Source organism: Rhodanobacter sp. Root561, from assembly GCF_001427365.1.
GTDB lineage: Bacteria > Pseudomonadota > Gammaproteobacteria > Xanthomonadales > Rhodanobacteraceae > Rhodanobacter.
The window spans coordinates 165,239-221,348 of record NZ_LMGH01000015.1 but is presented as its reverse complement, the minus strand read 5'-3'; the positions used below and the strand labels follow the sequence as shown (position 1 = coordinate 221,348).

Below are 56,110 nucleotides of genomic sequence, written 5' to 3'. Positions count from 1 at the left end.
ACGGCAGCAACCACATCAACACGCTGGGCAGCTTCACGGCGGACTTCAGTCTGACCAATGCGCAGACGCTGACGGTGGTCGGCCCACTCGATGGCGGCCCGGCCGTGACACTCACCACCACCGCGGGTGACCTGATCATCAACGGTGCCGTCAGCGGCACCACGACGACGCTGAAGTCGGCCGGTGCGATCAGCGAAGGCGCCGGCGGCAGCATCACGGCCGGCACCCTGAGCGGCCAGTCGGTCGGCGCGACGACCCTCACCGGCGCCAACCACATCGGTACCCTGGGCGGCTTCAGCGCAGCGAACTTCGCGCTGAGCAATGCGCAGGCGCTGACGGTCAATGGTGCGGTCAACGGCGGCTCCGCCCTGGCCCTGACCACGACCGCTGGTGGACTGTCCATCAACGGGGCGATCAGCGGTACCAAGACCACGCTGAAGTCCGCCGGCGCGATCAACGAAGGCTCCGGTGGCCTGATCACGGCCAGCACCCTGAGCGGAAGCGCGACGGGCGCGACCACGCTGGGCAGTGCCTCGGATCGCATCAACAACATGGTCGACACACTTGGCAACTTCTCGTCGCCGGGTGGCTTCAGCATGACCAACAACAAGACCCTGACCCTGGCGTCGGTCGATGGCAGCACGTTCACGGTTAACGCGGGCAACGCGGTCACCTATCTGTCGGTGACCAATGGCGACCTGTTCCAGCTGGGCACCACGCCGCTCTACAACAGCACGGGTACCTGGGGCTCAACCGGACGGATGGGCAAGGCCTCGGCGCCGATCTACGTGGTCGGTACCGGCTTGCAGATGATTGCGAATGTCGGGTTCCCACCCGCTTACTTCTACGCGATCGACAGCAGCAGCAACCTGCTGCCGCTGGGTGGCGGCTTCGCGATCAACGTGCCGACCGCAACCGGCGCAGGCAGTGCGCAGAACGGCAATCACGGTGACTCCTACATCGACCCGAGCGTGATCACGGCGAACTATCGCTCCTACGGCATCGTGCCGTCCGGCGTGCGTTTGCCGGCCGATCAGCAGAGCGGGTGCGATCCGGACCAGCCGGATCAGCAGGATTGCCAGGAAGGCGACACCGTGGGGATGGTGGGCTTCATGATGAATGGTCGCCGATGAGCATGCTGAAGCTCGGCGCGGCCGTCCTGGTCGGATTGCTGGCGCCGGGGTGGGTTACGCCACTCGCGGCGCAGCTTGCGCCGCGACTGAGTGGAACGGCGATCCTGGAAGAACTGGGCACGGCCCAGCATGAGCTGTCCGCTCGTGCGGCCGGCATGCCGGGCTCCAGCCTGGGGGCGACCAGCGAGCGTCTCGCCACGATGAGCGAGGCCTTGCGGAAATCGCTGGGCAAGGATGTCGACAAGCCGATCGACATCATCGACGCCAAACCCAAAAGCAACGCCTATCGTGCCCATGCGGCCAGCCAGCGGGTGCAGGCGTTTCTGGCAGCCAGCAAGGGTTGCCTGGACACGGACGCAACAGCCATGGCCGATGCGCTGGCGACGACGGTGGCCCAGCTTGCCGAAGCGTCGGACGGAGCGAAGCTGCCGCCGGTCGTCGATGCCGTCGAGACTGCCGATCATCGACCGCTGTTCGTGTTGCGAAACATCCCGGGCAAGACCAGCTTCGCGCTGGTGGGAGCCAACCTGTTCGATGCGCAGTGTGAGGACCCCAAGGTCACGGCCACCGATGCCCAGGGCAAGCCGCAGGCGGTGCAGCCGAAGGTGACCGGGGTCTCGCCCGTCCGGATCGAGCTGGAGTTGCCCGCAGGTGTCAAGCTCGATCCTGGCAGCTACGTGCTCCACGTGGCGTCCAGGCGCAAGGCTTTCCTGCTTGGCTGTGGCGCCCAGCCCGAGGCGGTGGCCGTGGTGCAGGTAGCCACCCCGGCGAGACTTTCGATCAGCTATGTATTGACCACCACGTGCCGTGCCGGAGATGGCAGCGAGAAGGTCGGGTCGCCCATTGCCGGCACCATGCCGGACTTTTCCGGCGGCAACACCGTTTCCAGGCAGGTGGACATCGGGGCGTGCACCGATCCGCTGCGCTACACGATCAGCGCGGGAGTCACCTTCGCGGATGGCCGCACCACCACGGTGGGGCCAATCAGCCAGATCGCTTCGGCCGGCATCACCGCGGGACTGCCGGCTGGGCTGACCCTTAGCTGGGACCCGTCGGTGCGTCAGCTCTTCGTTCGTTCCGGCGCGAACAGCTGCAAGGGCGTCTACTGAAGCCTGCCCCTGCAACTACCGGATCGGATCTGCGGGCGGTTCGTCTTCGGGATGGTCGTCTTCGGGCTATTCGTCTTCGGGCGTGCCGGAAACCACGCGCAGCTCGGAAATGCCGCCCGGGGCGAGATCCTTCAGCAGGTCCATGAAGTCCATGCCGACCAGTCGTTGGGCGCGCCGCAGCAGCAGCGGCACCGGGCTCGACGGTTCGTTGCGCGAGTAGTAGTCGCACAGCTCGTCCAGCCGCCGCATGACATCCTGCGGCCCGGAAATGGCGCCGTTGGATGCGCGGGTGCCGCCGGTTCCGCCTTCGCCGCCACCTTCGCCCGCCTCACCCTCACCACCCGCGCCTTCCTGCGGAAGCCGGCGTGCCAGCTGGGGGTCCAGGAACTTCTTCAGTTCGTAGATATCGCTGAGCAGATTCTTGAGGTCCGGGCCGGCGGTGCCGATACGGTCGTTGAAAATGCCGTCGATGGCCTTGGCGCTTTCCAGCGACTGGCCGATGGCGGCGGTGACCGCCACCAGGTCGTCTTCGGAGCAGTCCATGCAGCAGGCTTCGATCTCGGTCAATGACGGACCGGGCTCGCCTTCCGTCGTGACTTTCAACGTTCCGTTGGCGATGCGCAGGTCGCGCAGGTCGAAGCGGCCCATCCGCGGCGATTGCACGAACGGCGTGGTGCGGAAATAGCGCAGCACGCCCTGCAGGTCACCGAGTGGCACGACCGAATTGACCCGCATGGTCGGATCGTTGTCGTCCTCGGCGTCCAGTTGCGGATAGACGGTGTCCCAGAAGTGTTCAAGCAGCCCGCGGATCAGGCTGAGCCCGGCACTCCATCCACGCATGCCCGAGGTGCGCATCCAGGCGGTGGTGAGGTGGATGGCTGGACGCAAGTCCTTGGAACGGTGCAGCAGGGCCTCGGCCAGTTCGGCGACCTTTTCCCAGTCCGGCTCTTCCGCGGCCTTGACGTTGTCGCCGATCGCGCGCTCCGCTTTTGGCGCGGCGGCGCGCTCCAGTGCGAGAAATTCGGGATCGTATTCGAGATCGTCACCCGACGGGGATTCGTCTCCGATCGGTGCCAACAAAGACTCAAGATCATATTGCGTCATGGGTTTGCACCGCCTTCCAGGTGGGATCACGCCATTATCACGAATTATCCACACAAAACCAGTCACCAGCGGTTTTTCAAGGCCATGCATCGACGATTCATGGGGCGGCCGCGGAGTGGTTGCCGAAGGCGAGCGGATCGGGCCACACGGCAGCATCGGCCAAGCCGGCTTTCCGGTTACCCCGGCCTGTTGCGCCCCCTCCGTTTCCAGCGCACCCAGCGCCGTTCCATCCACAGCAGGGCGCGCCGCGTCGGGCGCCGCAGGAAGGGCAGGTCCTGGGCCAGAAGCAGGAGCCCCAGCGGCAGCATCCACAGGCCCAGCAGGGGCAGGATGCTGAAAATGCCACCAGCGATCAGCAGCAGGCCGGCCGGAATCCGGATCCACCGCGACGAAGGTTCGCGCAGCCAGCGCATGCTTCGACTCAACGACGCGGGCAACTCGCGTTCGAACCGGTCCAGCTGGCGGTTCAGTCGTTCTTCGTCTCGGTTGATCATGCCATGAGGGGTTCCGTCGACAAGCCGGAGGTCTTGCCGGAAAGCGTTCTCCAGGCCGCGGGGTGATCGGCCTGGCGCATGTCGACGGCTACTCTTCCTCTTCCCCCGAAGCCGGTGCAACGTAATTGCGGTCTTCCGCATCGCGCGCATGGCGGATGGCATTGCGCAGGCGCAGATCCAGCCTGTCGAAATCCAGCACGACCTTGCCGGAATGAACATCCTTGACGGCCGATATCGGTATCACGAAGTCTCCGGCGTTTTCGATGTAGACCAGCAGCTCGGGCAAGCCGCGCCTGATCTCCCGCACGGCACCGATGCCGTCGGCACCATCGGTGACGAAAACCATGGAGCCTTGACTGATCTGCTCGTGCATGGGCTTCCTCCAGGGGGAGATGACGAAACGGTACCCCTCGCGCGTTCCGGTTGCACGCGCGGGTACGGGTGCATCATGGACCCGCAGGACGTCTCGTGATGGTGAAGGGAGTTGCCCCGATCGCCTGTTCGATCCGCTGATCGGAGCACCCGAAAGTCCGTGTCACGGCGCCTGGCGCAGGAAGCCGCGACAGTTTCCGACAGCGCCGTGCCGACGCGCGCGACCAGCACACGCGTCGCGCTTCTTGCTTACCGAACGAATCGCCTGACCCAGGCGACATAGTTGTCGACAAAGCCCTGCAGGAATTTCCGGGTTCCATCATTGCCGATGCTGCCATCCTCGCCGACAAGATCTTCCTTGAAATGGATGAACACCTCCGGCTGGGCCAGCACGGGCATGTCCAGGTAGGCGAGCACGTTGCGCAGATGCTGCTGCGCCAGGGCGGTGCCGGTGGAACCGATCGAAGCGCCGATGACGGCCGCGGGCTTGCCGGCGAACGAGTTGGTGCCCCAGGGCCGCGAAGCGATATCGATCGCATTCTTCAGCACGCCCGGAATCGAGCGGTTGTATTCGGGCGTGGCGAAGAGCAGGGCATCGACGGACTCGATGTCCTTCTTCAGTCGGGTGGCGGCAGCAGGGTAGGCCGCATCGAAATCCTGCGAGTACAGCGGCAGGTCGTTGATCTGGATGTGCCGGAAGGCGAGATCGTCGGGAGCCAGCTTCTCCACGGCTCGGGCCAGTCGGCGATTGAACGAATCCATGCGCAGGCTTCCCACCATCACGCCAATCTTGATCTGGTTCATTTCCGACTCCGTTGAGTGCTGTGAAACAATGGATGTGCTGTCGTCAAATACGGATGAAGCCGGGCAGGCAAATGCCGATCCGGCCTGTATTCTTGGTGGCCGCACCGGCCGACCGTCATCATCATCTTCTGCGAATGAACCCCATGCAAGCCATCGAAACCCTGATCGACGAAGCCTTTGAACGTCGCAACACGCTGAACCCGGCCGAGATCGAGACCCGTCTGCGTCCGGCGATCGGCCAGGTCCTCGACCTGCTGGAATCCGGCGAGCGCCGGGTGGCCGAGCCGGACGGCCACGGCGGCTGGACGGTGAACCAGTGGATCAAGAAGGCGGTGCTGCTGTACTTCCGCATCAACGACAACCGCGTGGTCGACGGTGGTCCGGCCCAAGCCTTCGACAAGGTTCCGCTGCGCTTCGCCCACGGCGATGACACCGAGCTGGAGCAGCTCGGTGCGCGCGTGGTACCCGGGGCGCTGGTGCGCCGGGGCGCGCACATCGCCAAGGACGCCGTACTGATGCCCAGCTACGTCAACATCGGCGCCCATGTCGGTGCCGGCAGCATGATCGATACCTGGGCCACGGTAGGCTCCTGCGCGCAGATCGGCGCCGGCGTGCACCTGTCCGGCGGCGTCGGCATCGGCGGCGTGCTGGAGCCGCTGCAGGCCAACCCCACCATCATCGAGGACGGCTGCTTCATCGGTGCGCGCTCCGAAGTGGTCGAAGGCGTGGTGGTGGAAAAGGGCAGCGTGATCGGCATGGGCGTGTTCCTGGGTCAGTCCACCCGCATCTACAACCGCGCCACCGGCGAGGTGAGCTACGGTCGCGTGCCAGCCGGCAGCGTGGTGGTGGCCGGCAGCCTGCCCGCAAAGGACGGCAGCCACAGCCTGTACGCCGCGATCATCGTCAAGCAGGTGGACGAGAAGACCCGTGGCAAGACCAGCATCAACGAACTGCTGCGGAGTGGCGAATGAACCCCGTGCTATATGGACTTCCGAATTGCGACACCTGCCGCAAGGCGCGCAACTGGCTGGCCCGTTTCGAGGTGGCGCACGAATTCGTCGACTACCGCGCCAATCCGGTGCCGGCGGCGACGCTGAAGGACTGGGCCGCGCAGCTCGGCGGCTGGGAGAAGCTGGTCAACAAGTCCTCGACCACCTGGCGCAACCTGCTGCCGCAGCGCAAGAACCCCGGCAGCGATCCGGAGTGGACCCTGCTGCTGAAGGAATATCCCGCGCTGATCCGCCGCCCGGTGGTGGTACAGCCCGACGGCACGGTGAGCGTGGGCTTCAGCGACAACGGCTTCAAAAAACTGTTCGGCCGCTGACATGCCGACGCGGCTTTCGAAGATCGGGCTGATGGCGACGATCGCGCTGTGGCTGGCGCTGGTCGCGTTCGGCAACCTCACCGACTACGGCAGCAACCTGGTCTTCGTGCAGCACGTGCTGGCGATGGACTCGATCTTCCCCGACGCCACCATCCACTACCGCGCGATCCATGCGCCGCTGCTGCAGCATGCGGCCTACGTGCTGATCATCGCCACCGAAACGCTGGCCGCCGTGCTGTGCGGGCTGGGGACGTGGCGCCTGTGGCGCGCACGCCGTTCACCGGCCGCGCTGTTCCATCGGGCCAAGCGCCTCGCCGTGGCCGGACTCGGCGTCGGCGTGCTGCTGTGGCTGGGCGGTTTCATGGCGATCGGCGGCGAATGGTTCGGCATGTGGATGTCCAGCCAGTGGAACGGACTGGCCAGCGCTTTTCGTTTCGTCGTGGTGCTGCTGCTGGCGCTGGTCTACCTGGGCCAGCGCGACGACGAACTCGACGACTGACCACGATGAGTACGCACCGCATCCGCCGCTTCCGCAGCAACCTTCGCATCGAGCGCGACAACGCCGTACTGTACGCGCGGCTAGCCGAGCTGGCCGATGATGCGCGACTGAGCCAGGCCTATCGACGCATCGCGGCGGGCGAGCGGGCCAATGCGCAGTTCTGGGAGGAGCGCCTGCGCGAACTGGGCGAGGCCGTGCCGTCGCCGCGGATCGGCTTGCGCGTGCGCACGTTGAGCTGGTTCGCGCAACGCTTCGGCACCGAGTTCGTGATGCCGACCGTGGTGCGGCTGGAACACGCCGACCATGCCGTCACGCCGGTCGATCGCAGCGGCCATCGCGACCATTTCCCGTTGCCGCAGCCGGCCGGTCCGCACGGATTGCGCCATCGCGCCCAGAGCGGCAACACCTTGCGCGCCGCCGTGCTCGGCGCCAACGACGGGCTGGTTTCCAACGTCAGCCTGGTGATGGGCATGGCCGGTGCTGCCTCGGGTGATCGCGCCGTGCTGCTGGCCGGTCTGGCCGGACTGGTCGCCGGGGCATGCTCGATGGCGCTGGGCGAATGGCTGTCGGTCAACAGTTCGCGCGAGTTCTACCAGGCGCAGATCACCGAGCGCGCCGAGCGCCTGGCAGTGGCGCCGGAAGACGGCCTGGCACACATCGCCGGCATCTATCGCGACAAGGGACTGGAACCGGCGGCGGCCGAACACCTGGCCGGGCACGTGGCCGAAACGCCGCGCGCGGCGCTGGACATGCTGGTGCGCGAAGACCTGGGCGTCGACCCGGCTGAACTGGGCGGCTCGGCCTGGGGCGCGGCGATCTCCTCGTTCTGCCTGTTCGCCTGTGGCGCGCTGTTTCCGGTGGCGCCGTACTTCTTCCTCGGCGGCGATGTCGCCATGCTGGCCAGCGCGTGCTCCACCGCCGCCGGGCTGGCCCTGATCGGCATCGGCACCTCGCTGTTCACCGGGCGCAGCATGCTGTTCTCGATCGCCCGCCAGTTCGGCATCACCGCCGCGGCCGCCGCGATCACCTACGGGGTGGGCCATCTGCTGGGCGTGGTGCTGACCGGTTGAGCCCCCGGGCAGGGCGCGCTTGGTATGCTGCGGCTCTTGCCCTGCGTGACTATCGCGAGTGCCCATGTCCGACGTCTTCGAGCTTGCCTGTGAGCTGATCCGCCGCCGTTCGGTAACGCCGGAAGATGCCGGTTGCCTGCCGCTGATCGGCGGACGGCTGGCGCGTGCGGGTTTTCGCGTCGAGCACCTGCGCTACGGCGAAGTCGACAACCTGTGGGCCACCCATGGCGACGCCGGCCCGACGCTGGCGTTCCTCGGCCACACCGACGTGGTGCCCAGCGGCCCGGAAGCCTCCTGGCAAAGTCCGCCGTTCGAGCCGGCCGTCCGGAACGGACGTCTATACGGCCGAGGCGCGGCCGACATGAAGGGCTCGGTTGCCGCGATGGTGGTGGCGCTGGAGCAGTTCGTGGCGGCGCATCCCGCGCATCGTGGCCGCGTCGGCCTGCTGCTGACCAGCGACGAGGAAGGCCCGACCAATCTCGACGGCGTGCGGCGAGTGGTCGAACATTTTCGCGAACGCGGTGAACGCATCGACTGGTGCGTGGTGGGCGAACCGTCCTCGAAGGAACGGCTGGGCGACCTGATTCGCGTGGGCCGCCGCGGATCGCTGTCCGGCACGCTGGTGGTGCGGGGCGTGCAGGGCCACGTGGCGTATCCCGAGAAGGCGCTGAACCCGATCCATGCATTTGCCCCCGCGCTGACCGAACTGGCTGCCGAACGCTGGGACGAAGGCAATGACGACTTCCCGCCCACCTCGTTCCAGTTCTCCAATCTCAACGCCGGCACCGGCGCCACCAACGTGATCCCCGGCGAACTCACCGCGCTGATCAACTTCCGCTACTGCACCGCCAGCCGCGCCGAGGATCTGCGTGTCCGCACCGAGGCGATCCTGCAACGACACGGCCTGGACTTCGCGCTGGACTGGAACCTCTCCGGCGAACCCTTCCTCACGCCAGCCGGCGGTGTCCTGCGCGAAACCGTGGTGGCGGTCTGCCGCGAACTGTGCGGCATCGATCCCGAGCAGAGCACCGGGGGTGGTACCTCTGACGGGCGCTTCGTCGCCCCGATGGGTGCCGAAGTGGTCGAGCTCGGCCCGGTCAACGCCACCATCCACAAGGTGGACGAATGCGTGGACGTGGCGGATCTGGACGCGCTTCCGGCGCTGTATCGGGCGGTGTGCGAACGCCTGCTGGGATAGGCGCGGGGCGAGCGCCTGGCACAAGGCGAAGGGAGGTGCCACCGCGAAGTGTGAAGAAGCCCTAGACATGTCGCCATGAGCATCGGCGGCATAATATCGCCCGATGCCGGCATCCGGGGCGTGCCAGGGGGCTTTCATGTGCTGTTCGGGTAGCGCTTGCGTAAGGATCGCGACATGAGGAGCATGGCGATGCGCGCGTGTCGGCCCGGCGTGGTCGCGCTGGGTCTGTTGGCGCTGTCGGTCGACGTGGCCAGCGCAGTGTCACTGCCGCAGGATCTCAGCCATCTTTCGCTGGAGGACCTGGGCAAGGTGGTGGTCTCCTCGGTGGCGAAGACCCCCGAACCGCTGGGCGACGCCGCGGCAGCGGTGTACGTGATCGGCCACGACGACATCCTGCGATCGGGCGCCACCAGCCTGCCGGACATCCTGCGACTGGCGCCCAACCTGGCGGTCTTCCAGACCAGTCCGAGCAACTACGTGATCACCGCGCGGGGGTTCAGCGGCAACAACACCGCGCAGAATTTCCCCAACAAGCTGCTGGTGCTGATCGATGGTCGCAGCGTGTATTCGCCGATCTTCTCCGGCATGTACTGGGATGACCAGTACGTGCTGCCCGAGAACATCGAACGCATCGAAGTCATCAGCGGTCCCGGTGGTGCGTTGTGGGGCGCCAATGCCGTCAACGGCGTGATCAACATCATCACCCGCAAGGCTGCCGACACCCGGGGCGGGGTGCTGCACGTGGGCGTGGGCAACCTGCAGCGCGGCGCGTCCGTGCAATACGGCGGCGTGCTGGGACAACACGCGCATTACCGGGTCTACGCGCGGGACGTTCGCCGGGATTCGTTCGACAACAGCGCCGGGCACGACGCGCGCAACGGCTGGAGCAATCCACAGGTCGGTTTCCGGCTGGACTGGGATGGCGGTGCGGCCGATGCCGTCATGCTGCAGGGCGACCTGCACGATGGCCGCGTCGAGCAGGCCGGCGCGCCCGACTCGCGCAGCACCGAAGGCGACGTGCTGGCGCGCTGGCAGCATGTGATCAGCGACACCTCGGGCTTCCAGGTGCAGGCCTATTACGATCATGTGCATCGTCGCAACGACGCCAGTGGAGAAGGTTTCGCGCTCGACACCTGGGACATCGAGCTGCAGCACAACTTCGCCCTGGGCGAGCACAACCAGGTCGTCTGGGGCGCGGGCAACCGGAACTATCGCTACGACATCAAGCCGCGGATCAGTCCGGCCAGTTCACTGCTGTGGGACCCGGCGGTGAACACGCAGAACCTGGCGAACGCGTTCGTGCAGGACCAGATCGGGCTGGGCCCGCGCGTGCAGCTGACGCTGGGCCTCAAGGCCGAGGACGATCCCTACTCGGGCGTGTCGCTGATGCCCAGCGGAAAACTGTCATGGAAGCCGGGCGGGAACGTGCTGCTGTGGGCGGCCGCTTCGCGTGCGGTGCGCACGCCCACGCCGTTCGACCAGGATGTCATCGAGAAACTCGGTTCGACCACGTTCCTGGTCGGCAATCCGGACTTCAGACGCGAGCAGCTGACCGCCTATGAAGCCGGCTGGCGGGCACAGGTGGCCACCCGGGCGACCGTGTCGGTTTCGGTGTACTACAACGTCTACGACGACCTGCGGACCATCGAGTATTCCCCCACGCTGCTTCCATTGCTGTGGGGCAATGGCATGGAAGGCCATACCTGGGGGCTGGAAGCGTGGGGCAGCTACGCGATCGGCGACTCCTGGCGTCTGGGCGCAGGCTTCGCCACGCAGCGGCAACGGCTGCGCTTCAAGCCGGGTGCGAGCGGCCTGCTGGGCCTGTCGCAGGCCGGCGATGACCCCGAGCGTCACGGTTTCATCCGGTCGGTGATGAACCTCTCGGATCGCTGGACTCTGGTGGCCGAACTGCGCGGGGTCAGTGCCTTGCCGGACCCGAAGGTGCCCGGCTACGTGGAGCTCGACGCGCGACTGGCCTGGCGGGTGAATGAGAAACTGGATCTCGCCTTGTCCGGCTCCAGCCTGCTGCACTCGTGGCATCAGGAATACGTGTTCCCGGACAGCGACCGCATCGGACGCAGCGTGCTGTTCGATGCCCACCTGAAATTCTGAGCACATGCCGATCTCGCCCCGTCGCGCTGCGTCCGGACACGCCCTGCGTGCCGTGGCCGCGTTGCGCACGGGATGGCACGCGGTGCGTGCCCGCGGCCCGGCCTGTCTGGTCGCCCTGCTGTTGTACGCGACGGGTGTAGCGGCGGCGAACGCGGTGCAATTGCCACGACAGGCGTCGCCAGTGCCACCGGCGATCTCGCTGGAGTACGCGGTCAAGGCGACGTATCTCTACAAGCTGGCGCCCTTCGTCAACTGGCCGCCCGAAGAGTTCGCCAGCCCGGATGTGCCTTTCAGGATTTGCGTGGTCGGCGGCGATCCGTTCCGCGGCTTTCTGGCCGACGCGGTGGCCGGGCGTCGCTTCGGCACGCATGCCTTTGAAGTGCTCCGGCTGGATGCACTGACAGCTGACGCGGGTTGCCAGATCGCCTTCATCAGTCAGCTGCCGGCGCAGACCACGCGGCAGGCGCTGGCTGCGGTGGACGGCAAGCCGGTGCTGACCGTGGTCGACTCCGCCGCGCCGGATGAGCAGGGCATCGTGCAGTTCGTGATACGCCAGGGCCGGGTCGGCTTCGAGATCAATATCGCCGCCGCCGCACGCAACCATCTCACGATCAGTTCGAAGCTGTTGAGCCTGGCCCTGAAGGTCAATTCGCGATGAAGGCACGCGCGGACCACCGGCCCTACACGTTCCGGCCCGTGATGCTGCTGGTCGCGGCCGGCATGCTGCTGATCGCCGGCGCGCTTGCCGCTGCCTACCAATACCATTCGGCGCGGGTCGAGCGGCGACACCAGCTGATCACCCAGGCCAATATCCTGGCCGCCAGCGTGACCGCGGCGATCGCGTTCGATGATCGCGCGGCCGCGCAGGAATACGTGAACGCCCTGATGCTGGACCCCCGGCTGGATGCGGCGGCGGTGTACAACGAGGCGCATCGCCAGGTGGCCGGCTTCCAGCGGGCGGGCAGCGAGCCGATCGTCGACAGCCCGGCCGCTGACGGCCGCGCGCCGCACCAGCGGCAACTGGTGGAAGTGCCGGCGCGCCAGGGCGCCACCACCGTCGGCCGGGTGTATCTGCGCGCCGCAGACACGCCGCTGATGGTGCAACTGGCGCGCTACAGCGGCGTGGCGCTCCTGACCATCATGGCGGTGCTGATGCTTTCCGCGCTGGCGGTGGCGCAGGGCGTGCTGACCCGCGCCCACGATGCCCTGCACCGGCGCGCCACCGAACTGGCCGACGCCAACGAGCGACTCAACATCGAGATGGCGCAGCGCGCGCGGACCGAAGAGGCGCTGCGGCAGAGCCAGAAGATGGAAGCCATCGGCCAGCTTTCCGGCGGCATCGCGCACGACTTCAACAATCTGCTGATGATCATCAAGAGCAGTCTCACCCTGCTGCAACAGAAGCTGCTGCAGGGCGACCCGTCGGCTGATGGCACGCCCGCCTCGCCGCCGCGCGAGCGCGAGTCAGACGATGGCCGCGAAGCGCGGGAACAGCGGATCAGGCACTACCTCGACGTGGCGCAGGACGGCATCGATCGGGCGGCCAGCCTGACCCAGCGCCTGCTCAGCTTCGCGCGGCAACAGCCGCTGTCGCCCCGGTCGCTGCGGCTGGATGTGCTGGTTCGCGACATCCACCCGCTGCTGGAGCATTCGGTGGGCAGCGGCGTGGAAATCGATTACCGGCTCGACTCGCATCGCCCCGTGCTGTGCGATGCCAACCAGATGGAAAACACGATACTGAACCTGGTCGTCAACGCGCGCGATGCGATGCCTGACGGCGGGCGCATCGTCATCGGCGTGGACGACCTGCGCATCGATGCCGATCACCCCATGGAAGGCCTGCCGGACGGCGACTACGTGCATCTGCGGGTGGTCGACAACGGCATGGGCATGAGCGAGGAAGTTCGCCGCAAGGCCTTCGAGCCATTCTTCACCACCAAGCCGGTCGGCAAGGGCACCGGCCTGGGCCTCAGCACCATCTTCGGTTTCACCGTGCAGTCCCGCGGACTGGCCAGCATCGACAGCGAGCCCGGTCGCGGCACCACCATCCACATCGTCTTGCCGCACGTCGCCGACGAAGCGACCTCCGAGGTAGCGTAATGTCTTCCCCCGATCCCTCCGCACCATGCATCCTGCTTGTCGAAGACGAGGCCTTCCTGCGCGAACTGGTCATGGAAAACCTGCAGGACGCGGGTTACGGCGTCGTCGAAGCCAGCGACGGCAGCAGCGGGGTCGAGGCGCTGAAATCCGACCAGCGCATCGACGTGTTGCTGAGCGACATCAAGCTGCCCGACATCGACGGCTATACGGTCGCACGGATCGGCAAGACGCTGCGTCCGGAACTGAAGGTGATCCTGATGACCGGTTACGCGCCATCGCCGCTGCCGCCAGCGCTGCAGGCGCTGGTCTATCGCGTGCTGCAGAAGCCCTTCTCGCTGAATACCTTGCCTGAGACGGTGGCAGCCGCGCTGGAGACGTGAGCCTTCGAAGCGCTCGCCAGCCCGCGATCTCCGGATGACGGTCAGCGCGTGGCGGGTTGCAGGGTCAGCGTGTGCACGGTTGAACCCGGCAGCAGTGGGGTCGGTCGTCCCGCGACCCAGTCTTCGTGACCCGCGCCGAAATACGGCGACAGCGGGTGGTCGCTCTGGCCACCGGGCATGTTGAGGATGGCGTCGGCTTCGTGGCCGGGCGCGACGTCCAGGTGCTCGGACGCGCCGAAGCCGGGCGCGGCGACGTGGGGCATGTTGTTGTCGCCGGGGATCGGCTGGTCGGGCATGTCGATGTAGTGGCCGAGCCAGCGCGGCAACGCGGCGGATAGCGGGTGGCGGATGTCGGCGCGGTTGCGCTCGCCCCAGCTGCGGGCGGCGAGGCCGCCCGGTTGCCCGCCGAGTTCGGTCGTCACCTGTTTCGCGGCGTCCACGAGCAGGGCATGCCAGTCGGGATATCGCGGGTCGAGCAGTTGCGGCGGCCGCGCGTGGATCAGCGTCCACACGGCGGCTTCGGCGCTGTTTTCGCCGGGCCAGCTGAAGTCTGCGTAACGCTGTTTCACGCGGGCGGCGAACGGCGCCAGCACGGCCTCGCTGACCTGGTTGCGGAACGCGCGCACCAGCCGGTAGTCGACGCTGTCCACCGCGGCGCGGCCGCGCCAGGTGGCGGTGAGCTGGCGCAGTTGCTGCAGCGCCGGGTCGGTGCTGCCGGCCAGGGTGTCCTGCAGCAGGCGCTGCCAGCGTGCGAGGAACACCGCGCGGTTGTCCAGCTGGATGTCGAGCAGGTTGCCCGGGGTGAAACTGGGGCGGGCGCGCAAGTCGTCGCGGATCTGCTGGGCGCGGGCGCCGAGGTCGTGGCCGCCGTTGCCGAGCAGGGCCAGCGCGTCGCCGTCGACGGTGCGGTTGTTGGCCGTCCACAGTCGGCCATCGGCGGGATTCTCGATGCGCGGGTAACGCTCGGGTGCGGCCCAGCCCTGCCAGCCACTGCCGGGTTTCGACCAGTCCGACGGCAGCAGCGGGTCGATCCCCGCGCGCAGCGGGATGCTGTTGCCGGCGAGGGTCCAGCCGATGTTGCCGTGGCTGTCGGCGACCAGCAGGTTCTGCGGCGGCATGCCGAGATGCGGCGCGAGGTCCAGCGCCGCAGCCACGTCGGGCGTGTGCTCCAGCTGCATCAGGTCGAGGTTGTAGCCGTGCGGCCGGCCGGCGATCCACGCCAGCGCCAGCGGCGTGCCGTCGGCGTCCTGGCCCATGATCGGGCCCCAGCGGGTGTCCTCGACCTTGAGGATGGTGTCGGGCCGACCCTTGACCCGGATGTGCTCGTCGTGGGTTTCGATGTTCGCCCAACCGTCCGGCACCTTGTAGCGCGTCGGGTCGGCCGGATCGCGCAGCACGCGCACCCAGTCCTGCCAGTCGCCGTAGCTGTTGGTGAAGCCCCAGGCGATCTGGCCGTTGGAACCGACGATGACCGCCGGCGTGCCGGGCAGGCTGACGCCGTTGACGTCGCGCTGGCCGTTCGGCGCGCCGGAATCGGGATAGCGCAGGCGGGTGCGGAACCAGATGTTCGGCACGCGCAGGCCCAGGTGCATGTCGTTGGCCAGCATCGCCGCGCCGTTGCCGGTGAGCGTGCCGGCCACGGCGAAGTTGTTGCTGCCGGGGCGCGGTGCATCCAGCGCCGGTGCCAGCGTAGCGGCCAGCGCCGTCGACGCTGCAGTCGGTGCGAGCTGGCGCAGGTCGAACACGCTGGCGGCGGGCAGCACCGGCGTGCGTGACAGCCGACCGCTCAGCGGGGCTTCCCAGTCGGGGTCGGGCGCGAGCAGGAAATCCACCAGCGAACCGGGCAGCACCGCGCGCATCTGCGCCATGCGCAGCTCGCGTTCGTTGCGGCCGTCGCTGTTGAGGTCCAGGTACATCGCCGCGATCACCAGCGCGCTGTCTTCCGAGCGCCACGGTTGCGGCTGGATGCCCAGCAGCAGGTATTCCCATGGCTTCACCCGCAGGTCGGCCAGGCCGGCATTGACGCCGTCGCGGTAGCGGTCAAGTTCGTGCTTCGCGGCGGGAGCCATCTGCGCATAGGCGGCTTCGACCACGGCGCGCAGCCGATGGCGACGGTGGTTGAGGTCGACCTTCAGTGCGGCCGGCCCGACCAGCGCGGACAGTTCGCCGGCGCTCACGCGGCGCATCAGGTCCATCGCGAAGAAGCGCTCCTGTGCATGCACGTAGCCCAGTGCATAGCTGATGTCGGTGCGATTCTTCCCCTCGATGGTGACCGTGCCCAGCGCATCGCGACGGATGCTGACCGGAGCGGACAGGCCGGTGGTCTGGCGCGTGCCGTCGAGCCGGGCGCGGCTGCCGGCGAACAGGTACCAGCCGACGAGGAAGGCGGCCAGCAGCAGCGCCAGCAGGCTCGGCAGCGCGATGCGCAGGATGCGGCGACGACGCGTCGTCATGGCTTGGCGAACACCGCGAAGATGCCCGCGTACGGCTTGACCATGAAGGCCGGCGCGCCGGCGTAGCCTTCGCCGTCCACGTACAGCTGCGAGATGCTGCCATCGAGGTACAGCGCGTCGCGGCAGCCCAGCTTGTCGCGGAACAGCCGTCCAAACGTATGGAAGTTCACCGGCGCCTCGCTCACGGCAAAGACCACTTCGGTCGGGGTTTTCACGCAGACGCCGCTGCGCCATTTCAGGCTGGAGGAATCGTCGACGAACTGCTCGTTGAGCTTGCCGTCGATCAGCAGCATCGGGCCGGACTGGGTGGCCCACTTCGCGCTCTTGCCGTCAGCCTTGAACGCGGCGCTGGTGCGCACCGCGGCGTGGCCGTCCGGATACACCGCGAACACGCCGTTCGGCAGCAGCGAGAAATTGCCCGAGGCCGGATTGCCGTGGGCCAGGTTCAGCGGCACCACGGTCTTGCCGTTTTCCACGTACAGGCCGAGCGGTGCGAACTTGTGGTCGTAGATGCCGGCGTTGGCGGCAAACAGCAGGTGCCGGCCGTGCTGCTCGCCCCACTGGCGCAGCGTCTCGATGCTGCTGAAGGGCTGGCCGCTCTGCGGGTCGCGCCAGTGCAGGGACAGGGTCTCGCGCCTGAGATCGACGTGCACGATCCGGTAGTTCTGTCCTTCGAAGGCGATCTCGCCGCTGGCCAGTGCCTGCGCCGTGGGCGCGCAACCGGGTGCGCCGAACAGCAGCAACAGGGGCAACAGCGCGCGCTGCCATCGGGAATGGCGGGGGCGGGGGTGGAGCGGGGGAGAAGAAGCCATGCGTCGATGGTCGCCGCCCTGCGTTGCGCGTGCAAGTCCGCCGCCTGCGCCGGAGCCCGGCTGCCGTTAAACTTGCGCTTTTCCCCGGTGCCCGCCCATGCCCTATACGCCGATAGTGGCAACCCTCGGTTACGTGTTGTCGCCCGATCGCAGCGAAGTGCTGATGATCCATCGCAATGCTCGCCCGGACGACCAGCACCTGGGCAAGTACAACGGCCTGGGCGGCAAGATGGAACCGGGCGAGGACATCGCCGCCTGCATGCAGCGCGAGATCCTGGAGGAGGCCGGCATCACCTGCGAGTCGATGCAGTTGCGCGGCACGCTGAACTGGCCCGGCTTCGGCAAGCAGGGCGAGGACTGGCTCGGCTTCATCTTCGTGATCGACCGCTACGCGGGCACGCCGTTCATGGTCAATCCCGAAGGCACCCTGGAATGGGTCGCGCTGGAACGCCTGCTGACCCTGCCGATGTGGGAAGGCGACCGCCACTTCCTGCCGCTGGTGTTCGACGCCGACCCGCGCCCGTTCCACGGCGTGATGCCATACAAGGACGGCCGCATGCAGTCGTGGTCGTACACCCGGCTGTGAGCGCGGAACCGGTCATCCGCATCGTCGCTGCGGTGCTCCGCGATGCGGCGGGGCGCAGCCTGCTGGTACGCAAGCACGGCGCCACGGTGTTCCAGCAGCCCGGCGGCAAGCGCGATCCGGACGATCTCGACGAACTGGCCACGCTGGCCCGCGAGCTGCGCGAGGAACTGGGTTGCGAACTGCTGCGTGACTCGGCCCGCCTGCTGTGCCATTGCCGCGCGCCGGCGGCCAACGAGCCCGGCCACGTGGTCGAGGCGGCCGTCTACGCGGTGGCAGTGCGCGGCACGATCACGGCCCAGGCCGAGATCGCCGAACTTCGCTGGATCGATCCGGCCCGGCCCGACGTGCCGGTGGCCCAGCTCAGCCGCGAGCACATCCTGCCGCTGTTGTGAGCCTGCTTCTTGTATGGGTAAGGCCGGGTGCGCAGCCTTGCTCCCTCCCCTGCGTGCAGGGGAGAGTTGGGGTCGCTCTTCAGGGCTTGAACGCCGCAAACGTCCCGTACGGCTTCAGCTGCGCATCGATCGCCTTGGGGTCGCCAACGATCACGATGCTCTGATCCTTCGCGGCGAAATACTTGCGGCCCATCGCCTGCACCTGCGCGGCGGTGACCTTGTTCGCCTCGGCCACGTAGCTGCCCAGGAAACTCGGCGGCAGGCCGTCCACCCAGTAGTTCGCCAGCGTGCCGGTCAGCGAGCCCTGGATCTGGTTGCGCAGCAGGTAGATGCCGCCGACCAGGCGCTTGGCGCCGTTGAGTTCTTCCGCACTGGCCGGCTGGCTGGCCATGCTGTCGAACAGCCTGGACAGTTCGGCCAGGGTGGCGCCGGTGACCTCGTTGCGCACGTCGACGGTGGCCACTGTGCTGCCGCCCACGCGGCTGGCGCTGAAGCGCGACCACGGACTGTACGAGTAGCCCTTGTCCTCGCGGATGTCCTGGGTGATGCGGCTGGTGAAGCCGCCGCCCAGGATGGTGTTGGCCACGGTCAGCGGGATGTAGTCCGGGTCGCTGGCGGGGACGGCTGGACGGCCATAACGGATGTTGCTCTGCACGGCGCCGTCGCGTGCCACCAGCAGCCGCTGGGGCGCTGCTTCACGCGGTGCCGGCGCAGTGTCGGGCAGGGCCTTGCCGTCGGCCTTCCAGCTGCCGAACTGTTGTTCGGCCAGCTTGAACGCCGCGTCCGCGTCGATGCGCCCGACGATCACCAGTAGGGCACGATCGGGCCGGAAGCGGGCGTCGTGCAGCGCGCGCAGCGAGTCGCTGGAGGTGGCCTGCACGGTGGCTTCGACCAGCGAATCGCGCGCGTACGGATGATCGCCGTAGACCGCGTGGCTGAAGGCACGGCCTGCCTGCCAGTCCGGGTCGGCTTCCTGCACCTTCAGGCCCTGCAGCGCATTGGCTTTCGCCAGGGCGACTTCGTTGGCCGGGAAGCTCGGGTGCAGCGCGGTGTCCGCCACCAGCGCCAGCAACTGCGAAGCGTGCGAGGCCAGCGCGCTGGCGCGGATGCCGATCGCATCGTCGTCGGCGCCGGCGCCGTAGTCGCCGCCGATCGCCTGCAGTGCCTCGGCGATGTCGCGCGAGCTGCGGCTGGCGGTGCCTTCGTCGAGCAGGCGCGCCATCATCTGCGACATCGCCGGCGTGGCGGCGGCGTCGGCCGCGGTGCCGCCGAGCACGGACAGCGCCACGTTGACCTTGGGCAGGCCCTCGCGCGGCACCACCCACACGGTGAGCCCGTTCGGCAGGGTGCGCTGGGCGATCTGCGGCACCGGCAGCGGCTTGTCCGGGCCGTAGGCGGGCAGGTCCTTCGGCAACGCGGTGGTGGAGGCCTGCGCCATGCCGGCCAGTGCCAGGCCAAGCGCGATGGCGAGCGTCCTGAATGTCATCTTCGTCTTCATGGCGGTCCTCACTTGGCGGTCTTGGTGGCGGGAGCGGCAGCAGCGGCCGGGCGGCGCACGATCACGCTGCGGTTGGCGTCGGTGAGATAGGCGCGGGCCACGCGCCTGATGTCATCCGAACTCACCGCCTCGATCCAGCCCGGCATCCGGTTGGCCACGTTGGCGTCGCCCCACAAGGTCTGCAGCTTGGCCAGCGTGTCGGCGCGGCCGAGGAAGGACTCCAGCCCGCCGTACCAGTCCGACAGCATCTTGGTCTTCAGCCGCGCCAGGGTCGCGTCGTCGACGCCGTCGCTGGCGACCTTGCCGATCTCCTCGTCGATCGCGGCCAGCACCTGGTCCGGCGTGGCGTTGGGCTTGTACAGCGCGAACATTCCCAACAGGGTCGGCCCGGCGTAGTCGCTGCCGTCGCCGAGCGGGAAGTTCACGCCGCCGTTGATGTTGAGCAGCAGCTCGCGGCCCTTGACCAGGCCCTGGTAGAAGCGCGAGGCGTCGTCGCCCACCAGCAGCTGCGACAGCACCATCATCGGCACCTGGTCCCTGCTGCCGCGGGCCGGCATCTTCCAGCCGATCGCCAGCGCCGGCACCTTGGCCAGCGCGTCGGTCTGCTCTTCGTGGCGCGGCTTGGTGTTCAGCGGCTCGGTGACGTCGGGACGCTGCGGCAACGCGCGGGCGGGCAGCTGGCCGAAGTATTTCTGCGCCAGCGCGAAGGCCTGCGCCGGGGTGACGTCGCCGGCGATGCCGAGCACCGCATTGGCCGGCTGGTAGAAGGTGTCGTGGAAGGTCTTCACGTCGGCGATGCTGGCGTGGTCCAGGTCCTTGAACGAGCCGTAGCCGTCGTGGTTGTTGGCCCACTTGTCGAACGCGAGACGGTTGAGATCGGTCCAGTAGAACAGGCCATAGGGCTGGTTCTTCACGTTGACGCGGATCTCTTCCTTCACCACGTTCTGCTGGTTGGCCAGGTTCTTCGCGCTGAAGTCCAGCGACTTCATGCGGTCCGCCTCCATCCACAGGATCGGCGCCAGCGCGGACGAGGGTGCCGACGCGATGTAGTTGGTGTAGTCGGCGCGGGTGGAGCCGTTGAACACGCCGCCGCCACCCTGGATCACCCGCTCGAAGGTGCCCTTGGGTGCGTCCGGCGTGCCCTCGAACATCAGGTGCTCGAACAGGTGGGCGAAGCCGGTGCGATTCTGCGGCTCCAGCCGCATGCCGACGTGGTAGACCATGCTGATGCCGACGGTGGGCGAGCTGTGGTCTTCGGAGACCACCACGGTGAGGCCGTTGTCGAGTTTCTTCACCGCGACCGGGAGCTTCCAGGTGTCGGTGTCGGCGGCGTGGGCGGCGAAGGCCAGGCAGAGCCCGGCGACCAGGACGGATAGTCGTGAAGCACGCATCTACTTCTCCTTGTCAGCGCGAACGGAAGCCCGATCCTCTGCCTCGCGAACCACGGCTGACAAGTGACGAATGGCAGGTATGGCCCTGCCGTGCAGCTGCTCAGGCCACGTCGGCCGTCCATTCGCGGCTGCCGAACTTGGACTGCGCCAGGGTCTCGGCCTGGGTCAGTTCATCCATCCGCAGCATGCCGTCGCCGAGGCCGTGCAGTCGGCGGAAGGTGGCGATCATGTGCTCGATCACCGCCTCGCGGGGCAGGCCGGTCTGGCTGCGCAGCGGATCGACCCGCTTGGCCGCGCTGGTGGTGCCCTTGTCGGACAGTTTCTCGCGGCCGATGCGCAACACGTCCAGCATCTTCGTCGCGTCGATGTCGTAGGCCATGGTGACGTGGTGCAGCACCGCGCCGCCGCGATGCACCTGGGCGGCGCCGGCGATCTTGCCGCCTTCGGAGGTGATGTCGTTGAGCGGCTGGTACCAGGCCTTGATGCCCAGCTCGGCCAGCGCTTCGAGCACCCATTCGTCGAGGAAGGCGTAGGCCTCCTGGAACGACAGGTCCTTGACCAGCGACTTCGGCGCGTAGATCGAATAGGTGATGGTGTTGCCGGGCTCGATGAACATCGCGCCGCCGCCGGAAACCCGGCGCACCACCTCGATGCCGTGACGTTGTGCCGCCTCGGCGTCGACCTCGTTGCGCAGCGACTGGAAGCGGCCGATCACCACCGCGGGCGAAGCCCATTCCCAGATGCGCAGGGTGGGCGCGCGGCGGCCTGCACCGACCTCATGGGTCAGCACGTCGTCCAGCGCCATGTGCAGGGTGGGCGATTGCGGCGTGGTGTGGATCAGCTGCCAGTCGTGGTCGCGCCAGTCGGTGCGGATCATGCTGCAGATTCCTTGTGCAGGGCGCGGCGCACGGCGACCGCGATCGCCTCGGGCGAAATGCCGTACATCATCACGTCGCTGTCGAGCGGGCCGGCGATGGCGCGGGCCAGTTCCGCTTCCGTGGCCGCCGCGGGCTGGCCTTCCAGCGCGCGATTGATGAGGTCGAGCGCGCCGTCCGGCTCCAGGAAGAAGTCGCCGCTCAGCTGCACCTTGGCCAGGTGATCGCCATGCAACTCGAGGTCGATCACCACCAGCTTGCCGCCGGGCATCTTGTATTCGCCGTGCATGGGCGCGTTCCGCGTGTCGTCTGGACAGACGCGCAGTTTGCCTCGTTGGCGGCACCGATGCCAAAGACGGCGGCCTCAGGCCGCCGTCTTTGTGAGTTTCAGCGCATTTCCAGCTTCAGCGCCCGGGCGATCGACTCCCAGGGAACGTATTTGTAGTTCTGGTTCTGCGTGGGGAGCACGTTGCGACCGTCCTGGGCGATCATCGCGCCGTGCTCGAAGCCGGGGCCGAGGTTGCGGCTGGTGACCTCCAGCCCGTCGGTCTCGGAGATGCCGTCGATGCCGCGCGCACCATCGGCCACCACGGCGAACGAACCCAGGTAGGCATGATCGCCCTCGCGGCGGTACACCGCGTAGGTGTTGTTGCCCTGGCTGGAAACCACGATGTAGCCGCGGCCGCCGCCCAGGTCGTAGATGCCGACGCCTTCGAGGTCGTCCCTGATCGCCTTGTTGCCGGCGACGCGGTCGATCGCCGTCATCGCGTTGCCGCCATCCGGTTCGGCGTCCATCTTCCACAAGGCCACGTCTTCCTCGCCGACGTAGAGCGCGCCGCTGGCATCGTCGGCGACGCAGCCCTCGGCCTGGCTGGCCATGCGGAACTCGCGCACCTTCTTGATGCGCACGCGGCCCTTGCCGGCGTCGAGCAATTCCCACTGGCGCATCAGGCCGTCGCCGGTGTTGATGAACACGTAGGTCTTCGCGCTCTTCGGGCTGCGATACATGCACAGTCCGTAGGGGTCATCCAGGCCGGTAGCCTGCACGCCGTCGGCGACGTCCACCAGTTCGCGCCGGTCGGGATCGAGCCGGTAGATCGCCACCGACTTGTGCGTGCGGTCGCTGGCGGTGACCAGGGTCACCTGGTCCCCGCCCAGCGGAAAGCCGTCGCGCAGGTCGGTGTTGTTCATCTTGCCGTCGGGACGGAACTGCACCACCTTGCCCTGCATGTCGTAGACGAACATGCCGGCTTTCTTGTCGGTGGCCACGATCAGGCTTTTTGCCGGATCGGTGGGATGCGCCCAGATCGCCGGGTCGTCGGCCGCGTCGCCGAAGCTCGCCACCGGCACGGTTTCCACCAGGGCGGTGACGGTTGCCAATGGCGGCTTCGCCGCTGCGCGCGGGTCCTGCGGCGTGCCTGGCTGCAGCTTGAGCGCGCGGGCGACGTCGGCCATCGACACGCCCTTGTGGTTGGCGCCGCCGTCCTCGTCGCTGATCAGCAGCACGCCGTGGGGAAGCTTCGCGCCCAGCGCCACGCTGGTGGCGAACAGCGGGCCGGGACCGTCCAGCGGCTTGCCCTGTGCCGTGACGACGAAGCTGCCCAGGTAGGCATCGTGATCGGCGCGGTCGTAGAGATTGATGCGTCCTTCGGAGGTGTCCGCGGCGAGCAGCCACCGGCTGCCCTTGCCGCCGTCGTACAAGGCCACGCCCTCGACCTTCTTGCCGAGGTGGCCCAGTCGCGGCGCATCGACCAGGGTGGCGGACAGGTCGGCCTCGGGATTGCCGTCGAGGTGCCAGATGCCGACGGCCTGCTCGGCGACATACAGGTTGCCGTCGCCGTCGGCAGTGCACTGCTTCAGCTTGGAGGGAAGGCTGATCCGCCGCACCTGGCGTGCATCAAGCTTGCCGTCGGCGGTGGCGTAGATCATCTGCTGATCCACTTCGCCGCCGTCGCCCACCGCAACGGCGTAGAGCGCGTCGTCCAGCCGCTGGCGGAACAGGCACACGCCTTCGACCGCGAAGCCGAGCGGGATCGCGCGCGCGCCCGCTTCGACCGGCACGCCGCCGTCCATGGTGAACAGGCGCAGGCGGTTGCCGGTGGCGTCGACCGCGGCAAGCACCGTGCGCGGCTTGCCCGCGATCGGAAAGTCGTAGCTGACATCGACACCGGCCACTTCGCCGGCGGGCACGCTGGCCTGGCGCTGGCCATCGACGCCATAGACCTCCAGCCCGCCCAGCGCCGCGGTGGCGACCACGTGTGGCACCGCCGAAGGCGATGTGCCGGTGACGATCACGCTGGCGTCGGTCTTGCCGCTCCTGGTGGCCTGGGTCTGCAGGCTTGCCTGCACCACCGGTGCGGCGGCGTCGCGTGCGGCGGACTTGCCGGTTCCCGTTGCCGGTAGCAGGGCAAGCGATGTCGCGACGCTGTAAAGAAGCAGTGTTTTCATTCCCCTTTCTCCTCGGATGACCGCTGCGCCCGCGCGGTGTCTTGGCTGTCGTGCGGCCACCATACGGCATCAAAAACTTTTTTGCACTAAACATTCTAAACGTGTTGCATTTTAGAATCTTTGTTCGTATTCTCGAATTGCCAGCACTTCGCCGCGGGGGTCGCAGGGGAGGGTGGCCAAATCTTTGGGGGTAGATGATCCATGCACACTTTTCGTCGAAATGCGTTGCAGGCGGCACTACTGTTGAGCGGTTGCGCCTTGGCTACGCCCAGCCTGGTGTTTGCGCAGGAGGCCGCCCAGCCGGCTACGGGCGTCCAGGCTGGCGGTGGCGATCAGGCCGCCGCGCAGGCGGATGAGAAGAAGCAGGAGGCCATCGACCTGCAGGCGATGGTGGTCACCGGCAACATCGGCTATCGCAGCCACATCGATGTGCCGGCGCCGGTGCTGGTGTACGACCAGCAGTTCTTCGCCAAGTTCGAGCCGGTCTCGGTGGGCGACCAGCTGCGTCGCGTACCGGGCGTGGCCTTCGTCGGCGACGTCGGCGAATCGGTGGCGCCGGAAATGCGCGGCCTGGGCAACGGCTATACGCAGATCCTGGTCAACGGCCGCGCCGTGCCCGGCATCGGCAATGACCGTTCGGTCGCCGTCGACCGCATCCCCGCCGAGATCATCGATCGCATCGAGATCGTCCGTTCGCCATCGGCCGACTTCGACAGCCAGGGCGTGGGCGGCACCATCAACATCATCCTCAAGGACGGCGCGACCTTGCCGCCCGGCGTCATCGTCCGCGTGGGCGAAACCTGGGACAAGAAGACCGGCCGGATCCGCCCGAATGCGGCCGTGTCCTGGTCCGGCCGCAACGACGCGAACACGGTGTTCTATTCGCTGACCGTGGACGCGCAGAAGCGCTTCAACGAGAAGCATGCGATCCAGGAAGTGGTCGACGGCGACACGGTCGGCTTCAGCGATGCGGTAGCCGCCGGCAGCAACGGTCGCGGCCTGCAGAGCTGGGACGACATCAGCAAGTCGCGGGCGACCGGGCGCGAAGAGCAGGGCGACGTGCGCGAGTCGAAGGACCTGTCCTTCAACGGCGACGTGACCTGGCGCATGTCCGATGTCTCCAGCCTGCGGCTGGACGCCTTCGCGATCAAGACCCGCCGCACCGAATACGAGAACACCCGGACCTACGAGGGCGATGGCAGCGTCGGTGGCCTCGACCTGGCCAATCCGGAACTGAAGTTCGAGAACACGCCGATCGACGAGGACAGCTACGGCCTGTCCGCGCTGTTCAACACCTCGTTCAACGACCGCACCGATTTCGAGGCCTACCTGGGCCGCAACAGCACCAAGGGCAGCGAGGTCAAGCACTACTTCAAGGACACGCCGGATACCCGGGACAAGAACAAGGGCACGGCGGCCGATGACAAGAACTGGATGGCTGATGCCTCCATCACGCGGCGCATGCCGGATCTTGCCAGCTCGATGGGTCTCGACGCGGCGACGCTGAAGGTGGGCGTGCAGGTCAAGAACAAGGACCGCACCTATACCGAATCGGAGCTCTCGGGCCTGAGCAAGTCGACCCAGAAGGGCACCGAAGGGCGGTTCGATTACAAGGAAGACCGCTTCGACACCTATGCCACGGTGGACTGGGAATTCAGCCCGACGTTCACCCTCACTACCGGCGTGCGCGGCGAAAAGACCCGGACGAAGCAGGACTACGTCACCACCAACTACGTCAACTACGTGCAGGACGCGCAGACCACCGGTCACGCCGACAGCCACGAGTTCATGCTCAACCCGTCGTCGCACCTGCAGTGGAAACTGACCGATGCCGACCAGCTGCGTTTCAGCGTGGCGCGCACCGTGCGTCGTCCCAGCGTCGAGCAGCTGGTGCCGTCGGTGACCCTGGAATCGCCGGGCGAGTGGGACGTGACGATCGGCAACCCGGACCTGAAGATGGAGCGCTCGCTGGGCTTCGACCTGGGTTACGAGCACAGCATCGGCAAGAGCGGCATCGTCGGCGTCAACCTGTTCCAGCGCAACATCTCCGACCTGATCGGCATGGTCCGCACCACGCGACCGGTCACCGATGCCGGCCAGGACCCGGACGATTTCCCCGGTGGCCTGTACACGTTCCAGAACATCGGCAGCGCCAAGGTCCGCGGCGTGGAGTTCGACATGTCGATGCCGCTGAGCGCGCTGGGCATGCCCAACACCGGCATCTTCGGCAACTACACCCGGCTGTTCTCCAAGCGGCTCAACCCGATCACCGGCCGCGACGTGACCGTCGACGACCAGCCGTCGTTCGTCTACAACGTCGGCGTGACCCAGGACATTCCCGCGTGGAAGGCCAGCTTCGGCGCCAGCTACCAGAAGCAGGGGCCGTCCTACCAGCACAATTCGCCCGGCGAAATGCAGAGCACGAGCTACGGCGGCAATCTGGAAGTGTTCCTGGAAAAGCGCCTCGGCAAGTCGTTCGTGCTGCGCCTGACCGGCAACAACCTGCTCGACTCGTGCAGCGAACAGCTGGAACAGGATTTTGCCGGTGACGACGCCACCGAGATGATGGCCAACAACCGGGCGTACAACGTCGACTTCATGGAGCTCGAGCGCGAGTGCTCGTCGCCACGCTGGTCGGTCACGCTGCGCGCCGTGTTCTGAGCCTTCGAATTCCGTCCCCACGGTGTCTGGCGGCGATCCTCTCCCCGGGATCGCCGTTTTTTTGAGCAACATGGCAAGGTCCGGTTTGCGAGGAGCAATGAACATGCAACTGAAGCACTCCAGAAATTCATCCGCGCTTGCGCTGAAGCTGCTCGCCGGCATTCCGCTGGCGGTGTTCTCGATGAGCATGGGCGGGTGCACGCGCGCATCGGACGCGCAGTCGTCCACGCCGGCGACGGCCGCGACATCGGCCGTCGCGCAGCCAGTCGAACTGAAGCTGCAACGGGTGGTGATGCTGATGCGCCACGGCGTCAGGCCGCCGACCAAGCAGCAAGTCACGCCGGCCGGCACCAACCCGTCGCCGTGGCCGCAATGGGACGTCGACTTCGGCGAGCTGACCGGGCACGGCCGCGATGCGGTGCGCCTGCTCGGCCAGTGGGATCGCATCAACTGGGCCGCCCGCGGCCTGCTGCCGGCCACCGGCTGTCCGGCGAACGGAGACGTCGAGGTCGCCGCCAGCGCGAAGTCGCGCACCCAGGCCACCGCACGGGCGCTGGTCGAAGGCATGGCTCCCGATTGCGGCATCAACGTCGCGTTCCCGGCCGACAAGCGCGACGACGTGGAATTCCATCCGCTGGATACGCGGGCGGTGGCGATCGATGCCGATGCCGCGCTGAAGGCCGTGCAGGCGCTGATGCCCGCCGGTGGCATGGCGGCGGAAGTGCAGGCGCAGGCGCCGTTGTTCGCCCTGCTCAACCAGGCGATGGGCTGCACGCCCGCCGCAGCTTGCGACATCTCGAAGATGCCGGCCGGGCTGGAGCACAAGGACGGTGATCGCCCCGGCGTGGGCAATCCGTTCGGCGTTGCCTCCACTGCCAGCCAGACCTTCCTGCTCGAATACCTCGAAGGGAAGCCGATGAAGGACGTCGCCTGGGGGCACCTCACCCGTGAGCAGGTTTCCATCCTGCTGAAATTCCACGCGCTGAAATTCCGCTACGAAGGCCACGCGCCCTACGTGGCGGCCCGCGCCGCCACGCCGCTGGCCGCACGCATGCTGGCGGCGGTGGAACACGGCGCGAAGCTGACGGTGCTGGTGGGACACGACACCAACATTGCCGACCTGGGCGGCATGCTCGACCTGCACTGGCAGGTGCCCAGCTATCCCAGCGACGATCCGCCGCCGGGCGGCGCGATCGGTTTCGAGGTGCTGGCCGATCCGTCGGGCGCGCAGTTCGTCCGTGCGTTCTACCGCTCGCAGACGATGGACCAGGTGCGCGAGCTGCAGAAGCTCGACGCCGGTAATCCGGCCTCGTACCAGTACATCCCGATTCCGGGTTGCGCTGAGCGCTGCCCGCTGGCGGACTTCGAGAAGATCGTCAAGGACAAGCTGGTGCCGGTGCTGCGCCGGCCCGTGCTGCCCTGATCAAGGCAGCCTGGAACACGATGGCGGCGACCGTGATGGTCGCCGCCATCGCTTCATTCAGAGCCTGACCGGCGCGCCCGAACGTACCGATTCGCTGGCCGCTTCGGCCAGCGCCAGCGCCGCCACGCCGTCGGCATAACCGACCGCGGCACGCGTGCCGTCGAGCATGTCGGCGAAGTGCTCCATCTCGCTGCGATAGGCCTCGGCGTAGCGGTCGAGGAAGAAGTTCTGCAGGCGGTCGCTGGCGACGCCGGCCTCGGTGCAGACCTGGGTGGTGCTCTCCAGCACGTTGTCCGCCCGCACCATGCCGCCGGAAGCGAACGCCTCGATGCGCTGGTCGTAGCCGAAACCGCTGCGGCGGCTGTTGGAGATCACGCAGAGCCTGCCCGAGGCGGTTTTCAGCAGCGTGCGCGCGGTGTCCACGTCGCCCAGTTCGCCGATCACCGGGTCGACCAGGCAACTGCCGGTGGCATAGACCTGGGTCGGTTCCTCGCCGAGCAGCCAGCGGGCCATGTCGAAGTCGTGGATCGCCATGTCCTTGAACAGGCCGCCGGACACGGCGACGTAGGACGGCGGCGGCGGCGCGGGATCGTTCGAGGTGATCTGCAGGCTTTCGATCGTGCCGATCCGGCCGCTGTCCAGGCGCGCCTTCAATGCCCGGAAGTTCGGATCGAAACGCCGGTTGAAGGCCAGCAGCAGGTTGGCGCCGGACAGCTTCGCCGCCGCGCCGCGGGCACGGGCCAGGTCCTGGTCGATGGGTTTTTCGCAGAAGATCGCCTTGCCGGCGGCGGCGGCGCGCACGCAGTAGTCCAGGTGGGTGTCGGTGGAGCTGGCGATGATCACGCCGCGGACCGATGCATCGGCCAGCGCGGCGTCGAGGGTGGTGACCGGGGCGTTCCACTCCGCAGCAAGCGCCTGCGCCGACGCGTCGATCGCGTCGATCACGCCGGCCAGTTCGATGCGTGGATGCAGGGCGGCGTTGCGGGCATGGATGCGACCGATGCGGCCGGCTCCGACTATGACGACTTTGTGCATGATCGTGTCTCGCTCAGAGGGTGAAGACTTGTTCGTGCTGCGCGGACCATGCGCAGGCCTCGGCCAGGATCAGCGCGGCCACGCCGTCGGCATAATCGGTGCGCGAAACGGCACGGCCGTGCACCACGTCGGCGAAGTGGTCGATCTGGGCGCGATAGGCCTCGCGGTAGCGCTCGGCGAAGGCGGGCATGATCGGCGCGCCGCAGCTGCCGGCCTCGGTCAGCGTGTGCACGGTGTCCTGCGCCACGTTGTCGGCGCGGATCATGCCGGTCGAGCCGAACGCCTCGATGCGCTGGTCGTAACCGTAGCCGCTGCGGCGCGTGTTGGAGATCACGCACAGCCGGCCGCTGGCGGTCTTCAGCACGCAGCGGGCGGTGTCGACGTCGCCCTGGCGGCCGATCTCCGGGTCGACCAGGCAACTGGCGCTGGCGAACACTTCGACCGGCTCCTCGCCCATCAGCCAGCGCGCCATGTCCAGATCGTGGATGGTGAAGTCCTTGAACAGGCCGCCGCTGGTGGGAATGAAGCCCGCCGGCGGCGATGCCGGGTCGTGGTTGACCAGGTGCAGGGTTTCCAGCCGGCCGATCGCGCCCGCGTCCAGCTGCTGCTTCAGTCGCGCAAACTGCGGATCGAAGCGCCGGTTGAAGCCGAGCAGGAAGCGGGCGCCGGCGAAGCGCGACTGCGCCGCCCGCACCTTTTCCAGATCCAGATCGATCGGCTTCTCGCAGAACACCGCCTTGCCCGCCTCGACCGCCGCCAGCGCGTGGCCCAGGTGCTGGTCGGTCGAGCTGCAGATCAGCACGCCGCCGATCGAGGGATCGGCCAGCGCCTGTTCCAGGCTGACCATGCTGGCGCCGTGCAGGGCGGCGAAGCCCGCGGCCTCGGCGCGGGGATCCACCACGTACTTCAGGCGCAGGCCCGGGTGGCGGGCGGCATTGGGCCCGTGCACCTGGCCCATGCGGCCCGCGCCGATCAAGACAACGTCGATTCTGTCCAAGAGTAGACTCCCCCGAGCTGAGTTGCCGAAAAAAATAGAACTGATATTCTGTTTTTTAGTGTAATAGAATTTCTGGAAAGTTGCGCCATATTTCAACAAAGGCCGGTGTTGCGCGTGCAGCCCGGCGAAACACGAAGGAAAGCCCCATGGTCGAAATGGACGTGCCGCCCGCCAGCGCCGAAGAACTGCGCTCCGCCATCCTCGATCGCTACGAATCGCTCAGCAAACGCCTGCAGCAGATCGCCCGCTACGTGCTCGACGAACCCAACGCGGTGGCGCTGGAAACGCTGGCCGTGCTGGCCGAGCGCTGCAGCGTGCAGCCGTCGGCGATCGTGCGTTTCGCCAAGTCGTTCGGCTTCGAGGGCGCCAGCCAGATGCAGCGGCTGTTCCGTGACGGCCTGCTGTCGGGCAACGCCGCGCTGGGTTACGGCGAGCGCGTGCGGCAGTTCAGCCAGAACGTCGACGGCAAGTCGGTGGGCGACCCGGTGCAGGTGCTGGCCGAATTCGTCGAGGGCAACGTGCTGGCCCTGCACAACCTCGCCGACGCGGTGGGCCGCAAGAACCTGGCGGCCGCGGTGAAACTGATCGAGGAGGCAGACACCGTCTACGTGGCCGGCTTCCGCCGTTCCTTCCCGGTCGCCGCCTACCTGGCCTACTCGCTGCACCAGGTGGACAAGAAGACCGTCTTCATCGACAGCATCGGCGGCATGACCCGCCAGCAGATCCACGCGATCACCCGCCGCGACCTGCTGATCGCGGTGAGCTACCACCCGTATGCGGAAGAGGCGGTGCAGATGATCGATGCGGCCGCGGAGAACCACTGCAAGGTGCTGTCGATCAGCGACAGCCTGGTCAGCCCGGTGGCCAAGCCCGCCACCGTGGTGCTGCAGGTGCGTGAGGCCGAAGTGCGCAAGTTCCGCTCGCTGTCCGCTTCCATGTGCCTGGCCCAGGCGCTGGTGATCTCCTACGCCTTCGCCAGCAGCACGCCCCGGCGCAACAGTTCGCGGCTGCCGTCTTCCAGGTCCGCCAAGAAATGAAACATCTGTTGCTAAAAAATAGAAAATAGAATATATATTACGTGCATCCGGAGCGGTGGGCGCCGGAGACCCGTGAGAGAAGTGCATATGGAAGGGGCAAAGCGTCAGCTTGACCTTGTAACCATCGGACGATCCTGCATCGACTTGTACGGCGAGCAGACCGGTGGTCGCCTGGAGGACATGACCTCTTTCGCGAAGTACATCGGCGGCAGTCCGACCAACACCGCCGTCGGCGCCTCGCGACTCGGCTTGCGCAGCGCCCTGGTCACCCGCGTGGGCGCCGACCATTTCGGCCGCTTCATCCACGAGCAGCTGCGGCGCGAAGGCGTCTGCGTCGATGGCCTGGTCACCGACCGCGAGCGGCTCACCGCGCTGGTCTTCCTGGGCATCCGCGACCCGGACACGTTCCCGCTGATCTTCTATCGCGAGAACTGCGCCGACATGGCGCTGGGCGTCTCGGACATCGACGTGGAGCTGGTGCAGTCCGCGCGCTCCGTGCTGATCAACGGCACGCACCTGTCGCGGCCGAACGTGTTCGACGCCTCCGTGCACGCCTGCGAACTGGCCCGCGCCGCCGGCGCCAGGGTGGTGTTCGACATCGATTACCGGCCCGTGCTGTGGGGGCTGACCGGCAGGGACATGGGCGAGAACCGCTTCGTCGCCGACGCCGAAGTCACCGTGCGGCTGCAGCAGGTGCTGCCGCTGTGCGACCTGATCGTGGGCACCGAGGAAGAGATCCACATCCTCGGCGGCAGCACCGACACCATCGCCGCGCTGCGGGCGATCCGCGCGCGCAGCGACGCGTTGCTGGTGTGCAAGCGCGGCGCGCTGGGTTGCTCGGCGTTCCCCGCCGCGATCCCCGACCGCCTCGACGACGGCGTGGTCGGCCGCGGTTTCCAGGTCGAGGTGTTCAACGTGCTGGGCGCCGGCGATGCATTCATGGCCGGCTTCCTGCGCGGCTGGCTGCGCGACGAGCCGTTGTCGACGTGTTGCGAATACGCCAACGCCTGCGGCGCCATCGTGGTCTCGCGCCACGGCTGCGCGCCCGCGATGCCGACCTGGGACGAACTGCAGGCGTTCCTCGGTGGCGGCGAACGACCGTTCCGGCTGCGCGACGATGCCGCGCTGGAACAGCTGCACTGGGCGACCACGCGGGCCCGCGTGCACGAGGACCTCACCGTGCTGGCGGTCGATCATCGCAGCCAGTTCGAGGACATCTGCCGCGAGACCGGGGCGGACCCGGCCCGCATCCCCGCGTTCAAGGCGCTGGTATTGCAGGCGGTCGACCGGCTGGCGCGTGGCGACGACCGTTTCGGCGTGTTGCTGGATGGCCGCTACGGCATGCGCGCGCTGGAAGCCGCCGCCGATCGTCCGTACTGGATCGGCCGTCCGATCGAGCTGCCCGGTTCGCGCCCGCTGGTGTTCGAAAGCTCCGCCGACGTGGCCACCGAGCTGGCCACCTGGCCGTACAACCACGTGGTGAAGTGCCTGGTGTTCTATCACCCGGACGACCCGCGCGAGTTGTGCGAACAGCAGGAACGCCAGCTGCTGCGCCTGCAGGACGCCTGCCGCAAGACCCGCCACGAGCTGCTGCTGGAAGTGATCGCCTCGCGCCATGGACCGGTCGACCAGTACACCGCGGCGCGGGCGATCCAGTGTCTCTATGATCGGGGCATGAAACCGGACTGGTGGAAACTCGAACCGGCCGCCGACGGCGCCACCTGGGGCCATATCGAGCGCGCCATTCGACGCAACGATCCGCTTTGCCACGGCGTCCTGCTGCTGGGCCTGCAGGCGCCCAGCGAAGTGCTCGCCGATTCGTTCCGCAGCGCCGCGGCCAGTCCCATCGTCAAGGGCTTCGCGGTGGGGCGCACGATTTTCGCGGATGCCGCGGCACGCTGGTTGTCCGGCAGCTTCGATGACGAGGCGGCGATCGCCGATCTCTGCGCGCGCTTCGCCGTGCTGGTCGAAGCATGGCGCGAGGCCCGCGCAGCGGCCCTGGCCTGCCGCAGCGAGGCGGTGTGAGATGGCCATCGTGCGACTGACCGCGGCACAGGCGACGGTGCGCTGGCTGGCGGCGCAATACGTGATCGTCGACGGCGAGGAAGTGCCGTACTTCGCCGGCGCCTGGGCGATCTTCGGCCATGGCAACGTGGCCGGTTTCGGCGAGGCGCTGCACGCCGTGCGCGACACGTTTCCCACTTGGCGCGCGCACAACGAGCAGGGCATGGCCCACGCCGCGATCGCGTACGCGAAACAGATGCGCCGCCGCCGCGCGATGGTCTGCACCAGCTCGATCGGCCCGGGCGCCACCAACATGGTCACCGCGGCGGCGCTGGCCCACGTCAACCGCCTGCCGGTGCTGCTGCTGCCCGGCGACGTGTTCGCCAGCCACCAGCCCGATCCGGTGCTGCAGCAGGTCGAGGACTTCGCTGACGCCACGGTCACGGCCAACGACTGCTTCCGTCCGGTGTCGCGCCATTTCGAGCGGATCACCCGGCCCGAACAGATCATCGACGCGCTGCCCAAGGCGCTCGCCACGATGCTCGACCCGGCCAGCTGCGGCCCGGCCACCATCGCGTTCTGCCAGGACGTGCAGGCCGAGGCGTTCGACTATCCCGAAACATTCTTCGCGCGACGCTTGTGGCGAGAGCGCCGGCCCGGCGCCGACGCCGCCGGATTCGCGGCGCTGGTGAGCGCGCTGAAGGCGGCGCGGCATCCGCTGCTGATCGCCGGCGGCGGCGTGCTGTACAGCGGCGCCGAAGCGGCGCTGGCCGCCCTGGTCGAAGCCACCGGCCTGGCCGTGGCCGAGACCCAGGCCGGCAAGGGCGCGTTGCCGTGGAATCATTCCTGCTCGCTGGGCTCGATCGGCGTCACCGGATCGAGCGCGGCGAACGCGGCGGCCGCGCGTGCCGATCTTGTCGTCGGCATCGGCACGCGGCTGGCGGATTTCACCACCGGCTCGCGCAGCCTGTTCGAGCAGGCGCGGAAGTTCCAGATCAACGTGCAGCCGTTCGATGCGCACAAGCACGATGCGCAGGCCGTGCTCGGCGATGCGCGCACGGTGCTGCAGGCATTGTCCGCGGAGCTGGCCGGCTGGCGCGCGCCTGCCATCGATGCGGGCGAGGTGCGGGCGTGGAATGCGGCCGTCGATGCGGCCACCGCCGGCGCCGCCGCACAGGTCCTGCCCAGCGATGCCCAGGTGATCGGCGCGGTGCAGCGCAGCGTGGACGAGGACGCCATCGTGGTGTGCGCGGCCGGCGGCCTGCCGGGCGAGTTGCACAAGCTGTGGCGCACCGCGCGCAGCGACGGCTATCACGTCGAGTACGGCTATTCGTGCATGGGCTACGAGATCGCCGGCGGCCTCGGCGTGAAGATGGCGGCGCCCGGTCGCGAGGTGGTGGTGATGGTCGGCGACGGCAGCTACCTGATGATGAATTCGGAACTGGCCAGCTCGGTGATGCTGGGCCGCAAGCTGATCGTGGTGCTACTGGACAACCGGGGCTATGGCTGCATCAACCGCCTGCAGCACGCCACCGGCGGCGCCGGCTTCAACAACCTGCTGGCCGATGCCGCGCACGACGTGCTGCCGTCGATCGACTTCGCCGCCCACGCGGCGAGCCTGGGCGCGCTGTCCGAACACGTCGCGACGCTGGGCGAACTGGAAGCCGCGCTGGTGCGTGCACGCGCCGCCACACGCAGCTACGTGGTGGTGATCGACACCGATCCGCTGAAGAGCACCGAAGCCGGCGGCTGGTGGTGGGACGTGGCGGTGCCGGAAGTTTCCGAACGCCCTGAAGTGGAGGCCGCGCGGCGTGCCTACGAGCAGGGCATCCGACAGAAGAAGGATTTGTCATGAGCATCCGTTTCGGCGTCAGCCCGATCGCCTGGGCCAACGACGACATGCCCGAGCTGGGCGGCGACACGCCGCTGGAAAGCATCCTGCATGACATCCAGGAGCTGGGCTTCGAAGGCGTCGAGCTGGGCGGCAAGTTCCCGCGCCAGGCGGCCGCGCTGAAGCCGCTGCTGGCGCGCTATCAGCTCGACCTGATCGGCGGCTGGTACAGCGGCTCGCTGCTGACGCAGTCCGCCCACGACGAGATCGTGGCGCTGCAGCCGCATCTGGAACTGCTCAAGGCGATGGGCAGCACGGTGTTCGTGTTCGCCGAAACCAGCAACGCGATCCATGGCCAGCGCGACCAGGCCATGCAGGACACGCCGCAACTCGGCCCGGACGAGTGGACCGTGTTCGGCCAGCGCCTGACCGAGGTGGCCGATTACATCCAGGCCCAGGGCATCCGCTTCGCCTACCACCATCACCTGGGCACCGTGGTCGAGCGCGCGTCGGACCTGCAGGCCTTCCTGCGCCACACCGGCGCATCGGTGGGGCTGACCCTGGACACCGGCCACGCCGCGCTGGGCGGCATCGACGCGTTGCAGCTGATCGCCGAGCATCCTGCGCGCATCGCCCACGTGCATTGCAAGGACGTACGCCGCGAGGTGTTCGACGAACTGCGCGCAGCCGGTTCGAGTTTCCTCGACGGCGTGCTGGCCGGCATGTTCACCGTGCCCGGTGACGGTGGCCTGGATTACGCGGCGCTGATGGCTGCACTGGCGAAGATCCGTTACAGCGGCTGGATCGTGATCGAGGCCGAGCAGGACCCGGCCCTGGCCGATCCGCGCACCTACGCCCAACTCGGCCTCGGCACGCTGCGGGAGCGCGCCGCCGCCGCGGGGTTGCAGTGATGGCCGGCCTGCGCGTCCGCCCCCATGCGCCCGACGCCACGGGCACCGTGCTGGAAGTGACTCCGGCCAGCGCCGGCTGGAAACATGTCGGCTTCCGCCTGGTGAAACTGGCGGCCGGTGAGCGGTTCGCCGGCGGCGAGGCCGGCCGCGAGGCCTGCCTGGTGATCGTTGCCGGCATGGCCGACGTCGATGCGGGCGGACTGCACTTCGCGCACGTCGGTGGTCGCAGCAACCCGTTCGAGGATCGCGCGCCCGGTGCCGTCTACGTGCCCGCGGGCGTCGCCTATGAAGTCGTCGCCAGTGGCCCGATCGAATTGGCCGTCTGTACCGCGCCTGGCACGGGGCAGGGCGAACCGCGGCTGATCGCCGAATCCGCGATGAGCCGCGAAGTGCGCGGCGCAGGCACCAACACCCGCCACGTGCGCAACATCCTGCCGCAGACCGAGCCGGCCGACAGCCTGCTGGTGGTGGAAGTGATCACGCCCGGCGGGCACTGGTCCAGCTACCCGCCGCACAAGCACGACACCGCCGAGGCAGGCACGGAATCCGCGCTGGAGGAAACCTACTACCACCGGCTCAACCCGCCGCAGGGCTTCGCCTTCCAGCGCGTCTACACCGATGACCGCTCGCTCGACGAAACCGTCTGCGTGGAAGACGGCGACGTGGTGATGGTGCCGCGCGGCTACCACCCGGTCGGCACGGCGCACGGCTACGACCTGTACTACCTCAACGTGATGGCGGGCCCGCATCGCCAATGGATTTTCCGCAACGACCCGGCCCACGACTGGATCGCGCACCGTCCCCCCGGCTAACCCCGCGGCAAGACTCCCTTCCCCCGCCAAGCGGGGGAAGGGGCCGACTGCGAAGGCAGGATGCCGAAGCGAACGGCGAAGCCGGCCCGGAGGGCGTGCCGCAGGAGCGGCACGTAAGGCGGATGGGGATGTGCTCTTGATCTGCCATCGCGCAAAAAGCGCCCCCATCAGCCCTCCGGGCAGCTTCCCCCGCTGCCGGCGGGGGAAGCGAAAGATCCAGACCTCGCGGGGAACGGGTCATCGGGCCGGCCATCCGGCGCCCACCAGAAAACATCATGCAGGAGTGAGTCATGCGCAACATCGAACATTTCATCGGCGGCCAGACCGTTGTCGGCACCTCCGGTCGCCACAGCGACGTCTTCGATCCGAACAGCGGCCAGGTGCAGGCGAAGGTGTCGCTGGCCAACGCCGCGGAGCTTGATCGCGCGGTGCGCAACGCCGCCGAGGCGCAGCCGGCGTGGGCCGCGGTGAATCCGCAACGCCGCGCGCGGGTGATGTTCGAGTTCGTGCGCCTGCTCAACGTGCACAAGCAGGAGCTGGCCGAGCTGCTGGCCAGCGAGCACGGCAAGGTGGTGTCCGATGCGCACGGCGACGTGCTGCGCGGGCTGGAGGTGATCGAGTTCGCCTGCGGCATCCCGCACCTGCTGAAGGGCGAATACACCCAGGGCGCCGGCCCGCGGATAGACGTCTATTCGGCGATGCAGCCGCTGGGCGTGGTGGCCGGCATCACGCCGTTCAACTTCCCCGCGATGATCCCGATGTGGATGTTCGGCCCGGCGATCGCCACCGGCAACGCGTTCATCCTCAAGCCGTCCGAGCGCGACCCGTCGGTGCCGGTGCGGCTGGCCGAGCTGATGATCGAGGCCGGCTTGCCGCCGGGCATCCTCAACGTGGTGCACGGCGACAAGGAGATCGTCGACGCGATCGTGGCGCATCCGACGATCAAGGCGGTCAGCTTCGTCGGCTCGTCCGACGTGGCGCAATCGGTGTACGCGGCCGGCGCGGCGCACGGCAAGCGCGTGCAGTGCATGGGCGGCGCCAAGAACCACGGCATCGTGCTGCCGGATGCGGACCTCGACCAGGTTGTCGCCGACCTGATGGGCGCCGCCTACGGTTCGGCCGGCGAGCGCTGCATGGCGCTGCCAGTGGTGGTTCCGGTGGGCGAGGCGACCGCCGACGCGCTGCGCGCGAAACTGCTGCCGGCGATCGCCGCGCTGCAGGTGGGCGTCTCCGGCAATCCCGATGCGCATTACGGCCCGGTGGTGTCGGCGGCGCACAAGGCGCGCATCGAGGGCTATATCCAGCTCGGCGTGGACGAAGGTGCGGAGCTGGTGGTCGACGGCCGCGGCCTCAAGGTGCCCGGCCACGAAGGCGGCTTCTTCCTGGCGCCCACGCTGTTCGACCACGTGAAGCCCACGATGAAGACTTACCAGGACGAGATCTTCGGCCCGGTGCTGCAGATCGTGCGTGCTCACAGCTTCGAGGAAGCGCTGGCGTTGCCGTCGCAGCATCCCTACGGCAACGGCGTCAGCATCTTCACCCGCAGCGGCGACGCGGCGCGCGAGTTCGCCGACCGCGTCGAGGTGGGCATGGTCGGCATCAACGTGCCGATCCCGGTGCCGGTGGCGTACCACAGCTTCGGCGGCTGGAAGCGCTCGGGCTTCGCCGACCTCAACCAGTACGGCATGGACGGCGTGCGCTTCTACACCCGCACCAAGACGGTGACCCAGCGCTGGCCCAGGGGCGGCGAAGCGATCGAGCAGAGCTTCGTGATCCCGACCTTGTGACGGCGTGACACGAACGATCCTTCCTCCGCGCAGCGGGGGAAGCAAGGCGTTTCGGCGTATATGGAATAATTCTTCCAATTTGTTCAAATATGAAATAGTCTGATTGCAACGAGGCCGGTGCGTGCTGCGCCGGCCGCTGAGGGGGAGTCCGATGGCGCGTGGATGGCTGGCGTTTTTCGCAACCGGAGCTGACCAGCCCGAGATCACCGACAGGGACGTCATCGACCGGCAATATCGCAAGCATCGCCTGCGCGTGATGCTTGCGATAACGCTGGGCTACGGCCTGATCTACACCTGCCGCCTGGCGCTCGGCGTGGTCAAGAAACCGATCATCGACGCCGGCATCTTTACTCCCGCCGAACTGGGCATGATCGGTTCGGCACTTTTTTATACCTACGCGATCGGCAAGCTCACCAACGGCTTCCTCGCCGATCACGCGAACATGAAGCGTTTCCTGGCCTTCGCCTTCCTCACCACCGCGGTGTGCAACCTGGCGATGGGCTTCGTCACCACGGTGTGGCTGGCGGTGATCCTGTGGGGGCTCAACGGCTGGTTCCAGAGCTTCGGCGCGCCGGGCGGCGTGGTGGCGATGACGGCGTGGTTCTCCAACCGCGAGCGCGGGCGCACCTACGGCATCTGGAGCACCGCGCACTCGATTGGCGAAGGCCTGACCTTTCTCGTCGTGGGCGCCACCGTGGCCACCTTCGGCTGGCGCTTCGGTTTCTGGGGGCCGGGCATGATCGGCGTGGCCACCGCGATCGGCGCCTACCTGCTGCTGCAGGATCGCCCGCCCACCCTGGGCCTGCCCGCGGTCAACGACTGGAAGAACGACAACTTCGGCGAAGCGTCGAAACCGAAGATCGCCTCGGTGCTGAAGCTGCAGCTGTCGATCCTGAAGATGCCCGCGATCTGGGTGCTGTGCCTGGCCTCGGCCACCACCTACGTGACGCGCTACGCGATCAATTCCTGGGGCGTGCTGTACCTGCAGGAGATCCACGGTTACTCGCTGACCATGGCCGGCACCTTGCTGATGATCAGCACCCTGGCCGGAATGGCCGGCGCCATTGCGTTCGGCTTCATTTCCGACAAGCTGTTCGACGCACACCGGCCGCCGGTGAACCTGATCTTCGCGCTGCTGGAACTGGCTGGCCTGCTGCTGTTCTTCTATGGCCCCAATCACCTGTGGTCGCTGATCATCGCGATGGTGCTGTTCGGCATGGGCCTGACCGGCCTGGTCACCTCGCTGGGCGGCCTGTTCGCGGTGGACATCGCGCCCAAGCGCGTGGCCGGCGCGGCGATGGGCGTGATCGGCATCTGCAGCTACATCGGCGCCGGCGTGCAGGAGCAGGTGTCCGGCACGCTGATCCAGCACGGCATGACCATGGTCGATGGCGTGCGCCACTACAATTTCGGCCCGGCGATCGCGTTCTGGATCGGCTCGTCGGTGCTCTCCATGCTGCTGGCGCTGAGCCTGTGGCGCACACGACGCAGGGACTGAAACCATGTTGCGCGCTTCCCCCGAACTCAAGGCGATGATCAAGGCCGCCCAGGTAGCCGGCGACGGCCTGCTGCAGCGCTTCGGCCAGCTCGGTGAACTGGTGGCGCGCACCAAGTCCGGCCCGGCCGACCTGGTCTCGATCGCCGACGAGGAAGCCGAGCGCAGCACCCGCGAAATCCTCGGCAAGGCGCAGCCATCGTTCGGCTTCATCGGCGAAGAGGGCGGCACCACCGGCGGCAGCGACGATGCGCAGAGCTGGATCGTCGACCCGCTGGACGGCACCACCAACTTCCTGTTCGGCACGCCGTTGTGGGGCGTCAACATCGCGCTCGCGCGCGAGGGCGAGGTGGTGGCCGGCGTGACCTGGTTGCCGGTGTTGCGTGAAATGTTCGTGGCGGCGAAAGGCGAGGGTGCCTGGCTCAACAGCGAACCGATCCGCGTCTCCACCCGCAACCGCCTGGTCGACAGCGTGCTCGGCTGCGGCATCCCGTTCGCCGGCAAGCCCGATCACCCGGTGTTCGCCCGCGAGATGGCGCTGCTGTCCGGCGAAGTCGCCGGCATCCGTCGCACCGGCGCGTGCTCGGTCGACATGGCCTACGTCGCGGCCGGACGCTGGGACGCCTACTGGGAACGCTCGCTGTGCGCCTGGGACATGGCGCCGGGCATCATCCTGGTGCGCGAAGCCGGCGGCGTGGCCAGCTCGGTCACCGGTGGCCCGGTGGACGTGCATGGCGGCAATGTCTGCGTGTCCAACGGGCACATCCAGGCTGCGCTGGTGGAGCGACTCAACCGGGCGCTGGAAGCATCGGCTTCGTGAATCGCGGGCCAGGGTTCGGAAGTTAATTACGACCCGGGCCACACCAGCGAGCGGTGAATCTGCGCACCAGCCCAGGCGCCGTCACCCACTGCGAGCGAAACCGAGTGCGGCATCTTCGCGGCGTCACCGCAGGCGAACACGCCTGGCACGGTGGTCTCCTTGGTGTCTCCGGTGGATATCTGCAGGCCCATCGGCGTCTCGACCAGTTCGCAACCGAGCTGGGCCGCGATCGGCGTCGAAGGCTCGTTCCGCGGCGCGGTGAACAGGCCGGCGAAGCTGATGCGTCGCCCGTCGGTGAGCACGATGTCGGCGTCTCCGTCGATGCGCTCGATTCGCGTCGTTTCGACCGTCACGCCGCGACGAGCCAGTTCTTCCGCAGCAGCCCGGTCGAGTTCGCACGTGCCGTTGGGGAAGAACGTGGTGGTTCCCCACTCCGGCAGCAGCTGCGCCTGATGGATCGACATCGGGCCCGTGGCGATGACGCCGATGCGGCCCTGATCCAGTTCATAGCCGTGGCAATACGGGCAGTGGAAGATGCTCCTGCCCCAACGCTCGGCCAGGCCGGGGATTTCGGGCAGCCGGTCCGACACGCCGATCGCCAGCAGCAAACGCCTGGCTGAATACGTGGTGCCGCCACAGGCCACCTGGAAGTCGTCCATCGCGCCGGTCGCCTGCTCGACTTCGCCGTCCTGCCAGGTCAGCGTGGGATACGCCTCGAGTTGCGTGCGAGCGACACGGGCCAGCTCGGCGGGATCGACGCCGTCCTGGCCGAGGAATCCGTGGGAATGGCTGGCGCTGCGATTGCGCCGCTTGCCGCCGTCGATGATGAGTACGCTACGGCGCGCCCGCAGCAACTGCAGGGCCGCGGCCATGCCCGAGTAGCTGCCGCCGATGATGATGACGTCATGCTTCATGCCGGTGCCTCGATCGATGGGCGCCATGGCGGCGCGCGAAATCCGCAGCCAGCGCGGCCAGGGTGACCGACTCGAAGCGCTGCAGCAGCAGTGCCTCGGCGTCGGCGAAAGCGGTGTCCAGCGCCGCATTGATCGCCTGCTCGACGAGGCATTCGGGATGTTCGTTCCGGTTGCCCACGGCGAACAGCGCAGGCTCGCCCAGCGCTTCGTGCAACTGGCGCAGCGTGACCTTGCTGAGGTCCGCCGAGATGCGCCAGCCGCCGGCGTGTCCGCGATCCGCCGTGACCAGGCCAGCCTCCCGCAGCAGGCCCATGGTGCGGCGGACCACCACCGGATGTGTACCCAGACACTGCGCCAGCGCATCGGATGTCATCGGCGTATCGCGCTCGGCCATGTGCAGCAAGGCATGGAGTACGGCGGAAAGTCGGCTGTCTCGTTTCATGTAACAAACGATGTTACGTTAGTGCCTCCATGTCAAGCGGCGAGGGCAGCATGTCCACTTTCAACGACCCCCAGGCGGTGGCGCGATACACGGACGGGCCGCTGCGGCAGGTGCCCGGATTGCATGCGCTCCACCAGATGAGCGGCCTGCTCCTGTACGAGCACGTGCCGTCCGATGGGAGCGTGCTGGTGCTGGGCGCCGGTGGAGGTCTGGAGCTCAAGGCCTTCGCCGAAGCCCATCCGCAGTGGCGCCTGCTCGGCGTCGACCCGTCCGCGCCGATGCTGGAATTGGCCGTCCAGACGCCGGGGCCGATGGCGCCGCGGGTGGAGTTGCTGGAGGGCTACATCGATGCGGTTCCGACCATCGAATTCGACGGCGCGGTTTGCCTGCTGACCATGCACTTCCTGTCCATCGGGGAACGCCTGCACACGCTGCGCGAGCTGAGGCGCCGGTTGAAACCCGGCGCCCCGCTGGTGATGGCCCATCACAGCGTTCCCGATGCACCGGACGAAAAGCTGCGCTGGCTACGGCGGCACGTGGCCTTCATGGCTTCCAACGGCATGCCGGTTGCGAACATGGCCACGACGATCGAAGCGATGGCCCGCCGCCTCCCGCTGCTTTCTCCCGAAGCCGAGGTCGACTTGCTGGAGCAGGCCGGCTTCGAGCGGCATGAGCTGTTCTATGCGGCTTTCACGTTCAAGGGGTGGGTGGGGTATGCGGGTTTGTAGCTCGGCGCGGCCACCGGGCAATCGACAAGGCGCTCCGACCCATCGGAAGGAGCACCCGGCTATACGCAACGCGTCAGATCTGCGCGAGCCCGCCGTCGACGGCAAGCTCGCTGGCGGTCATGAAGCTGCTGTCCGATGACGCCAGAAAGGCGGCCGCCGCTCCGATCTCCGCCGGTTCGGCCATGCGCTGCAGCGGATTCATCGAGGCGAACGCCTTCAGGCCTTCCTCGCCCACCGCTGCCTTCGCCAGTTCGGTCGCCGTCGGTCCGGGCGACAACACGTTGACCCGGATGCCGGTGCCCTTCAGGTCTTCTGCAAAGGTCTTGGCGAGGTTGCGCACGGCGGCCTTGCTTGCGCTGTAGACGCCGAAGGCCGGGGCGCCGGTGGTGCCGGCGCTCGAGCCGGTCAGGATGATCGAGCCGCCCGGACCCATCAGCGGCAGCGCCTTCTGCACCGTGAAGATCGTGCCCTTCACATTGGTGTCGAAGGTTTCGTCGATGTGCTCGGCGGTGATCTGGCCCAGCGGAAGCAGGCCGCCGGTCCCGGCGTTGGCGAACACGATGTCGAGCGTGCCGCGTTCGGCCTTCACCGCCGCGTAAAGCTTGTCGAGGTCGGCCGGGTCGGAGACCGAACCCTGCACCGCGCGGGCGTTGGGGCCGAGCTTCGCCACCGCGGCGTCGAGCGCTTCCTGCCGACGGCCGTAGATGAAGACGAAGGCGCCTTCCTCGATGAAGCGCTCGGCCGCTGCGAGGCCGATGCCGGTGGCGCCGCCGGTGATGACGGCGGTCTTTCCATTCAACTTGCTCATGTCATGAATCCTGGGTGGAAGGGGTTGCCACTGCCGAAGCAGTGATGGGGATGGCGGGCCGAGCGCGATCCTTGTCGCGATGGCCGTACGCGCTCAGGGCTGCTGCTTGAACAGGTCCTGGAAAATCAGTGGGCCCCAGACGCGGCCGCGTGCCTGCACCAGCGTGCCGCCCTCATCGAACTTGCCGAGGTTGACGGGGGCGAAGCCGAGTCGCTTCGCAAGGTCCGCCACTTGCGAAGCGGCCGCTTCGTCGTCGCTCGACAGGAACACGACCCGGTGACCGCCCTGGACCTTGGGGTCGGTGGCCAGCGTGCGCGACAGCAGGTGATTGAAGCCCTTGACGAACCTGGCACCGCGGAACGACCTGGCGGCGAAGGCGGAAGAGGGGAGGTTTTCGAGCATTTCGACCGGGTCATTCGTATTCATCGCGTCGATGATCGTCTTGCCCTTCCAGTCCGGAAGCAGCTTGCCGATGTCCTGATGTCCCTCGAACAGCACCGCCAGGATGATCACGTCCGCCTTGACGGCTTCCTGCAATGTTCCGGGGATGACCTTGGGGCCGATCGCCTGCGCCTGCGGCAACAGCGCTTCGGGCGGCCGCCGGCTGGCGACCGTGACTTCGATGTTGTTGCGGGCGAACGCGCGGGCGAGGGCCTGGCCGATGGAACCGAAACCGATGATGGCGTAGCTCATGGCATTGTCCTTTTCAGTATGGAGATGGAGTGGTCTGGCCCGAATGGCGCTTGCCTTGTCGCCGTCATCCCCGCGAGGGCGGGGATCCAGTGACTTGAGCGTGCCGAGCGATTCGAACCGGTTGCCCAACCAATCTGGGTCGCTTGACGCATCAACACAATTGACGAAACATCGCTTGATACGATCTATTTTCTGGATAGCTGATGCTCGACAACGTCACCATCAACCAGCTGCGTGCGTTCGTGGCGGTGTGCGACCAGGGCAGCTTCTCGGGCGCGGCGCGCAAGCTCGCGCGGGCGCAGTCGGCCATCAGCCATGCGATCAAGGCATTGGAAAGCGCATTCGACGTCGAGTTGTTCGAGCGCAACACGCGCAAGGCGCAGCTCACCGCGGCGGGGCGCAGCCTCCTGCCCGACGCGCGGGCGGTGATCTCGCGCACGGAGGAAATGAAGAACCGCGCCGGCTCCATCGCCAAGGCCGGCGTGCCGCAGGTGTCGGTCGCGGTCGATGCCTACTTTTCGCGCGCGCATCTGATCGGCTGCCTGCGCACGCTGCAGGAAGAATGCCCCACCGCCGCGATCAACCTGCGCATCACCACCATGCAGGGCGGCGAAAAGCTGGTGCTGGAAAAAGTGTGCGCCCTGGCCGTCACCATCAACGACGTGCCGGAAGTGAACCCGCAAGCCATCGAGCGCCACTGGTTGCGCGAGGAAGAGATGGTGACGGTCTGCGCGCCGACCTATCCGCTCGCCTCAACTCCCCAACCCGTCCCCGTGGACGAGTTCGGCCGCTACACCCAGATCATCGTCACCGACAACCAGCCCGGCGCGGACAAGACCCAGGAGGGCGTCGCCGGCAAGCGCCAGTGGCTGGTCAACGATCTCGGTGCGAAACGGGATCTGCTGAAAGCCGGGCTGGGGTGGGGGCACTTGCCGCGGCATCTCGTGGTCGAGGATCTGGTCGGTGGGCAGCTTGTCGAGCTTGAGCGGCGTGCCTGGCACATCCGCTCGCTGACGTTCGTGGTTTCACAGCGGCGGGGGCATGATCTTTCGGCGTGCGAGGCGCGGTTGGTGGATCTGCTTGGCGAGGCTTAGCCTCGTGCGAAGTGCGGCGGTCTCCATGACTTGTCGCTCATGGACGGAGGTCCGCAAAGCAGATCAACGACGGTAGCGAGACCTTGAAATTGTCCCTGATTCCCCCTCAGCTGCCGGAGACGTACCGCGCCTGAGCCCGTCCTGCGACCGTTGACAAGTGTTCCCAAAACGGGAACACTTGCCGCCACGGCTAAGATGGGGAGGGCGCCAATGCACCGAACATCGGGGATCCAGGATTTCCATGAAAATAATTGGACTCGGATTACTGCATAATTTTATTAAGCAGTATCCCGACACTAAAAATTGGATCGACAACTGGACCGCAGATTCTAGGCGAGCCCAGTGGAAGACTAGTCACGACATCAGAAAAAGATATGCCAGCGCCAGTTTTTTGGCGAAAAACGTAGTCATCTTCAATATCCGCGGTAACAACTACCGACTTGAAACAGTCGTTGCCTACAACACAGGCACTGTTTTGATCGAATGGATTGGAACTCATGCGGAATACACGCGCAGGCATAAGTAGCTACAATTATGAAGCCAAGAATCATTAAATCAGATCACGAATACCAGGATGCCATCCGCAGCGCTACGCTTCTCATTAAGGATGATCCCGCTACTGGAACTTATGAGGCCGAACAGCTGGAGCTTCTGTCTCTGTTAATCGAGGATTATGAGCGTAAACATTTCACGTTCGATATTCCAGATCCAGTATCAGCCATTGAGTTTAGAATGGAGGAGCAAGGTCTAAGACAGCGAGACCTGATACCTATTCTCGGAAGTCGAAGCCGTGTGTCTGAAGTATTGGCGCGAAAAAGACCACTCAGCTTACAGATGATAAGGGCGCTGGCGGAAAGTTTAGGAATACCTACTGATATTCTGATTAGGCCGAGCCACCAGCCGTCTCCGTCTGTGAATTATGGCGAAACATCTGATTGGACGAAGTTCCCGTTCCGGGAAATGCAGCGCCGCGGATGGATTCCTGCGGTTGGAAAATCCACCGAAGCCGACATAGCCCGTGAGGTACAAAATTTTCTCAATAATGCGGGAAATTCACCCACGCTAGTCCCACTGTATCGGAGACGCCTTAAAGGTCTTGGTGCCAGTGACATGGAAGAGCGAGCTTCATATTCAGTTATTGCTTGGACTACACGTGTTCTGCAGCGTTCAAAAACGTGCTCTACGAAGATCAGGAAATTTCAGATCAGCAGTCTAAGTGAAGATTTTTTTCAACGAATTGTTAAACTGAGTGTTCGCGATGATGGTCCTGTTGAAGTGGTCAATATTTTGAAAGACATCGGTATCTGCGTAGTCATTGAGCCTCAGATGCCAGGTACGCTAATCGATGGTGCGGCGATCCTTAACAGCAATAGGCTACCTGTAATAGGTTTGACTCTTCGTTTCGATCGGGTCGATTATTTCTGGTTCACGCTACTTCATGAATTAGCGCATGTATGGAAGCATCTAAACGATCCTAATGAAAGTTTTGTCGACAGGATCGACGCAAGCGACGTTAAGGACCAGATCGAAAAAGAGGCCAATCGCGTCGCGCGTGAATCCATAGTGCCGAGAGATATCTGGACAAAGAGTGCTGTACGACTAAATCCATCGACTTCGTCTATCACTGATTTGGCAAATCAACTGGGCGTTCACCCCGCACTAGTTGCAGGCCGCGTTCGGCACGAAACAGGCGACTACAGTAAGTTTTCAAAATTGCTGGGCCAAGGGAAGATCAGGGGTCTTTTTTAGCGATTAGCGTAGGTTAGAGGGTAAAATCATGAGGCTTTACACCCCTGTTGTCAGGGCAAAAAATAATGATCTCAAGGCGATCGAGCTGCTTGGCGATTGCGCCAAATCGTCGATTCGACCATTGATTGAAGCCCCTCTATCTTTGCCCGACGGCCAGTTGCGAACAAACGTCATGGAGGCCGCGGAGCTTCTCGGCAAGAGACTTGAAGGCGTGCCTTACTATTTTGATCCGCTAGGTATCGAGAGCTTTGAGCGGCACGTCATTGCGTTCAATGCTTTGGCCCATGTCGGATCGGACTTTACCCCGACAATAGGCTTGGGGCGCGGCCCAATTGACTACGCATCTTTACGACATCTGGTTGGCTCGCATTCGTTAGACCTCGCCGTTAGAGTGGATAAATTTGACTTGGAAGACGCCTCCGAGGAGACGTGGGCTAAACTTATCGCAATGAGTGCGGCGGTTGGCATCCAACCGTCCAAGGTGAGTTTGCTGATTGATTTTGGTCAGTTGGGTAATAACCAGCTCGAGCAGATGGTCGACTCAGTCGTCGATTTCCTTGCGGTCCAGCCCCAGCAATTTCGCGACTCGCCAATCGTGGTGCTGGGAAGCTCGGCGCTTAGCAGCGTTTCTCCGGTGCCTCTGGACGGATCTCTCGATATCAGGAGGCGCGAACTTGACCTCTGGGCCAATTTGCGTTTCGAATTGGACGAGGTTCACCATATTGGTTTCGGTGATTATGGAATTATTGACCCATCATTTATATTCCCGAGTGGCCCGGCTCCAAATTCGAACGCTAAAATCAGGTATACGCGTGGCCTGATAACAACGTATTTCCGTGGTCATTGCCTTTACAACCCAAATCGATTTGTCCAGTATCATGACTTGGCGAGGCGGGTTTTTGAGTCTGATAGATATCTTGGGGCTGGTTTTAGTTACGGAGATAAAATTATTGCGGATTGCGCAATGGGGCGCTGCGGCCCTGGAAACCTGGGGACATGGGTCATGGCAGATACTAACCACCATATCGAGTTCACTGCTGAACAGGTCAGTCGTGTCGCAGACAGAGTCGGCATTATTCATGTGCGCACTGAGGTGGAATCAGCGCTCGTCGATGAGTAAGTCTTTGCAAAATGGGGATCAGGTTCTGACTAAGCCAAGCTGACTTCCGTTCTTCATTGACCTAGCTCAGGCAATATCCTTCGACTTCCGAAACCCGGGTCAGAGTGTACTTCCGTGGCTAACGGGCAGGGTTTCCAATCTGGCCACGTGAACCTGCCGGTCTTCGCCGGCCCGCGTCAGAGCTGCGCGGATTAGTGGGGACGTGGCTAATTAAATTCCGAACCCGGCCAGCGCCGTGGCTGCGTTCCGCACGTCGTGCAGGCACTTGACGGTTTCACGTCGCCTCTTGTGTTCGCTTCAGGAGCGGAGGCTTCTCAGGCCGGCACGGATCTCGCTGACCAGGATCTCGGGCTGTTCGAAGGCGGCGTAGTGTCCGCCCTTGTCGGCCTCGCCGTAGTGGATCAAGTGGGTGTAGGTGTCTTCGATCCAGCTTCGGGGCAGGCGCGGGATGTCGCGGGGGAACACGGTCACCGCGACTGGCAGCGTCAGTTTGGGGCCGGCCATGCTGCCGGCCTTGTTCTCCCAGTAGATGCGCGCGGACGACGCGGCCGTGTTCGTGAACCAGTAGAGCGATATCGCGTCCAGGATCTCATCGATGCCGAGGGCGTCCTCGGCGAGTCCGTGGTTGTCGGTCTTGGCTTGGAACTTGTCGTAGATCCAGGCCGCCTGGCCCGCCGGCGAGTCCGCCAGGGCGAATCCGATGGTCGCCGGCTTCGTGCCCTGAAGGTGATTTGCGCCACCCATGTCGCCGTTGTAGAGGGCCAGGCTGTCCACGGCGTATTGCTCTTCGGGTGACAGCGTGTCGGGTATCTGGGCGGGAAAGGCGTACTGGCTGTTCAAGTGGATGCCGAGCAGCCCATCGGGCCGCATGACCCCGAGGACGGAGGTGACGACGGCACCCCAATCACCGCCTTGCGCGGCCCATTTCGCATAGCCAAGACGCTTCATGAGTTCCACCCACGCGGTGGCGATACGCGAGACCGTCCAGCCCGCTTCGGCCGGCTTTTGGGAAAACCCGAAGCCGGGCAGTGACGGGATGACGACGTCGAATGCATCGTCGACGCTTCCCCCGAACGCCTCCGGATCGGTCAGTGGACCAATCACTTTCAGGAACTCGACGATCGAGCCGGGCCACCCGTGCGTCAGGATGAGCGGCATCGCATTCGGGTTTTTCGACTTGACGTGGATGAAGTGAATATCCAGCCCGTCGATCGCGGTCAGGAATTGCGGGAAACGATTGAGCTCGGACTCGAATCGGCGCCAGTCGTACTCGTGCTCCCAGTAGTCGATGAGGGACTTTGCATGGGCCAGGCGGACGCCTTGCGACCAGTCGGCGACGGTTTCCGCATCCGGCCAACGCGTTCTGGCCAGTCGCTGCTTCAAGTCGCTGATCTCGGCATCCGGGATCGCGACGGTGAATGGACGGACGAGAGATGAGGGGGCGGGCGTCGATGCGGTCATTGCCTGTACTCCTGAGCGTTTGCCTCGCTGGGCAGCGCAACGCTACGCACTGCACACGGACGTACAAGCTACTCCGTTGCAAAACGGGGCCGGGTTCACTGCCAGCCGAACCTGGAGGAACCTGACCCCGCTCTTGCCGACAGCCATGCAAGGCCGGATTCAAGCAGCGTGCCGCCAGGAAAATGCAACTGCCTTGTCGCAAGACGTATCCATGGCATTGACTTCGCTCACACAGGTTCCTGCCATGCTTCGTCCAGTCACAGCCTTCATGATCGTTTTGGGATCTGCGCTTGCCCATCCCGTTCTGGCAACGCAGGGGACCGTTGCGCCGGTCAAGGTCTCGACCGAGTTGACCGCCCCCATCCAGCAGGCTGTCGACAAGTTGCAGGCCGTGCCTGGCGCATACCCTGCGGTTTCCGCGGTGATCGTGCAGGGCAACGCGGCGCCCTGGATACATATCCGTGGCCGGCTGAAGGCGGATCAGGCTGCCGAGGCCGACGCCGACACGCTGTTCTACATGGCCTCGCAGACCAAGTCGTTCATGGGCCTGCTCGGAGCGGTGCTCGACCGGAAGGGCGTACTGCCACTCGACACCACGCTGTCCGGGATCTGGCCGCAGCTGCGTCTGCCGGCACCGGCAGACCCGCACCGCATCACCATGGCCGATCTTCTGTCGCACCAGGAGGGGCTGACCACCGACACGCTCAACAACGTCACGGCCTACGTGCGCGATATTCCGGCTGCGGAGTATCCGCACTGGCTGGAAACCGAAGCCGGTACGCGCGACCCGGGCTTCCGTTACGCCAATCTGGGTGACCTGATCTATGGCGCGGCACTCGAAACGCGTACCGGCCGCAACTGGCACGATTGGCTGGACGCGGAAGTGTTGCAGCCACTGCGGCTGGACCATGGCATCACCTCGCGACCATCGCGCATGTCGCCCGGACGCTTCGCATGGAACCATCAGTGGGATGGAAAGGCGTGGCACGCGCTTGCGCCCAAGCCGGACGCCTTGATGCACGCCGCGGGTGGCCTGTTCGCGTCCGGAAAAGCCATGGCGATGTGGATGCAGGCGAACCTGGGGTCCGCCGGCGCCGGTGGGGCGCTTGAGCCCTCCGATTTCGCGCGCGCCCAGCAACCCGTCGCCGTCGCGCATATGTCCGATGGCCAGATCAACTGCGACGGTTACAGCCTGGGCTGGTACAGCTGCAGCTACAGGGGCCAGCAGGCGTTGATGCACCCGGGCAGCTACGTGGGCACGGTTTCCGTCACGGTACTGGTGCCATCCGCGCATGCCGGCCTTGCGCTGGTGGTGAACAGCGATAGCGCGATGGAAGGCTTTGAACTTGAGGTCATGAAGGCGTTCATCGGCCTGGCCACGGGACAGGATGGAGAAGCCGCGCGGCTCGATGCGGTGGTGGCGGCTTTCCCGTCACGTCTGGCCAAGACGGTGGATAAACGTGCACGCGCCATGGCCGGATCGCGCGCCGATCCGTCTTGGGGAGGCTGGTCGTGGACGCCCGGCAAGGAAGAACTGGAAGCCTGCAGTGGAACCTTCCGCAACGCCTTGTTCGGCCCGATGATCGTGGGCACGGCGTCCGGCGAAGTGACGGCTGACATCGGCGCACGGCACCTCGTCCTGAAGCCGGCCCGGCCTGGCCTCTTCGCGGCGACCGACGGGACGCTGGAGCCGGCGGAGCCGGTCACCTGCCATCCCGACGACGGCACGATCGAATGGCGACACCGCGTCTTCCGGCGCTGACGGATATCGCCACGTCAACCACGAACACCCGCGGTTCAACAGCCTGCACGTGCAGGCTGCGGACAAGGTGGCCATCGCGGTGTTGCGGATGGAGATGGGCAAGATCTCCAGCGTGAGTGGTTCGACGGCATCGGCGAATACCGCCATCGACTGGGCCCGGGCTACCGATTGTCCGGCCTCAATCGTGATCCGGCACCAAAGCCAGCCGATACCCCAGCGCCTTGGCGACTTTCATCGTATTGGCCAGACTGGGGTTGCCCTCGCCTGACAACGCCTTGTAGAGACCTGCGCGGGTCATGCCGGTGGCTTCGGCCAGCTGGCTCATGTTCCGTGCACGCGCCACCGTACCCAGGGCTTTGAGCATGAAGGCCGCATCGTTGGGCGCTTCCTCTGCGCAGGCTTCGAGATAGGCCGCGATGTCGGCCTCGGTCTTCAGGTAATCGGCGGTGTCGTAACGGGAAAAATTCTCTCGTACACCTTTCATGATTCGCGCTCCCAATCGGATGCAATGCGTCGGGCCGTCTGGATGTCCGCGTGCTGGGTGCGCTTGTCACCACCTGCCAGGACCACGACAAGTACCGAGCCGCGCTGGATGAAGTACACCCGATAGCCGGGTCCGTAGTCGATCCGCAATTCGCTGATGCCATGGCCAACCGGTTTGACATCACCGAAGTTCCCATAAGCCACGCGATCCAGTCGCGCCGCGATGCGAGCCCTGGCCCGAGCGTCGCGTAGGCCCCGAAGCCAAGTGTCGAAGGTGGCGGACTTGACCAGTTCGAACATGGCTCAAGTGTAAACTGTGGTTTTCACTCGGTCAACGAGAAGGATGGGCGAGTGCACTTCCCAGTGGGTTGAAAACAGGCCCCCGGAATCGCGTGCCCCTAACCCCCCACACTCCGCCGAAACGTCAAACTCACAAACCCCGGTGATCGCCTCCGCCTCCGCTCGATCTCCCCCAGCGGTTCGATCGAGCGCGGCCCGTCGTACTTTTCCCGCGTCTCCCTGAACCCGCGCCCGAACAGATCGGTCGCCTCGGCGCGCACGCGCCACTGCGTCCCCAGTTCGCGTTCGACGAACACGGTCCAACCCATGCCTTCGGATTCGCGCTTGATCTCGTCGTAGCGGTATTCGGTCTTGCGTTCGGCGATGTGTTCGAGTTCGATGCCCCAGTGGGTGCGCAGAGTGGGCAGGTCCTGGGTGAGTTCGATGCTGCCTTCGACGGGCTTTTCTTCGGAGATGGGGCGGGGGCGGCCGGTGGTGGGGTCGGTGACGCGGCTGCGGCGCCATTGCATGGATGAGGTGAGGCGGCCGCCGTGGAAGCCGATGCCGTCGAGCGGCACGGATACGTCCAATGCCAGGGTGTCGCGGCGGCCGTCGCCGATGTTGCCGGGGGCGTCGAAGATGTCGTCGTCGGTGATCACCAGTACGCGGTCGACCACGTCGCTGATGCGCTCGTGGGTCCAGCTCGCGGTGAAGGCGGCGTCGCGCCAGAGCTGGTGTTCCCAGGTGAGGGCGCTGCGCCAGGTGCGGTCGGGTTTCAGTTCGGCGTTGCCGGCGCTGATGCGGTCGGTTTCCAGCGAGGCGGAGGCGACGAAGTCTTCGAAGTCGAGCTGGCCGACTTCGCGCGACAGCGCCAGGCGCAGCTGGTCGTTGGCGTCCACGTCCCATTGCACGGACAGGCGCGGCTTGGGGTAGCTGAAGTGGCGCTGGCGCGGCGAGTCGCCGGTCTGTGCGATGGTGGATTGCTCCAGCCGCAGGTCGGCGTCGAGCATCCAGCCCGGCGCGGGTTTCCAGGTGGCGCCGGCGGCGGCTTCGCTGCGGCGCTCCTCGATCTGCACGTCGGAGCCGGGCAGGGCGATGTCGACGCCGTCCTGCTGCAGGTGGGTGCTGCTGCGCAGGGTGTTGCGCGCGCCTTCGAACGAGCCGTTGAAGCTGAGCGCATCGGACCAGGCGTGGGTGAGGTCGATGCGGCCGATGCTTTCACCGGTGCGGGTGTGCTCGTCGAAGGTTTCGTCTTCGTCGTCTTCGTGCGAGCGCTCGCGATCGTCCAGCCAGGCCTGGTGGCGGGTGGCCATCAGTTCCAGACGCGTGCGTTCGCCGAACTCGCGCACGTAGCGGGCGCCGGCTTCGGCTTCGTCGGTGTCCTCGTTTTCGTGCACGCGCTCGCTGCCCTCGGCGGGCGCCAGCGCGTCGATCCGGGTGTCGGTGCGCGCGCGTTCGCCGCGGGCGGCGCCGGTGAGGGTCAGTTGCCCGCCGGCCAGCGGCTGGCGCCAGCTGGCGCTGGCTTCGGCCTTGTTCTTGATGGTGCGGGTGTCCAGCCGCTCGCGCTGCTGCCGCGTGCCGTCCGGCGAGAAGGTATCGATGTGGCCGCGGCCGCTGTCGTCGTCCAGTTCGGGATCGAGCTTCGCGGCCAGCTCCAGCGCGTGGCCGTCCCAGCGGCGGCCGTATTCCCACTGGCCCTTTGGGGCGAGCCAGCCGTCGGTGGCGGCCATCATGCCGACCTCGATGGCGGACTGGCTGGTGGCTTCGTGCCGGCGCACCACGTTGGCGAGCAGGGCGTAGCCGGCCATGTCGATGCCGGGCACGCCGCCGCGGATCAGTTCGATGCGCGCCACCGCGCTGGCCGGGATGCGCTTGAGCAGGGTCTTGGCGTCCTCGTGCTTGCTGGTGGGGCGTGCGCCGTCGATCAGCACGTTGCCGCGGGCGCCGGCGTAGCCGCGCACGTCCTCGTCGGCATCCACGGTGACGAAGCCGGGCAGGCGCGAGAGCATGTCCCACGCGTTGGCCGGCGCGTTGTCGGCGAAGTCGGCGGGCGAATAGACGCTGACGTCGCCGCCGCGCGTGGCTGGCGATTGCTGCGCCTGGGCGCGGGCGGCGATCGACAGCCCGGCGATGGCGGCCAGGACGAACCAGCTTGCACGCGAAGCGATGGACATGGAGACTTCAATCCGCAGGAGTTTCACGCAGTCTGTGCCGGCGTCGCTGACATCCGCGCCACGCCCGATGTCAGCTTGTTGTCAGCGCGGTTGTCGCAGGATCGGCCCATGAAAAATCTCCGCAGTTACCGCCGCCTCGCGCTTCCCTTCTCGCTGGCCATCGCGCTGTTCGCGGTGTCGGCGCTGGTCGTGTCGCCGCGCGCGATGGCCGATCACCACGACCATGACGATCACATCGAGGCCCGCGCGCTGTTGCAGCGGGGCGAGATCCTGCCGCTCAGTCGCATCCTGGTCATCGTGCAGCAGCAGGTGGCGGGCGACGTGATCGAGGTGGAGCTGGACAACGGCAAGCACGGCTGGGAATACGAGGTGAAGGTGCTCACCGCCGACGGCCGCGTGCGCGAGGTGAAGTTGAACGCGGGCAACGGCACGGTCCGCAAGATCGAGGACGACTGATGCGCTGTCTCGTCGTCGAGGACGATCCCGACATCCAGACCGACCTGGCGCGTGCACTCGAGGCGGCCGGCTTCACCGTCGACCGCGCCGGCGATGGCGAGAGCGCGTGGTATCGGGGCGACGTGGAGGATTACGACGCGGCGGTGCTGGATCTGGGCCTGCCGCAACTGGATGGCTTGTCGGTGCTGCGGCGCTGGCGCGCGGCGGGCCGCGCGTTCCCGGTGATCGTGGTGTCCGCCCGCGGCGACTGGACCGAGAAGGTCGAGGGCATCGAGGCCGGCGCCGACGACTACATGGCCAAGCCGTTCGAGATGGGCGAGCTGATCGCGCGGGTGCGCGCGCTGGTGCGGCGCGGGGCGGGCCGGCTTTCCAGCGTCATCGTGATCGGCCGGCTGCGGCTGGACACCACGCGGATGAGCGCCACCTTCGACGGTGCGCCGGCGCGGCTGTCGCCGCTGGAATTCCGCCTGCTGGATTACCTCTCGCACCAGGACGGCCGCGCAGTATCCGCCGGCGAACTGGCCGAGCACTTGTACGGCGCAGCCGAGGACGGCGACACCAATGCGATCGAGGCGATCGTGGCGCGGCTGCGGCGCAAGTTCGGCGCCGACCTCATCGCCACCCGTCGCGGCTTCGGCTATCTGCTGGAGACCAGCGCGTGATCACCCGCTCGCTGCACTGGCGCCTGCTGGCCGGTGCGATGGCGGCGATCCTGCTGGCGCTGGCGGTGGCCTGGCTGTTCATGACGCTGCTGTTCGAGCGCCATCTGGAACGCCGGCTGCAGGCGGAGATGACACGCGACGGGCTGCGCCTGGTCGCGGGACTGGTGATCGAACGCAACGGCGCGCCACGGATCGAGCGGCCGCCGGTGGATTCGCGGCTGGAGACGCCGGCCGGCGGCTATTACTGGGAGATCACCGCGGCGGGCGGCACGCTGCGCTCGCGCTCGCTGTGGGACGCGGACCTGCGTCGCCCGGTTC

The 56,110-nt window shown here is 66.5% G+C and carries 53 protein-coding genes (2 of these 53 cut by a window edge); 32 read left to right on the top strand and 21 right to left on the bottom strand.

Features of this window, described 5'->3' with window-relative positions; all coding sequences use genetic code 11:
• Positions 1–1,133, top strand: the end of a protein-coding gene (locus tag ASD55_RS18580) for a hypothetical protein (protein WP_235577850.1). 4,066 nt of this gene lie to the left of the window's left edge; the window shows 1,133 of its 5,199 coding nt (coding positions 4,067–5,199); its start codon lies off the left edge, out of view; the stop codon is at positions 1,131–1,133.
• Positions 1,130–2,242, top strand: a complete 1,113-nt coding sequence (locus tag ASD55_RS16120; RefSeq protein WP_056716414.1) for a hypothetical protein — start codon at positions 1,130–1,132, stop codon at positions 2,240–2,242. The genes ASD55_RS18580 and ASD55_RS16120 overlap by 4 nt, the downstream gene beginning before the upstream one ends.
• Positions 2,243–2,308: 66 nt before the next feature.
• On the opposite strand, the gene tssA is transcribed toward ASD55_RS16120, so the two are convergent.
• From tssA to ASD55_RS16100, 4 genes are all read right to left on the bottom strand, one after another.
• On the bottom strand, positions 2,309–3,346 hold the full coding sequence (tssA, locus tag ASD55_RS16115) for a type VI secretion system protein TssA (protein ID WP_056716410.1): 1,038 nt from the start codon (positions 3,344–3,346) through the stop codon (positions 2,309–2,311).
• Positions 3,347–3,522: 176 nt separating this feature from the next.
• Positions 3,523–3,840 (bottom strand): hypothetical protein, encoded by a 318-nt coding sequence (locus ASD55_RS16110; RefSeq protein WP_056716408.1) that lies wholly within the window; start codon positions 3,838–3,840, stop codon positions 3,523–3,525.
• Positions 3,841–3,928: 88 nt separating this feature from the next.
• Positions 3,929–4,213: a hypothetical protein gene (locus ASD55_RS16105; protein ID WP_056716405.1), complete on the bottom strand. Its 285-nt coding sequence runs from the start codon at positions 4,211–4,213 to the stop codon at positions 3,929–3,931.
• Between the two features lie 248 nt (positions 4,214–4,461).
• Positions 4,462–5,016: an NAD(P)H-dependent oxidoreductase gene (locus ASD55_RS16100; protein ID WP_056716402.1), complete on the bottom strand. Its 555-nt coding sequence runs from the start codon at positions 5,014–5,016 to the stop codon at positions 4,462–4,464.
• A gap of 143 nt (positions 5,017–5,159) precedes the next feature.
• Here ASD55_RS16100 and dapD point away from each other — a divergent pair, with 143 nt between their 5' ends.
• From dapD to ASD55_RS16055, 9 genes are all read left to right on the top strand, one after another.
• Positions 5,160–5,987, top strand: coding sequence for a 2,3,4,5-tetrahydropyridine-2,6-dicarboxylate N-succinyltransferase (gene dapD, locus ASD55_RS16095; protein ID WP_056716441.1), 828 nt, complete (start codon positions 5,160–5,162; stop codon positions 5,985–5,987).
• Positions 5,984–6,340 carry an arsenate reductase gene (locus ASD55_RS16090; RefSeq protein WP_056767733.1) on the top strand — a complete coding sequence of 119 codons (357 nt, stop codon included), beginning with the start codon at positions 5,984–5,986 and terminating at the stop codon, positions 6,338–6,340. The genes dapD and ASD55_RS16090 overlap by 4 nt, the downstream gene beginning before the upstream one ends.
• A gap of 1 nt (position 6,341) precedes the next feature.
• The gene (locus tag ASD55_RS16085) at positions 6,342–6,839 is read left to right on the top strand and encodes a DUF2165 domain-containing protein (RefSeq protein WP_056716397.1); all 498 of its coding nucleotides are present in this window, start codon (positions 6,342–6,344) and stop codon (positions 6,837–6,839) included.
• A 5-nt stretch (positions 6,840–6,844) separates the two neighbouring features.
• On the top strand, positions 6,845–7,909 hold the full coding sequence (locus tag ASD55_RS16080; RefSeq protein WP_056767731.1) for a VIT1/CCC1 transporter family protein: 1,065 nt from the start codon (positions 6,845–6,847) through the stop codon (positions 7,907–7,909).
• Positions 7,910–7,973: 64 nt separating this feature from the next.
• The gene (dapE, locus tag ASD55_RS16075; protein WP_056767728.1) at positions 7,974–9,107 is read left to right on the top strand and encodes a succinyl-diaminopimelate desuccinylase; all 1,134 of its coding nucleotides are present in this window, start codon (positions 7,974–7,976) and stop codon (positions 9,105–9,107) included.
• A gap of 174 nt (positions 9,108–9,281) precedes the next feature.
• Positions 9,282–11,219, top strand: coding sequence for a TonB-dependent receptor (locus ASD55_RS16070; protein ID WP_082542829.1), 1,938 nt, complete (start codon positions 9,282–9,284; stop codon positions 11,217–11,219).
• A gap of 4 nt (positions 11,220–11,223) precedes the next feature.
• Entirely contained in the window at positions 11,224–11,877 is a 654-nt protein-coding gene (locus tag ASD55_RS16065) for a YfiR family protein (RefSeq protein ID WP_056767723.1), read from the top strand.
• Entirely contained in the window at positions 11,874–13,319 is a 1,446-nt protein-coding gene (locus tag ASD55_RS16060) for an ATP-binding protein (protein ID WP_056767720.1), read from the top strand. Before ASD55_RS16065 ends, ASD55_RS16060 begins: the two co-directional genes overlap by 4 nt.
• Positions 13,319–13,699, top strand: a complete 381-nt coding sequence (locus tag ASD55_RS16055) for a response regulator (protein ID WP_056767719.1) — start codon at positions 13,319–13,321, stop codon at positions 13,697–13,699. Before ASD55_RS16060 ends, ASD55_RS16055 begins: the two co-directional genes overlap by 1 nt.
• A 41-nt stretch (positions 13,700–13,740) precedes the next feature.
• Here ASD55_RS16055 and ASD55_RS16050 read toward each other — a convergent pair whose 3' ends face one another.
• Positions 13,741–16,152, bottom strand: a complete 2,412-nt coding sequence (locus ASD55_RS16050) for a penicillin acylase family protein (protein ID WP_056767716.1) — start codon at positions 16,150–16,152, stop codon at positions 13,741–13,743.
• Positions 16,149–16,904, bottom strand: coding sequence for a phosphodiester glycosidase family protein (locus ASD55_RS16045; RefSeq protein WP_235577849.1), 756 nt, complete (start codon positions 16,902–16,904; stop codon positions 16,149–16,151). Before ASD55_RS16045 ends, ASD55_RS16050 begins: the two co-directional genes overlap by 4 nt.
• Positions 16,905–17,061: 157 nt before the next feature.
• Between ASD55_RS16045 and ASD55_RS16040 the strand changes: the two genes are divergently transcribed.
• Together ASD55_RS16040 and ASD55_RS16035 are read left to right on the top strand one after the other, a co-directional pair.
• Complete coding sequence (locus tag ASD55_RS16040) at positions 17,062–17,550, top strand: 8-oxo-dGTP diphosphatase (RefSeq protein ID WP_056767711.1); 489 nt, start codon at positions 17,062–17,064, stop codon at positions 17,548–17,550.
• A complete protein-coding gene (locus tag ASD55_RS16035) occupies positions 17,547–17,942 on the top strand; it encodes an NUDIX domain-containing protein (RefSeq protein ID WP_056767708.1) in 396 nt (131 codons plus the stop codon). Before ASD55_RS16040 ends, ASD55_RS16035 begins: the two co-directional genes overlap by 4 nt.
• 79 nt (positions 17,943–18,021) lie before the next feature.
• On the opposite strand, the gene ASD55_RS16030 is transcribed toward ASD55_RS16035, so the two are convergent.
• The 5 genes from ASD55_RS16030 to ASD55_RS16010 form a co-directional block, all read right to left on the bottom strand.
• Positions 18,022–19,440, bottom strand: a complete 1,419-nt coding sequence (locus ASD55_RS16030; protein ID WP_235577848.1) for a pitrilysin family protein — start codon at positions 19,438–19,440, stop codon at positions 18,022–18,024.
• Positions 19,441–19,448: 8 nt separating this feature from the next.
• Positions 19,449–20,831 carry a pitrilysin family protein gene (locus ASD55_RS16025; RefSeq protein ID WP_056767705.1) on the bottom strand — a complete coding sequence of 461 codons (1,383 nt, stop codon included), beginning with the start codon at positions 20,829–20,831 and terminating at the stop codon, positions 19,449–19,451.
• Positions 20,832–20,931: 100 nt separating this feature from the next.
• Positions 20,932–21,708 carry a biotin/lipoate A/B protein ligase family protein gene (locus ASD55_RS16020; protein ID WP_056716361.1) on the bottom strand — a complete coding sequence of 259 codons (777 nt, stop codon included), beginning with the start codon at positions 21,706–21,708 and terminating at the stop codon, positions 20,932–20,934.
• Entirely contained in the window at positions 21,705–21,995 is a 291-nt protein-coding gene (locus ASD55_RS16015) for a hypothetical protein (RefSeq protein WP_056716359.1), read from the bottom strand. Before ASD55_RS16015 ends, ASD55_RS16020 begins: the two co-directional genes overlap by 4 nt.
• 98 nt (positions 21,996–22,093) lie before the next feature.
• On the bottom strand, positions 22,094–24,154 hold the full coding sequence (locus tag ASD55_RS16010; RefSeq protein WP_056767702.1) for a phytase: 2,061 nt from the start codon (positions 24,152–24,154) through the stop codon (positions 22,094–22,096).
• 258 nt (positions 24,155–24,412) lie between these two features.
• Here ASD55_RS16010 and ASD55_RS16005 point away from each other — a divergent pair, with 258 nt between their 5' ends.
• Positions 24,413–26,815, top strand: coding sequence for a TonB-dependent receptor (locus ASD55_RS16005; protein WP_056767699.1), 2,403 nt, complete (start codon positions 24,413–24,415; stop codon positions 26,813–26,815).
• 103 nt (positions 26,816–26,918) lie between these two features.
• The gene (locus ASD55_RS16000) at positions 26,919–28,238 is read left to right on the top strand and encodes a histidine-type phosphatase (RefSeq protein ID WP_200946235.1); all 1,320 of its coding nucleotides are present in this window, start codon (positions 26,919–26,921) and stop codon (positions 28,236–28,238) included.
• Positions 28,239–28,295: 57 nt separating this feature from the next.
• On the opposite strand, the gene iolG (ASD55_RS15995) is transcribed toward ASD55_RS16000, so the two are convergent.
• Positions 28,296–29,273, bottom strand: coding sequence for an inositol 2-dehydrogenase (gene iolG, locus ASD55_RS15995; protein ID WP_056767697.1), 978 nt, complete (start codon positions 29,271–29,273; stop codon positions 28,296–28,298).
• A 13-nt stretch (positions 29,274–29,286) separates the two neighbouring features.
• A complete protein-coding gene (gene iolG, locus ASD55_RS15990; RefSeq protein ID WP_200946233.1) occupies positions 29,287–30,270 on the bottom strand; it encodes an inositol 2-dehydrogenase in 984 nt (327 codons plus the stop codon).
• A gap of 146 nt (positions 30,271–30,416) precedes the next feature.
• Between iolG (ASD55_RS15990) and ASD55_RS15985 the strand changes: the two genes are divergently transcribed.
• From ASD55_RS15985 to ASD55_RS15950, 8 genes are all read left to right on the top strand, one after another.
• Complete coding sequence (locus ASD55_RS15985; RefSeq protein ID WP_056716346.1) at positions 30,417–31,307, top strand: MurR/RpiR family transcriptional regulator; 891 nt, start codon at positions 30,417–30,419, stop codon at positions 31,305–31,307.
• An 87-nt stretch (positions 31,308–31,394) separates the two neighbouring features.
• Positions 31,395–33,332 carry a 5-dehydro-2-deoxygluconokinase gene (gene iolC, locus ASD55_RS15980; RefSeq protein ID WP_056767876.1) on the top strand — a complete coding sequence of 646 codons (1,938 nt, stop codon included), beginning with the start codon at positions 31,395–31,397 and terminating at the stop codon, positions 33,330–33,332.
• 1 nt (position 33,333) lies between these two features.
• The gene (gene iolD / locus ASD55_RS15975; protein WP_056767694.1) at positions 33,334–35,166 is read left to right on the top strand and encodes a 3D-(3,5/4)-trihydroxycyclohexane-1,2-dione acylhydrolase (decyclizing); all 1,833 of its coding nucleotides are present in this window, start codon (positions 33,334–33,336) and stop codon (positions 35,164–35,166) included.
• Complete coding sequence (gene iolE / locus ASD55_RS15970; RefSeq protein ID WP_056767692.1) at positions 35,163–36,053, top strand: myo-inosose-2 dehydratase; 891 nt, start codon at positions 35,163–35,165, stop codon at positions 36,051–36,053. The genes iolD and iolE overlap by 4 nt, the downstream gene beginning before the upstream one ends.
• Positions 36,053–36,865: a 5-deoxy-glucuronate isomerase gene (iolB, locus tag ASD55_RS15965; RefSeq protein ID WP_056767690.1), complete on the top strand. Its 813-nt coding sequence runs from the start codon at positions 36,053–36,055 to the stop codon at positions 36,863–36,865. The genes iolE and iolB overlap by 1 nt, the downstream gene beginning before the upstream one ends.
• Before the next feature lie 290 nt (positions 36,866–37,155).
• A complete protein-coding gene (locus tag ASD55_RS15960; RefSeq protein ID WP_056767687.1) occupies positions 37,156–38,652 on the top strand; it encodes a CoA-acylating methylmalonate-semialdehyde dehydrogenase in 1,497 nt (498 codons plus the stop codon).
• 151 nt (positions 38,653–38,803) lie between these two features.
• Positions 38,804–40,150, top strand: a complete 1,347-nt coding sequence (locus tag ASD55_RS15955) for an MFS transporter (RefSeq protein ID WP_056716329.1) — start codon at positions 38,804–38,806, stop codon at positions 40,148–40,150.
• 4 nt (positions 40,151–40,154) lie between these two features.
• Entirely contained in the window at positions 40,155–40,967 is an 813-nt protein-coding gene (locus ASD55_RS15950) for an inositol monophosphatase family protein (protein ID WP_056767684.1), read from the top strand.
• Positions 40,968–40,993: 26 nt separating this feature from the next.
• Here ASD55_RS15950 and ASD55_RS15945 read toward each other — a convergent pair whose 3' ends face one another.
• Together ASD55_RS15945 and ASD55_RS15940 are read right to left on the bottom strand one after the other, a co-directional pair.
• Positions 40,994–41,881, bottom strand: coding sequence for an NAD(P)/FAD-dependent oxidoreductase (locus tag ASD55_RS15945; RefSeq protein WP_056767682.1), 888 nt, complete (start codon positions 41,879–41,881; stop codon positions 40,994–40,996).
• Complete coding sequence (locus tag ASD55_RS15940; RefSeq protein ID WP_056716319.1) at positions 41,871–42,323, bottom strand: Rrf2 family transcriptional regulator; 453 nt, start codon at positions 42,321–42,323, stop codon at positions 41,871–41,873. Before ASD55_RS15940 ends, ASD55_RS15945 begins: the two co-directional genes overlap by 11 nt.
• A 50-nt stretch (positions 42,324–42,373) precedes the next feature.
• Here ASD55_RS15940 and ASD55_RS15935 point away from each other — a divergent pair, with 50 nt between their 5' ends.
• Positions 42,374–43,051: a class I SAM-dependent methyltransferase gene (locus tag ASD55_RS15935; RefSeq protein WP_056767874.1), complete on the top strand. Its 678-nt coding sequence runs from the start codon at positions 42,374–42,376 to the stop codon at positions 43,049–43,051.
• Between the two features lie 73 nt (positions 43,052–43,124).
• On the opposite strand, the gene ASD55_RS15930 is transcribed toward ASD55_RS15935, so the two are convergent.
• Entirely contained in the window at positions 43,125–43,859 is a 735-nt protein-coding gene (locus ASD55_RS15930; protein ID WP_056767678.1) for an SDR family oxidoreductase, read from the bottom strand.
• A gap of 93 nt (positions 43,860–43,952) precedes the next feature.
• Positions 43,953–44,681, bottom strand: coding sequence for an NADPH-dependent F420 reductase (locus ASD55_RS15925; RefSeq protein WP_235577847.1), 729 nt, complete (start codon positions 44,679–44,681; stop codon positions 43,953–43,955).
• A 74-nt stretch (positions 44,682–44,755) separates the two neighbouring features.
• Here ASD55_RS15925 and ASD55_RS15920 point away from each other — a divergent pair, with 74 nt between their 5' ends.
• The 4 genes from ASD55_RS15920 (at position 44,756) to ASD55_RS15915 (ending at position 48,515) form a co-directional block, all read left to right on the top strand.
• The gene (locus ASD55_RS15920; RefSeq protein WP_056767673.1) at positions 44,756–45,646 is read left to right on the top strand and encodes a LysR family transcriptional regulator; all 891 of its coding nucleotides are present in this window, start codon (positions 44,756–44,758) and stop codon (positions 45,644–45,646) included.
• A 241-nt stretch (positions 45,647–45,887) separates the two neighbouring features.
• Positions 45,888–46,172, top strand: a complete 285-nt coding sequence (locus ASD55_RS18185) for a type II toxin-antitoxin system HigB family toxin (protein ID WP_082542827.1) — start codon at positions 45,888–45,890, stop codon at positions 46,170–46,172.
• Positions 46,173–46,180: 8 nt separating this feature from the next.
• A complete protein-coding gene (locus tag ASD55_RS18180; RefSeq protein WP_082542826.1) occupies positions 46,181–47,395 on the top strand; it encodes an ImmA/IrrE family metallo-endopeptidase in 1,215 nt (404 codons plus the stop codon).
• A gap of 28 nt (positions 47,396–47,423) precedes the next feature.
• Positions 47,424–48,515 (top strand): beta family protein, encoded by a 1,092-nt coding sequence (locus tag ASD55_RS15915; protein ID WP_082542825.1) that lies wholly within the window; start codon positions 47,424–47,426, stop codon positions 48,513–48,515.
• Between the two features lie 297 nt (positions 48,516–48,812).
• Here ASD55_RS15915 and ASD55_RS15910 read toward each other — a convergent pair whose 3' ends face one another.
• Positions 48,813–49,976 carry an epoxide hydrolase family protein gene (locus tag ASD55_RS15910; RefSeq protein WP_056767669.1) on the bottom strand — a complete coding sequence of 388 codons (1,164 nt, stop codon included), beginning with the start codon at positions 49,974–49,976 and terminating at the stop codon, positions 48,813–48,815.
• 244 nt (positions 49,977–50,220) lie between these two features.
• On the opposite strand from ASD55_RS15910, the gene ASD55_RS15905 reads away from it, so the two are divergent.
• The gene (locus ASD55_RS15905; protein ID WP_162248796.1) at positions 50,221–51,738 is read left to right on the top strand and encodes a serine hydrolase; all 1,518 of its coding nucleotides are present in this window, start codon (positions 50,221–50,223) and stop codon (positions 51,736–51,738) included.
• Between the two features lie 178 nt (positions 51,739–51,916).
• On the opposite strand, the gene ASD55_RS15900 is transcribed toward ASD55_RS15905, so the two are convergent.
• From ASD55_RS15900 to ASD55_RS15890, 3 genes are all read right to left on the bottom strand, one after another.
• On the bottom strand, positions 51,917–52,222 hold the full coding sequence (locus ASD55_RS15900) for an addiction module antidote protein (protein WP_056717785.1): 306 nt from the start codon (positions 52,220–52,222) through the stop codon (positions 51,917–51,919).
• Positions 52,219–52,521, bottom strand: coding sequence for a type II toxin-antitoxin system RelE/ParE family toxin (locus tag ASD55_RS15895; protein ID WP_056717784.1), 303 nt, complete (start codon positions 52,519–52,521; stop codon positions 52,219–52,221). Before ASD55_RS15895 ends, ASD55_RS15900 begins: the two co-directional genes overlap by 4 nt.
• Positions 52,522–52,619: 98 nt before the next feature.
• Complete coding sequence (locus ASD55_RS15890) at positions 52,620–54,674, bottom strand: TonB-dependent receptor (protein ID WP_056767663.1); 2,055 nt, start codon at positions 54,672–54,674, stop codon at positions 52,620–52,622.
• Positions 54,675–54,782: 108 nt separating this feature from the next.
• Between ASD55_RS15890 and ASD55_RS15885 the strand changes: the two genes are divergently transcribed.
• The 3 genes in view from ASD55_RS15885 to ASD55_RS15875 are tightly spaced (each overlapping or abutting the next) and all read left to right on the top strand, a layout consistent with a single transcriptional unit that may run on beyond the window.
• Complete coding sequence (locus ASD55_RS15885; RefSeq protein ID WP_056767660.1) at positions 54,783–55,130, top strand: PepSY domain-containing protein; 348 nt, start codon at positions 54,783–54,785, stop codon at positions 55,128–55,130.
• Positions 55,130–55,792, top strand: coding sequence for a response regulator transcription factor (locus tag ASD55_RS15880; protein ID WP_056717781.1), 663 nt, complete (start codon positions 55,130–55,132; stop codon positions 55,790–55,792). Before ASD55_RS15885 ends, ASD55_RS15880 begins: the two co-directional genes overlap by 1 nt.
• On the top strand, positions 55,789–56,110 hold the 5' end (the start) of the coding sequence (locus ASD55_RS15875; protein WP_235577846.1) for a HAMP domain-containing sensor histidine kinase. It continues 1,025 nt past the right edge of the window; 322 of the gene's 1,347 nt are visible here — the first part of the coding sequence; its start codon is at positions 55,789–55,791; its stop codon lies off the right edge, out of view. Before ASD55_RS15880 ends, ASD55_RS15875 begins: the two co-directional genes overlap by 4 nt.

Excerpts from the sequence above, each read along its gene's own strand:
- ASD55_RS16120 (WP_056716414.1), top strand. The coding sequence starts at position 1,130 with ATGAGCATGCTGAAGCTCGGCGCGGCCGTCCTGGTCGGATTGCTGGCG.
- tssA (WP_056716410.1), bottom strand. The coding sequence starts at position 3,346 with ATGACGCAATATGATCTTGAGTCTTTGTTGGCACCGATCGGAGACGAA.
- ASD55_RS16110 (WP_056716408.1), bottom strand. The coding sequence starts at position 3,840 with ATGATCAACCGAGACGAAGAACGACTGAACCGCCAGCTGGACCGGTTC.
- ASD55_RS16105 (WP_056716405.1), bottom strand. The coding sequence starts at position 4,213 with ATGCACGAGCAGATCAGTCAAGGCTCCATGGTTTTCGTCACCGATGGT.
- ASD55_RS16100 (WP_056716402.1), bottom strand. The coding sequence starts at position 5,016 with ATGAACCAGATCAAGATTGGCGTGATGGTGGGAAGCCTGCGCATGGAT.
- dapD (WP_056716441.1), top strand. The coding sequence starts at position 5,160 with ATGCAAGCCATCGAAACCCTGATCGACGAAGCCTTTGAACGTCGCAAC.
- ASD55_RS16090 (WP_056767733.1), top strand. The coding sequence starts at position 5,984 with ATGAACCCCGTGCTATATGGACTTCCGAATTGCGACACCTGCCGCAAG.
- ASD55_RS16085 (WP_056716397.1), top strand. The coding sequence starts at position 6,342 with ATGCCGACGCGGCTTTCGAAGATCGGGCTGATGGCGACGATCGCGCTG.
- ASD55_RS16080 (WP_056767731.1), top strand. The coding sequence starts at position 6,845 with ATGAGTACGCACCGCATCCGCCGCTTCCGCAGCAACCTTCGCATCGAG.
- dapE (WP_056767728.1), top strand. The coding sequence starts at position 7,974 with ATGTCCGACGTCTTCGAGCTTGCCTGTGAGCTGATCCGCCGCCGTTCG.
- ASD55_RS16070 (WP_082542829.1), top strand. The coding sequence starts at position 9,282 with ATGAGGAGCATGGCGATGCGCGCGTGTCGGCCCGGCGTGGTCGCGCTG.
- ASD55_RS16065 (WP_056767723.1), top strand. The coding sequence starts at position 11,224 with ATGCCGATCTCGCCCCGTCGCGCTGCGTCCGGACACGCCCTGCGTGCC.
- ASD55_RS16060 (WP_056767720.1), top strand. The coding sequence starts at position 11,874 with ATGAAGGCACGCGCGGACCACCGGCCCTACACGTTCCGGCCCGTGATG.
- ASD55_RS16055 (WP_056767719.1), top strand. The coding sequence starts at position 13,319 with ATGTCTTCCCCCGATCCCTCCGCACCATGCATCCTGCTTGTCGAAGAC.
- ASD55_RS16050 (WP_056767716.1), bottom strand. The coding sequence starts at position 16,152 with ATGACGACGCGTCGTCGCCGCATCCTGCGCATCGCGCTGCCGAGCCTG.
- ASD55_RS16040 (WP_056767711.1), top strand. The coding sequence starts at position 17,062 with ATGCCCTATACGCCGATAGTGGCAACCCTCGGTTACGTGTTGTCGCCC.
- ASD55_RS16030 (WP_235577848.1), bottom strand. The coding sequence starts at position 19,440 with ATGAAGACGAAGATGACATTCAGGACGCTCGCCATCGCGCTTGGCCTG.
- ASD55_RS16025 (WP_056767705.1), bottom strand. The coding sequence starts at position 20,831 with ATGCGTGCTTCACGACTATCCGTCCTGGTCGCCGGGCTCTGCCTGGCC.
- ASD55_RS16020 (WP_056716361.1), bottom strand. The coding sequence starts at position 21,708 with ATGATCCGCACCGACTGGCGCGACCACGACTGGCAGCTGATCCACACC.
- ASD55_RS16015 (WP_056716359.1), bottom strand. The coding sequence starts at position 21,995 with ATGCACGGCGAATACAAGATGCCCGGCGGCAAGCTGGTGGTGATCGAC.
- ASD55_RS16010 (WP_056767702.1), bottom strand. The coding sequence starts at position 24,154 with ATGAAAACACTGCTTCTTTACAGCGTCGCGACATCGCTTGCCCTGCTA.
- ASD55_RS16000 (WP_200946235.1), top strand. The coding sequence starts at position 26,919 with ATGCAACTGAAGCACTCCAGAAATTCATCCGCGCTTGCGCTGAAGCTG.
- iolG (WP_056767697.1), bottom strand. The coding sequence starts at position 29,273 with ATGCACAAAGTCGTCATAGTCGGAGCCGGCCGCATCGGTCGCATCCAT.
- ASD55_RS15985 (WP_056716346.1), top strand. The coding sequence starts at position 30,417 with ATGGTCGAAATGGACGTGCCGCCCGCCAGCGCCGAAGAACTGCGCTCC.
- iolC (WP_056767876.1), top strand. The coding sequence starts at position 31,395 with ATGGAAGGGGCAAAGCGTCAGCTTGACCTTGTAACCATCGGACGATCC.
- iolD (WP_056767694.1), top strand. The coding sequence starts at position 33,334 with ATGGCCATCGTGCGACTGACCGCGGCACAGGCGACGGTGCGCTGGCTG.
- iolE (WP_056767692.1), top strand. The coding sequence starts at position 35,163 with ATGAGCATCCGTTTCGGCGTCAGCCCGATCGCCTGGGCCAACGACGAC.
- iolB (WP_056767690.1), top strand. The coding sequence starts at position 36,053 with ATGGCCGGCCTGCGCGTCCGCCCCCATGCGCCCGACGCCACGGGCACC.
- ASD55_RS15960 (WP_056767687.1), top strand. The coding sequence starts at position 37,156 with ATGCGCAACATCGAACATTTCATCGGCGGCCAGACCGTTGTCGGCACC.
- ASD55_RS15955 (WP_056716329.1), top strand. The coding sequence starts at position 38,804 with ATGGCGCGTGGATGGCTGGCGTTTTTCGCAACCGGAGCTGACCAGCCC.
- ASD55_RS15950 (WP_056767684.1), top strand. The coding sequence starts at position 40,155 with ATGTTGCGCGCTTCCCCCGAACTCAAGGCGATGATCAAGGCCGCCCAG.
- ASD55_RS15945 (WP_056767682.1), bottom strand. The coding sequence starts at position 41,881 with ATGAAGCATGACGTCATCATCATCGGCGGCAGCTACTCGGGCATGGCC.
- ASD55_RS15940 (WP_056716319.1), bottom strand. The coding sequence starts at position 42,323 with ATGAAACGAGACAGCCGACTTTCCGCCGTACTCCATGCCTTGCTGCAC.
- ASD55_RS15935 (WP_056767874.1), top strand. The coding sequence starts at position 42,374 with ATGTCCACTTTCAACGACCCCCAGGCGGTGGCGCGATACACGGACGGG.
- ASD55_RS15930 (WP_056767678.1), bottom strand. The coding sequence starts at position 43,859 with ATGAGCAAGTTGAATGGAAAGACCGCCGTCATCACCGGCGGCGCCACC.
- ASD55_RS15920 (WP_056767673.1), top strand. The coding sequence starts at position 44,756 with ATGCTCGACAACGTCACCATCAACCAGCTGCGTGCGTTCGTGGCGGTG.
- ASD55_RS18185 (WP_082542827.1), top strand. The coding sequence starts at position 45,888 with ATGAAAATAATTGGACTCGGATTACTGCATAATTTTATTAAGCAGTAT.
- ASD55_RS18180 (WP_082542826.1), top strand. The coding sequence starts at position 46,181 with ATGAAGCCAAGAATCATTAAATCAGATCACGAATACCAGGATGCCATC.
- ASD55_RS15915 (WP_082542825.1), top strand. The coding sequence starts at position 47,424 with ATGAGGCTTTACACCCCTGTTGTCAGGGCAAAAAATAATGATCTCAAG.
- ASD55_RS15910 (WP_056767669.1), bottom strand. The coding sequence starts at position 49,976 with ATGACCGCATCGACGCCCGCCCCCTCATCTCTCGTCCGTCCATTCACC.
- ASD55_RS15905 (WP_162248796.1), top strand. The coding sequence starts at position 50,221 with ATGCTTCGTCCAGTCACAGCCTTCATGATCGTTTTGGGATCTGCGCTT.
- ASD55_RS15900 (WP_056717785.1), bottom strand. The coding sequence starts at position 52,222 with ATGAAAGGTGTACGAGAGAATTTTTCCCGTTACGACACCGCCGATTAC.
- ASD55_RS15895 (WP_056717784.1), bottom strand. The coding sequence starts at position 52,521 with ATGTTCGAACTGGTCAAGTCCGCCACCTTCGACACTTGGCTTCGGGGC.
- ASD55_RS15890 (WP_056767663.1), bottom strand. The coding sequence starts at position 54,674 with ATGTCCATCGCTTCGCGTGCAAGCTGGTTCGTCCTGGCCGCCATCGCC.
- ASD55_RS15885 (WP_056767660.1), top strand. The coding sequence starts at position 54,783 with ATGAAAAATCTCCGCAGTTACCGCCGCCTCGCGCTTCCCTTCTCGCTG.
- ASD55_RS15880 (WP_056717781.1), top strand. The coding sequence starts at position 55,130 with ATGCGCTGTCTCGTCGTCGAGGACGATCCCGACATCCAGACCGACCTG.